Annotated in this window: 63 protein-coding genes, 1 pseudogene and 1 riboswitch (2 of these 65 cut by a window edge); of the genes and pseudogenes, 41 read left to right on the forward strand and 23 right to left on the reverse strand. The window is 70.2% G+C overall.

The window, feature by feature from the left end; genetic code table 11:
• Window positions 1–675, reverse strand: partial view of an acyl-CoA dehydrogenase family protein gene (locus JAO81_RS04840; protein WP_199546491.1) — the 5' portion only. The gene continues 504 nt to the left of window position 1, outside the view; the window shows 675 of its 1,179 coding nt (coding positions 1–675); its start codon is at window positions 673–675; its stop codon lies off the left edge, out of view.
• Window positions 676–878: 203 nt separating this feature from the next.
• Here JAO81_RS04840 and JAO81_RS04845 point away from each other — a divergent pair, with 203 nt between their 5' ends.
• Window positions 879–1,367: a glutathione peroxidase gene (locus tag JAO81_RS04845; RefSeq protein WP_199546492.1), complete on the forward strand. Its 489-nt coding sequence runs from the start codon at window positions 879–881 to the stop codon at window positions 1,365–1,367.
• Window positions 1,368–1,424: 57 nt separating this feature from the next.
• On the opposite strand, the gene JAO81_RS04850 is transcribed toward JAO81_RS04845, so the two are convergent.
• The gene (locus JAO81_RS04850) at window positions 1,425–1,898 is read right to left on the reverse strand and encodes a cupin domain-containing protein (RefSeq protein ID WP_199546493.1); all 474 of its coding nucleotides are present in this window, start codon (window positions 1,896–1,898) and stop codon (window positions 1,425–1,427) included.
• 172 nt (window positions 1,899–2,070) lie between these two features.
• On the opposite strand from JAO81_RS04850, the gene JAO81_RS04855 reads away from it, so the two are divergent.
• The 3 genes from JAO81_RS04855 (at window position 2,071) to JAO81_RS04865 (ending at window position 4,563) form a co-directional block, all read left to right on the forward strand.
• Window positions 2,071–2,784 (forward strand): cytidylate kinase family protein, encoded by a 714-nt coding sequence (locus tag JAO81_RS04855; RefSeq protein WP_199546494.1) that lies wholly within the window; start codon window positions 2,071–2,073, stop codon window positions 2,782–2,784.
• Window positions 2,785–2,817: 33 nt separating this feature from the next.
• A complete protein-coding gene (locus JAO81_RS04860; protein ID WP_199546495.1) occupies window positions 2,818–3,417 on the forward strand; it encodes a DinB family protein in 600 nt (199 codons plus the stop codon).
• Between the two features lie 471 nt (window positions 3,418–3,888).
• A complete protein-coding gene (locus JAO81_RS04865; RefSeq protein ID WP_199546496.1) occupies window positions 3,889–4,563 on the forward strand; it encodes an HAD family phosphatase in 675 nt (224 codons plus the stop codon).
• On the opposite strand, the gene JAO81_RS04870 is transcribed toward JAO81_RS04865, so the two are convergent.
• Window positions 4,544–4,735, reverse strand: coding sequence for a DUF4177 domain-containing protein (locus tag JAO81_RS04870; RefSeq protein WP_199546497.1), 192 nt, complete (start codon window positions 4,733–4,735; stop codon window positions 4,544–4,546). The two genes, JAO81_RS04865 and JAO81_RS04870, sit on opposite strands and share 20 nt — an antisense overlap.
• Window positions 4,736–4,929: 194 nt before the next feature.
• Here JAO81_RS04870 and JAO81_RS42205 point away from each other — a divergent pair, with 194 nt between their 5' ends.
• Window positions 4,930–5,469, forward strand: a complete 540-nt coding sequence (locus tag JAO81_RS42205; RefSeq protein ID WP_233414929.1) for a hypothetical protein — start codon at window positions 4,930–4,932, stop codon at window positions 5,467–5,469.
• Window positions 5,470–5,526: 57 nt separating this feature from the next.
• On the opposite strand, the gene JAO81_RS04880 is transcribed toward JAO81_RS42205, so the two are convergent.
• Complete coding sequence (locus JAO81_RS04880; RefSeq protein WP_199546498.1) at window positions 5,527–6,189, reverse strand: class I SAM-dependent methyltransferase; 663 nt, start codon at window positions 6,187–6,189, stop codon at window positions 5,527–5,529.
• Between the two features lie 195 nt (window positions 6,190–6,384).
• Between JAO81_RS04880 and JAO81_RS04885 the strand changes: the two genes are divergently transcribed.
• Window positions 6,385–6,843: an excalibur calcium-binding domain-containing protein gene (locus JAO81_RS04885; protein WP_199546499.1), complete on the forward strand. Its 459-nt coding sequence runs from the start codon at window positions 6,385–6,387 to the stop codon at window positions 6,841–6,843.
• A gap of 115 nt (window positions 6,844–6,958) precedes the next feature.
• On the opposite strand, the gene JAO81_RS04890 is transcribed toward JAO81_RS04885, so the two are convergent.
• Window positions 6,959–8,185 carry an acyl-CoA dehydrogenase family protein gene (locus JAO81_RS04890; RefSeq protein ID WP_199546500.1) on the reverse strand — a complete coding sequence of 409 codons (1,227 nt, stop codon included), beginning with the start codon at window positions 8,183–8,185 and terminating at the stop codon, window positions 6,959–6,961.
• A gap of 178 nt (window positions 8,186–8,363) precedes the next feature.
• Between JAO81_RS04890 and JAO81_RS04895 the strand changes: the two genes are divergently transcribed.
• The gene (locus JAO81_RS04895; protein ID WP_199546501.1) at window positions 8,364–9,008 is read left to right on the forward strand and encodes a TetR family transcriptional regulator; all 645 of its coding nucleotides are present in this window, start codon (window positions 8,364–8,366) and stop codon (window positions 9,006–9,008) included.
• A 67-nt stretch (window positions 9,009–9,075) separates the two neighbouring features.
• On the opposite strand, the gene def is transcribed toward JAO81_RS04895, so the two are convergent.
• On the reverse strand, window positions 9,076–9,633 hold the full coding sequence (def, locus tag JAO81_RS04900) for a peptide deformylase (protein WP_199546502.1): 558 nt from the start codon (window positions 9,631–9,633) through the stop codon (window positions 9,076–9,078).
• A 147-nt stretch (window positions 9,634–9,780) separates the two neighbouring features.
• On the opposite strand from def, the gene JAO81_RS04905 reads away from it, so the two are divergent.
• The 7 genes from JAO81_RS04905 (at window position 9,781) to JAO81_RS04935 (ending at window position 17,497) form a co-directional block, all read left to right on the forward strand.
• A complete protein-coding gene (locus JAO81_RS04905; RefSeq protein ID WP_199546503.1) occupies window positions 9,781–11,028 on the forward strand; it encodes a MurT ligase domain-containing protein in 1,248 nt (415 codons plus the stop codon).
• A 21-nt stretch (window positions 11,029–11,049) separates the two neighbouring features.
• Entirely contained in the window at window positions 11,050–11,778 is a 729-nt protein-coding gene (locus JAO81_RS04910; RefSeq protein WP_165334184.1) for a type 1 glutamine amidotransferase, read from the forward strand.
• A gap of 168 nt (window positions 11,779–11,946) precedes the next feature.
• Window positions 11,947–12,972: a 6-phosphofructokinase gene (locus tag JAO81_RS04915; RefSeq protein ID WP_199546504.1), complete on the forward strand. Its 1,026-nt coding sequence runs from the start codon at window positions 11,947–11,949 to the stop codon at window positions 12,970–12,972.
• A 191-nt stretch (window positions 12,973–13,163) separates the two neighbouring features.
• The gene (locus JAO81_RS04920; RefSeq protein WP_199546505.1) at window positions 13,164–14,123 is read left to right on the forward strand and encodes a cytochrome c oxidase assembly protein; all 960 of its coding nucleotides are present in this window, start codon (window positions 13,164–13,166) and stop codon (window positions 14,121–14,123) included.
• A gap of 246 nt (window positions 14,124–14,369) precedes the next feature.
• Complete coding sequence (locus JAO81_RS04925; protein WP_165334181.1) at window positions 14,370–14,528, forward strand: hypothetical protein; 159 nt, start codon at window positions 14,370–14,372, stop codon at window positions 14,526–14,528.
• Between the two features lie 133 nt (window positions 14,529–14,661).
• Entirely contained in the window at window positions 14,662–15,015 is a 354-nt protein-coding gene (locus JAO81_RS04930; protein ID WP_199546506.1) for a VOC family protein, read from the forward strand.
• A gap of 94 nt (window positions 15,016–15,109) precedes the next feature.
• Window positions 15,110–17,497, forward strand: a complete 2,388-nt coding sequence (locus JAO81_RS04935) for an excinuclease ABC subunit UvrA (RefSeq protein ID WP_199546507.1) — start codon at window positions 15,110–15,112, stop codon at window positions 17,495–17,497.
• Between the two features lie 72 nt (window positions 17,498–17,569).
• Here the strand turns inward: JAO81_RS04935 and JAO81_RS04940 are convergent, their stop codons facing one another.
• Window positions 17,570–17,977, reverse strand: a complete 408-nt coding sequence (locus tag JAO81_RS04940; RefSeq protein ID WP_199546508.1) for an SSI family serine proteinase inhibitor — start codon at window positions 17,975–17,977, stop codon at window positions 17,570–17,572.
• Window positions 17,978–18,129: 152 nt separating this feature from the next.
• Between JAO81_RS04940 and JAO81_RS04945 the strand changes: the two genes are divergently transcribed.
• Window positions 18,130–18,684 (forward strand): cytochrome b, encoded by a 555-nt coding sequence (locus JAO81_RS04945; protein WP_199546509.1) that lies wholly within the window; start codon window positions 18,130–18,132, stop codon window positions 18,682–18,684.
• Window positions 18,685–18,761: 77 nt separating this feature from the next.
• Here JAO81_RS04945 and JAO81_RS04950 read toward each other — a convergent pair whose 3' ends face one another.
• The gene (locus tag JAO81_RS04950) at window positions 18,762–19,088 is read right to left on the reverse strand and encodes a plasmid stabilization protein (RefSeq protein WP_199546510.1); all 327 of its coding nucleotides are present in this window, start codon (window positions 19,086–19,088) and stop codon (window positions 18,762–18,764) included.
• 165 nt (window positions 19,089–19,253) lie between these two features.
• On the opposite strand from JAO81_RS04950, the gene JAO81_RS04955 reads away from it, so the two are divergent.
• Both JAO81_RS04955 and JAO81_RS04960 read left to right on the forward strand, forming a co-directional pair.
• Window positions 19,254–20,003 (forward strand): 1-acyl-sn-glycerol-3-phosphate acyltransferase, encoded by a 750-nt coding sequence (locus JAO81_RS04955; RefSeq protein ID WP_199546511.1) that lies wholly within the window; start codon window positions 19,254–19,256, stop codon window positions 20,001–20,003.
• Between the two features lie 45 nt (window positions 20,004–20,048).
• Window positions 20,049–20,534, forward strand: coding sequence for a YbaK/EbsC family protein (locus JAO81_RS04960; RefSeq protein WP_199546512.1), 486 nt, complete (start codon window positions 20,049–20,051; stop codon window positions 20,532–20,534).
• Between the two features lie 125 nt (window positions 20,535–20,659).
• On the opposite strand, the gene JAO81_RS04965 is transcribed toward JAO81_RS04960, so the two are convergent.
• From JAO81_RS04965 to JAO81_RS04995, 7 genes are all read right to left on the reverse strand, one after another.
• Window positions 20,660–21,538 (reverse strand): urease accessory protein UreD, encoded by an 879-nt coding sequence (locus JAO81_RS04965; protein ID WP_199546513.1) that lies wholly within the window; start codon window positions 21,536–21,538, stop codon window positions 20,660–20,662.
• Complete coding sequence (ureG, locus tag JAO81_RS04970) at window positions 21,535–22,221, reverse strand: urease accessory protein UreG (RefSeq protein WP_199546514.1); 687 nt, start codon at window positions 22,219–22,221, stop codon at window positions 21,535–21,537. The genes JAO81_RS04965 and ureG overlap by 4 nt, the downstream gene beginning before the upstream one ends.
• A 194-nt stretch (window positions 22,222–22,415) precedes the next feature.
• Entirely contained in the window at window positions 22,416–23,090 is a 675-nt protein-coding gene (locus JAO81_RS04975; RefSeq protein WP_199546515.1) for an urease accessory protein UreF, read from the reverse strand.
• A 105-nt stretch (window positions 23,091–23,195) separates the two neighbouring features.
• A complete protein-coding gene (locus tag JAO81_RS04980) occupies window positions 23,196–24,917 on the reverse strand; it encodes an urease subunit alpha (protein ID WP_199546516.1) in 1,722 nt (573 codons plus the stop codon).
• Window positions 24,910–25,221, reverse strand: a complete 312-nt coding sequence (locus JAO81_RS04985) for an urease subunit beta (RefSeq protein WP_199546517.1) — start codon at window positions 25,219–25,221, stop codon at window positions 24,910–24,912. Before JAO81_RS04985 ends, JAO81_RS04980 begins: the two co-directional genes overlap by 8 nt.
• 15 nt (window positions 25,222–25,236) lie before the next feature.
• Window positions 25,237–25,539, reverse strand: a complete 303-nt coding sequence (locus tag JAO81_RS04990; protein ID WP_199546518.1) for an urease subunit gamma — start codon at window positions 25,537–25,539, stop codon at window positions 25,237–25,239.
• Window positions 25,540–25,670: 131 nt separating this feature from the next.
• On the reverse strand, window positions 25,671–26,288 hold the full coding sequence (locus tag JAO81_RS04995; protein ID WP_199546519.1) for a TetR/AcrR family transcriptional regulator: 618 nt from the start codon (window positions 26,286–26,288) through the stop codon (window positions 25,671–25,673).
• A gap of 136 nt (window positions 26,289–26,424) precedes the next feature.
• On the opposite strand from JAO81_RS04995, the gene JAO81_RS05000 reads away from it, so the two are divergent.
• The 3 genes from JAO81_RS05000 (at window position 26,425) to JAO81_RS42215 (ending at window position 29,081) form a co-directional block, all read left to right on the forward strand.
• Window positions 26,425–27,471, forward strand: coding sequence for an ABC transporter permease (locus JAO81_RS05000; RefSeq protein ID WP_199546520.1), 1,047 nt, complete (start codon window positions 26,425–26,427; stop codon window positions 27,469–27,471).
• 310 nt (window positions 27,472–27,781) lie between these two features.
• On the forward strand, window positions 27,782–28,270 hold the full coding sequence (locus JAO81_RS42210) for a hypothetical protein (protein ID WP_233414931.1): 489 nt from the start codon (window positions 27,782–27,784) through the stop codon (window positions 28,268–28,270).
• A 4-nt stretch (window positions 28,271–28,274) separates the two neighbouring features.
• Complete coding sequence (locus tag JAO81_RS42215; protein ID WP_233414932.1) at window positions 28,275–29,081, forward strand: hypothetical protein; 807 nt, start codon at window positions 28,275–28,277, stop codon at window positions 29,079–29,081.
• Here JAO81_RS42215 and JAO81_RS05010 read toward each other — a convergent pair.
• Window positions 28,992–29,273: a type II toxin-antitoxin system Phd/YefM family antitoxin gene (locus JAO81_RS05010; protein ID WP_199546521.1), complete on the reverse strand. Its 282-nt coding sequence runs from the start codon at window positions 29,271–29,273 to the stop codon at window positions 28,992–28,994. The two genes, JAO81_RS42215 and JAO81_RS05010, sit on opposite strands and share 90 nt — an antisense overlap.
• A 94-nt stretch (window positions 29,274–29,367) precedes the next feature.
• On the opposite strand from JAO81_RS05010, the gene JAO81_RS05015 reads away from it, so the two are divergent.
• From JAO81_RS05015 to JAO81_RS05025, 3 genes are all read left to right on the forward strand, one after another.
• Window positions 29,368–30,003 carry an ATP-dependent Clp protease proteolytic subunit gene (locus JAO81_RS05015; protein WP_199546522.1) on the forward strand — a complete coding sequence of 212 codons (636 nt, stop codon included), beginning with the start codon at window positions 29,368–29,370 and terminating at the stop codon, window positions 30,001–30,003.
• A 7-nt stretch (window positions 30,004–30,010) separates the two neighbouring features.
• Complete coding sequence (locus JAO81_RS05020; protein ID WP_199546523.1) at window positions 30,011–30,319, forward strand: hypothetical protein; 309 nt, start codon at window positions 30,011–30,013, stop codon at window positions 30,317–30,319.
• Between the two features lie 385 nt (window positions 30,320–30,704).
• Window positions 30,705–30,905, forward strand: a riboswitch (cyclic di-AMP (ydaO/yuaA leader).
• A 3-nt stretch (window positions 30,906–30,908) separates the two neighbouring features.
• On the forward strand, window positions 30,909–31,382 hold the full coding sequence (locus JAO81_RS05025; protein ID WP_199546524.1) for a C40 family peptidase: 474 nt from the start codon (window positions 30,909–30,911) through the stop codon (window positions 31,380–31,382).
• Between the two features lie 65 nt (window positions 31,383–31,447).
• Here the strand turns inward: JAO81_RS05025 and JAO81_RS05030 are convergent, their stop codons facing one another.
• Window positions 31,448–32,080 carry a LysE family translocator gene (locus JAO81_RS05030; protein ID WP_199546525.1) on the reverse strand — a complete coding sequence of 211 codons (633 nt, stop codon included), beginning with the start codon at window positions 32,078–32,080 and terminating at the stop codon, window positions 31,448–31,450.
• Window positions 32,081–32,164: 84 nt separating this feature from the next.
• On the opposite strand from JAO81_RS05030, the gene JAO81_RS05035 reads away from it, so the two are divergent.
• Window positions 32,165–33,079, forward strand: a complete 915-nt coding sequence (locus tag JAO81_RS05035; protein ID WP_199546526.1) for a LysR family transcriptional regulator — start codon at window positions 32,165–32,167, stop codon at window positions 33,077–33,079.
• Between the two features lie 387 nt (window positions 33,080–33,466).
• The gene (locus tag JAO81_RS05040; protein ID WP_199546527.1) at window positions 33,467–34,141 is read left to right on the forward strand and encodes a GAP family protein; all 675 of its coding nucleotides are present in this window, start codon (window positions 33,467–33,469) and stop codon (window positions 34,139–34,141) included.
• Between the two features lie 175 nt (window positions 34,142–34,316).
• On the opposite strand, the gene JAO81_RS05045 is transcribed toward JAO81_RS05040, so the two are convergent.
• A complete protein-coding gene (locus JAO81_RS05045) occupies window positions 34,317–34,679 on the reverse strand; it encodes a DUF6223 family protein (RefSeq protein ID WP_199546528.1) in 363 nt (120 codons plus the stop codon).
• A gap of 226 nt (window positions 34,680–34,905) precedes the next feature.
• On the opposite strand from JAO81_RS05045, the gene JAO81_RS05050 reads away from it, so the two are divergent.
• Both JAO81_RS05050 and JAO81_RS05055 read left to right on the forward strand, forming a co-directional pair.
• Entirely contained in the window at window positions 34,906–36,030 is a 1,125-nt protein-coding gene (locus JAO81_RS05050) for a sensor histidine kinase (RefSeq protein ID WP_199546529.1), read from the forward strand.
• A complete protein-coding gene (locus JAO81_RS05055; protein WP_199546530.1) occupies window positions 36,030–36,698 on the forward strand; it encodes a response regulator transcription factor in 669 nt (222 codons plus the stop codon). The genes JAO81_RS05050 and JAO81_RS05055 overlap by 1 nt, the downstream gene beginning before the upstream one ends.
• Before the next feature lie 13 nt (window positions 36,699–36,711).
• On the opposite strand, the gene JAO81_RS05060 is transcribed toward JAO81_RS05055, so the two are convergent.
• Window positions 36,712–37,143, reverse strand: coding sequence for an ATP-binding protein (locus JAO81_RS05060; protein WP_165334030.1), 432 nt, complete (start codon window positions 37,141–37,143; stop codon window positions 36,712–36,714).
• Between the two features lie 284 nt (window positions 37,144–37,427).
• Between JAO81_RS05060 and JAO81_RS05065 the strand changes: the two genes are divergently transcribed.
• Window positions 37,428–38,291: a helix-turn-helix transcriptional regulator gene (locus tag JAO81_RS05065; RefSeq protein WP_199546531.1), complete on the forward strand. Its 864-nt coding sequence runs from the start codon at window positions 37,428–37,430 to the stop codon at window positions 38,289–38,291.
• Window positions 38,292–38,300: 9 nt separating this feature from the next.
• On the forward strand, window positions 38,301–38,549 hold the full coding sequence (locus JAO81_RS05070; protein WP_165334028.1) for a DUF397 domain-containing protein: 249 nt from the start codon (window positions 38,301–38,303) through the stop codon (window positions 38,547–38,549).
• A gap of 22 nt (window positions 38,550–38,571) precedes the next feature.
• Here the strand turns inward: JAO81_RS05070 and JAO81_RS05075 are convergent, their stop codons facing one another.
• Entirely contained in the window at window positions 38,572–39,726 is a 1,155-nt protein-coding gene (locus tag JAO81_RS05075; RefSeq protein WP_199546532.1) for an 8-amino-7-oxononanoate synthase, read from the reverse strand.
• Window positions 39,727–39,942: 216 nt separating this feature from the next.
• Between JAO81_RS05075 and bioB the strand changes: the two genes are divergently transcribed.
• The 5 genes from bioB (at window position 39,943) to JAO81_RS05100 (ending at window position 44,330) form a co-directional block, all read left to right on the forward strand.
• Window positions 39,943–41,181: a biotin synthase BioB gene (bioB, locus tag JAO81_RS05080; RefSeq protein WP_199546533.1), complete on the forward strand. Its 1,239-nt coding sequence runs from the start codon at window positions 39,943–39,945 to the stop codon at window positions 41,179–41,181.
• Window positions 41,174–42,460 (forward strand): adenosylmethionine--8-amino-7-oxononanoate transaminase, encoded by a 1,287-nt coding sequence (locus tag JAO81_RS05085; RefSeq protein ID WP_199546534.1) that lies wholly within the window; start codon window positions 41,174–41,176, stop codon window positions 42,458–42,460. Before bioB ends, JAO81_RS05085 begins: the two co-directional genes overlap by 8 nt.
• Window position 42,461: 1 nt before the next feature.
• On the forward strand, window positions 42,462–43,151 hold the full coding sequence (gene bioD / locus JAO81_RS05090; protein WP_199546535.1) for a dethiobiotin synthase: 690 nt from the start codon (window positions 42,462–42,464) through the stop codon (window positions 43,149–43,151).
• 18 nt (window positions 43,152–43,169) lie between these two features.
• Complete coding sequence (locus JAO81_RS05095) at window positions 43,170–43,514, forward strand: VOC family protein (protein ID WP_199546536.1); 345 nt, start codon at window positions 43,170–43,172, stop codon at window positions 43,512–43,514.
• Window positions 43,515–43,664: 150 nt separating this feature from the next.
• The gene (locus tag JAO81_RS05100; RefSeq protein WP_199546537.1) at window positions 43,665–44,330 is read left to right on the forward strand and encodes a class I SAM-dependent methyltransferase; all 666 of its coding nucleotides are present in this window, start codon (window positions 43,665–43,667) and stop codon (window positions 44,328–44,330) included.
• A 23-nt stretch (window positions 44,331–44,353) separates the two neighbouring features.
• Here JAO81_RS05100 and JAO81_RS05105 read toward each other — a convergent pair whose 3' ends face one another.
• Window positions 44,354–44,929 (reverse strand): TIGR03086 family metal-binding protein, encoded by a 576-nt coding sequence (locus tag JAO81_RS05105; protein WP_199546538.1) that lies wholly within the window; start codon window positions 44,927–44,929, stop codon window positions 44,354–44,356.
• Window positions 44,930–45,001: 72 nt separating this feature from the next.
• Here JAO81_RS05105 and JAO81_RS05110 point away from each other — a divergent pair, with 72 nt between their 5' ends.
• Window positions 45,002–45,817: a helix-turn-helix domain-containing protein gene (locus JAO81_RS05110; RefSeq protein WP_199546539.1), complete on the forward strand. Its 816-nt coding sequence runs from the start codon at window positions 45,002–45,004 to the stop codon at window positions 45,815–45,817.
• A 114-nt stretch (window positions 45,818–45,931) separates the two neighbouring features.
• Window positions 45,932–46,276, forward strand: a pseudogene (locus JAO81_RS43915) (DUF1761 domain-containing protein); the annotation flags it as partial.
• A 72-nt stretch (window positions 46,277–46,348) separates the two neighbouring features.
• Here JAO81_RS43915 and JAO81_RS05120 read toward each other — a convergent pair.
• Both JAO81_RS05120 and JAO81_RS05125 read right to left on the reverse strand, forming a co-directional pair.
• The gene (locus tag JAO81_RS05120; RefSeq protein WP_199546540.1) at window positions 46,349–46,720 is read right to left on the reverse strand and encodes a fic family toxin-antitoxin system, toxin component; all 372 of its coding nucleotides are present in this window, start codon (window positions 46,718–46,720) and stop codon (window positions 46,349–46,351) included.
• The gene (locus tag JAO81_RS05125; RefSeq protein WP_199546541.1) at window positions 46,717–46,941 is read right to left on the reverse strand and encodes a toxin-antitoxin system HicB family antitoxin; all 225 of its coding nucleotides are present in this window, start codon (window positions 46,939–46,941) and stop codon (window positions 46,717–46,719) included. Before JAO81_RS05125 ends, JAO81_RS05120 begins: the two co-directional genes overlap by 4 nt.
• A 199-nt stretch (window positions 46,942–47,140) precedes the next feature.
• Here JAO81_RS05125 and JAO81_RS05130 point away from each other — a divergent pair, with 199 nt between their 5' ends.
• The 5 genes from JAO81_RS05130 to JAO81_RS05150 form a co-directional block, all read left to right on the forward strand.
• Window positions 47,141–48,022, forward strand: coding sequence for an ABC transporter ATP-binding protein (locus tag JAO81_RS05130; protein WP_233414933.1), 882 nt, complete (start codon window positions 47,141–47,143; stop codon window positions 48,020–48,022).
• Window positions 48,023–48,029: 7 nt separating this feature from the next.
• Entirely contained in the window at window positions 48,030–50,594 is a 2,565-nt protein-coding gene (locus JAO81_RS05135) for an ABC transporter permease (RefSeq protein WP_199546542.1), read from the forward strand.
• 53 nt (window positions 50,595–50,647) lie between these two features.
• Window positions 50,648–51,538 carry a TIGR03621 family F420-dependent LLM class oxidoreductase gene (locus JAO81_RS05140; protein ID WP_199546543.1) on the forward strand — a complete coding sequence of 297 codons (891 nt, stop codon included), beginning with the start codon at window positions 50,648–50,650 and terminating at the stop codon, window positions 51,536–51,538.
• Window positions 51,539–51,616: 78 nt separating this feature from the next.
• The gene (locus JAO81_RS05145) at window positions 51,617–52,051 is read left to right on the forward strand and encodes a GNAT family N-acetyltransferase (protein ID WP_199546544.1); all 435 of its coding nucleotides are present in this window, start codon (window positions 51,617–51,619) and stop codon (window positions 52,049–52,051) included.
• A 237-nt stretch (window positions 52,052–52,288) separates the two neighbouring features.
• Window positions 52,289–53,069, forward strand: partial view of a hemolysin family protein gene (locus JAO81_RS05150; protein ID WP_199546545.1) — the 5' portion only. Its footprint extends 551 nt past the window's final position; 781 of the gene's 1,332 nt are visible here — the first part of the coding sequence; it begins with the start codon at window positions 52,289–52,291; its stop codon lies beyond the right edge, outside the window.

A 53,069-nucleotide genomic window follows, 5' to 3' on the forward strand; every position in this document is an offset into this window, starting at 1 on the left:
GCCGACCCGCCGGCTGAGCGGTACCCGGATGTTCTCGTAGTAGCTGGCCGTGGTGTCGTGCGAGGCGAGCGTGTTGATGATGGTGCACGAGTAGCCGGGGTCACTGGTCGGCACGAGCAGCATGGTGATGCCCTTGTGCGGCGGCGCGTCCGGATCGGTGCGCACGGCCAGCCACACCCAGTCCGCCGTGTCGCCGTTCGTCGTCCAGATCTTCTGCCCGTTCACGACGTACTCGTCGCCTTCGCGCACCGCCCGCGTCTTCAACGCGGCGAGGTCGGTCCCCGCGTCGGGCTCGCTGTACCCGATCGCGAAGTCGATCTCACCGGCCAGGATCTTCGGCAGGAAGTACGACTTCTGCTCCTCGGTGCCGAACTGCATGATCGTCGGGCCGACGGTGTTCAGACCCATGATCGGCAACGGCACATTGGCCTGCGCGGCCTCGTCGAAGAAGATGAACTGCTCCATCGGCGACAGCCCGCGGCCGCCGTACTCCTTCGGCCAGCTGACACCCAGCCAGCCGTCGCGCCCGAGCCGCCGGATCGTCTCGCGGTAGTACCGCTTCTGCTCGGCCGGGTCCTCGTACCGCGAGTAGGCGTTGTCCGGCACCAGCTCGGCAAAGTACGCACGCAGCTCGGCGCGCAACTGCTGCTGCTCAGGCGTGTATTCGAGGTGCACGGCCCCTCCTGGATCTGGCTGTCCTTGGCGGCGCACACAGTAGAACTTGTTTCAGTAATGGGGAAGAGACAGCGACACACGGGCTGCCGCTTTCCCCTTCTTTCCGCTGCGTAGGATGCGAAGAGCGCCTGCCGAGCGCTGGCAGAACCCATGAATCGCCCCTCACATACTTGCCTCACACACGCCCCTCACGAGGAGTCCCGATGAGCCTGTACGACATCCCGCTGCGCACCCTCACCGGCGCGGACACCACCCTGGCCGACCACAAGGGCAAGACGATCCTGCTCGTCAACGTGGCCTCCCGCTGCGGCCTCACCCCCCAGTACGAGGGCCTGGAACGCCTCCAGAAGCGCTACGCGGACCGCGGCTTCACGGTCATCGGCGCTCCGTGCAACCAGTTCGGCGCCCAGGAGCCGGGCACGGCCGAGGAGATCGAGACCTTCTGCTCGACGACGTACGGCGTGACGTTCCCGCTCCTGGAGAAGCTGGACGTCAACGGCGCCTCCCGCCACCCTCTGTACACGGAGCTGACGCGGACGGCGGATGCGGAGGGCGCGGCGGGCGATGTCCAGTGGAACTTCGAGAAGTTCCTGATCAGTCAGTCCGGTGAGATCCTGGGCCGATTCCGCCCGCGTACGGAGCCGGAGGCGGAGGAGCTGGTGACGGCGATCGAGGCGGCGCTGCCCGCCTGACCGACCCACCACCGAAGGCGCCGCACTCACCGAGTCGGCGCCTTCCCCCTGCACCCGCTACGTGCGCAGGAACGGCTTCAACGCCTCGGCGAGATGAGGGAGTTCGGCGAGCACGGCTGGTGTGGCGTACTCATGATCGGCGTAGTCGAATCCCGGGGTGACGACCTCCGCGACCAGCGCATGGCGCGCGCCGTCGAGCAGTCTGCTGGCCTTCCACCATCCTCCCGGCACGGCAAGGAACAGGGCTGCGTCCCCGAGCCGGGACCGGCTGAGCCCGCCGTCCGGGTCCACCGTCACGTATTCGACGGGCCCGCCGTCCAGCAGGAAGTGCAGGATGTCGCTGCGGTTGCGATGCAGCAGTCCGGCCGGCTGGGACGCGTCGAGCAGGTAGTAGATCGAGCTGGCAAGCGGACGCTCGCCCCGTGGCGCGGGAATCGTGTGGGAGCTGGTGTGGATGCGCCGGAAGTAGCCGCCTTCGCCATGGGGCTCCAGCTCGAGCTCACTGCGCCAGTCGTGCGTGCTGTCTCGCATGGGCTTGGTCTCCTCCGCGTCACGTCAAGGACAGTCGTGTCATGGTCGGTCCGGCACCTCGATGATGAGTCCCTGCGTGACCCAGGAGCCCCGCCGTCACGTATCGGCGTCTGCTCAGGTGCCGGCGCGCGCAGCCTGCCGTGCTGACAGAGACGCCGTGAGAGGAACACCCATGGAACAAGGCACCCGTGGCGAACTCGTCAACCGGCTGGCCGAGGCGATCGATTCCGTCGGGACCGCGCACCCGCTGCGGGTCGCGATCGACGGGCCGCCCGCAGCCGGCAAGACCACGCTGGCCGACGAGCTCGCCGCCGTCCTGCGCGCACAGGACCGCGAGGTCATCCGCGCGACCGTGGACGATTTCCTCTTCCCCCGCGCACAGCGCTACCGACGCGGCCGGTACTCCGCCGAAGGCTGCTACTTCGACGCCCACGACCACGTTGCGCTGCGCCGGGTCCTGCTCGATCCGCTGGGACCGCGAGGAGACCGAAAGTTTCAACACGCGGCGTACGACAGAGACACCGACACCGCATCGTCACCACCGACCGCGACCGCCCCCTCGGACGCCGTACTGCTCTTCGACGGCGTCTTTCTCCTGCGCCCAGAACTCATCGACCGATGGGACCTACGCATCTTCGTGTCCGTCCCCTTCGAGCGGACGGTAGATCGCGCCCGCGCCCGAGGCACGGCGCTGGGCCGATCCGCAGCCGACACCGCCGAAATCGAACGCTCCTGGCACCACCGCTATATCCCGGCCCAGCAGCTCTACTTCGCCACGGCCCGCCCGACCGACCACGCCGACATCATCGTGCACAACGAACAGCTCCATCGGCCGGCCTGGGAACAGAACTCTGTCCGTCGTCGCGGGCCACGTTCGGGATCTTGAGACCTCGAGCGGCCCGTGGCAGGCTCATGCCGCATGATCGATGAGTTCGCGAAGAACAACCTGCACAGCAGACTGCGACGGGACCGCGAGGCGCTGCTCTGGAAACTCGACGGCTTGTCCGAATACGACGCCCGCCGGCCTCTGACAGCGACCGGAACCAACCTCCTCGGCCTGGTCAAACACGTGGCCACCGTCGAGGCCCGGTACTTCGGCGAGGTCTTCGACCGCCCTTCCCCGGGACCCCTGCCCCGGTGGCAGGACTCCGACGGCAGCGATCAGTGGGCGGCCGAGGGCGAGACCCGGGATCAGATCATCGAGTTCTACCGGCGCACGTGGGACCACTCGGACGCGACGATCGACGAGCTCCCTCTCGACGCCCCCGGCCATGTGCCGTGGTGGTCGGAGCCGTATCCCAACACGAACCTGTTCGCCGTCATGCTCCACGTGCTCAGTGAATCCGTCCGGCATGCCGGGCACGCCGACATCCTGCGCGAGGGCCTGGACGGCAGGACCGGGTTGCGCGCCGAATACGAGCAGCGGATCGACGAGGAAGCCCGCGCGGCCCACTACGCGAAGCTCGAGCGGGCGGCCAGGTCGGTCGCACCGGTCAAGGGCCAGAGGTTGTCTCCGTGACTTGATGTTCTCGCGGCGGGAAACCGGCCGTTGGCAGCTCCCTCCCGGAAACAGAAGCGTCGTGAGCAACCGGCGCATGGTCATCGACGTCTTCTTGCACGGCGAAGGCGGCTCGCGCCCAGAGTTCGAGGAGGACCTGGACGCGCACGCGCGCGTTCCCGCCGCACGGAGACGTCGGGCAACAGGTGCCCGCGCGGTCCGCCGGCAAGGTCCGGGAGTCCATCGACGACACGGAGCGAGCACAGGCGAGCAAGAGGGGGAAGGGATGACCACGCCCACGCCGACCAATTGCCCCATCTGCAATGGGCCGATGCCCTGCCTGAAGCATTTCCGCGCGTACGCCGATGCACGGTCCCAGCACGTCGGCTCCTCGCCCGAGCGGCCCGGAACAGGCACGGAGGGCCCCCGCTTCGTGTTGATCCGCTCGCACACGCTGAACCGCTCGATGCATGCGCCTGGCATGATCCTTACGTGAACGGTGAACAGGAGCAGGGCCGCTTCAAGTACGTACTCTTCGACGTGGACGGCACACTCATCGACGCGGTGAGCAACCAGCGTCGGGTGTGGGCGAGTTGGGCCGAGCGGTACGGGCTGGACGCGGACGAGGTCTATCGGGTGGCGCTGCGGACGCGGCCGATGGAGACGTTCGCCGAGGTTGCTCCGGGGCACGATGCGCGCGAGTGCCTGGCCGTCCTGCATGCGTTGGAGGACGAGGATGTCCGTACGGGGGTGTACGGGGCGTTCGACGGCGCCGCCGACCTGCTGCATGCCCTGTACGCGGGGACCTGGGCCCTCGTGACCTCGAACTACGAGCATCGGGTGCGCGGCCGCTTCCAGCGGACGGGGCTGCCCCTGCCGGAGGTCATCGTGGACGCGGCGGCGGTCGAGGAGGGCAAGCCCTCCCCCGTTCCCTATCTCCGGGCCGCCGGGCTGCTCGGCGCCGTGCCGGAGGAATGCCTGGTCATCGAGGACGCCCCGTCAGGGGTGCGGTCCGGGCTCGCGGCCGGGATGACGGTATGGGGCGTGAACACCGCGAGCGCGGTCGACGGCGTCCATCGCCACTTCACCGGGCTGCGCGAAGCCGTCCCGCACATCCTGGCCGCGCTGCCCGGCCCACAGCGCGCCCTCAGGCCGCAGGCCTCTTGACGAAGACAGTGATCTCGATGGCCTGCCCGGCACCCCAGCTAGGCGCCATGGTGCTGACCGCCTCCCAGCCGTCGCGGCCCAGCTCGTTGAGGTCACGCTCGATCTGCTCGTAATCGAAGCCCTTCATGCCGAGCTTGTACTTCAGCACCTTGTGCTCCCACTGCGTGGTCATGCGCGAGGTTCCTTTCCCTGGCCGGCACGGGACCGACGACCATCGCGACCCGACGGCAGCGACGGTCATCGCGGCCTGAAGCCGAACGCGACCCGGCGCCGAACTCGGCACCGAGCCCGCACGCTACCCACCGCACCGCGCGACCCCCGGCTTGTCGTTCCGGGCGTGTCACCGCCCCGTGCCAGACTTCCCGCATGACCACTGTCGCCCAGCTCCGCAAGGCCGCTCTCGGGCTTCCCGAGGTGGAGGAGGGCAGGCATGCCGGGATGGTGTCCTTCGCCGTACGAGGGAAAGGGTTCGCCTCCGTCACCAAGGACGGGCAGGTCCAGCTGCAGCTCCCGGACACCGCCGCCGAGGAGGCCGTCGCCGCGCACCCGAGTGGTGAGCGTCTGGAGCGGACAGGCAAGCCGGTCGGGTTCCGCGTGCCGCTCGAGGACATCAACGGCAAGGACCTCAACGCGCTCGTCCACACCTCCTGGGCGCACCGGGCCCCCAAGCGCCTCGCCTCCACGCTCACCGACGCGCGGACCGCCGCGGAGGGACCGGTCGCCGGCTTGCCGGCCGGAATCGGCAGACCGGCGACGCGGGCGCTGCTCGTTGCGGGGATCACGAACCTCGAGGAGGTGGCGGGGCGTTCGGCCGCCGAACTGCTCGCTCTGCACGGCGTCGGGCCGAAGGCCGTCAGGATTCTCGGCGGGGAACTGCAGGAGCGCGGGCTCGACTTCCGCCAGTGACGCCCCGCCTTCCAGCGGTGACCGCCGGTCGCCCGGTGCGCGGCTATTGGTCCGCGGCTACTGGTCCGCGAGGGCCTTACGGAAGATCAGGAACCCCTGAGGCGTCTTCTCCGGGAACGGCCCCTCCTCCTCCCGCTGCTTGACCACCCGCATCCGCTCCTCGAACCCCGCACCCCGCAGCAGCTCGGCCACCACCTCGGGCGTGCGGCGGTGGAACGTCAGGTCGAAGGTGTGCCCGAGCGCCTCGGTGAGCCGCATGGGCTCCTCGCCGATCTGAAAGCCGAGCAGGAAGTGACCGCCCGGCTTGAGCACCCGGTGGAACTCCGCGAACGCGTGCGGCAGTTGGGTGTCAGGGACGTGAATGACCGAGTACCAGGCGAGGGCTGAGCCGAGGGCCTCGTCCGGAAGGTCGAGTGCGGTCATCGAGCCCTCGACGAAGCGGAGTTCGGGGTGACGCTTGCGTGCGGCGGCCAGCATGCCCGGCGACAGATCGATCCCGAACACATCGGCACCGAGTCCGGCGAGGTGGGCGGTGACCCGCCCGGTCCCGCAGCCGACATCGGCCATCGGGCCCTGCCCCGCGGCCAGTTCGGCGAAGCAGGCCAGGACGGACCGCTCCACGGGCTTGACGGCGAGCTCATCGGCGGCCCACTCCGCGTAGGCGTCCGAGATGGTGTCGTACGAGTCTCTGGTCGTGGTCAGGAAGCCCGGTTCAGTCATGAACCGGGACCCTATCGCCGCCCCCCGACCCCGCCCCGAGGCAGGGTCCGCGTCAACGTTTCACGTGCAACATCCATCCATACGGGAAGATTGTCCGACTGGACGTCACGGATTGGCCACTGCGTCTTCATAAGTCCTTCACGAACACTCAGTTCGCAATAGCCTCACTCCCCCGTGAACACCCCAGGGGGAACCATGAGCCACCCGTACCCGCCCGCGCCGCCGGGAGCCGGCCATCGGCCCACACCGAAGTGGGCGCGCAAGCGCCTGATCCTGCCTGCCCTCGGCATCGCCTTCCTCTTCGGTGGCGTCATCGCCAGCGCCGGCGACACCACGACCACGAACGATGCCAAGCCTGCGGCAGCTACCCCCGGCCCGACTGTCACCGTCACAGCGACCGCGGAACCCAGCGCCGAGCCTGCGCCGACCGTCACCGAAACCGTGAAGGCGACAGCCACTGTGCGGGCCACCGTCACCGTGACAGCCCAAAGCGGAGGCTCCGCGGACGACAACTCCGACAGCGGAGGCGGGGGCGTGTACTACGCCAACTGCAGCGAGGCCCGCGCCGCCGGAGCCGCACCTGTACACCGCGGCGATCCCGGATACGCCAGCCACCTGGACCGCGACGGCGACGGTATCGGCTGCGACAGCTGAGCCGCATTGCCGGTGCTGTCCGCGACGCTGTGCAGGCACCGGAAGGCGCCCTCTCGATGCACGAGGGGGCGCTTCCTGAGCCACCGCATCTATGCGCGCCCCAAGGGGAACTCCACTACCGAATCGGCATTCCCGACAACGTCCGCGCGATCACGAGCCGCTGGATCTCGCTCGTGCCCTCAAAAATGGTATAAATCGCGGCGTCCCGGTGCATCCGCTCGACCGGGTACTCCCGGGTGAAGCCGTTGCCGCCGAGGATCTGGATCGCCTGGCCCGTGACCTTCTTGGCGGTCTCGCTCGCGTAGAGCTTCGACATCGAACCCTCGGCGTTCTCGAACTTCTTGCCCGTGGTCGCCATCCACGACGCGCGCCATACGAGCAGACGGGCCGCGTCGATCTGGGTACGCATGTCCGCCAGTTGGAAGGCGATGCCCTGGTTGTCGATGATCGGGCGGCCGAACTGCGAGCGGGTCTTGGCGTATTCGAGGGCTTCCTCGTACGCGGCGCGGGCCGTGCCGACCGCCATGGCGCCGACGGCGGGGCGCGAGGCCTCGAAGGTGGCCATGGCCGCGTTCTTCACGCGTTCCCCGCCGCTCCTGGCGCGCTCACGGGCGCGGGCGAGGCGCTCGTCGAGCTTCTCCTTGCCGCCGAGCAGGCAGTGGCCCGGGACGCGGACGTTCTCCAGGACGACCTCGGCCGTGTGCGAGGCGCGGATGCCGTGCTTCTTGAACTTCTGGCCCTGCGCGAGGCCCGGGGTGTTCGGCGGCACGATGAACGAGGCGTGGCCCTTCGAGCCGAGCTCGGGGTCGACCACCGCGACGACCACGTGGACGCTCGCGATACCGCCGTTGGTCGCCCAGGTCTTGGTGCCGTTGAGGACCCACTCGTCCTTGGCCTCGTCGTAGACCGCGCGCGTACGCATCGCGGCCACGTCGGAGCCCGCGTCCGGCTCCGATGAGCAGAAGGCCGCGACCTTCACGTCGTTGGCGTCGCCGTACATCTGCGGAACCCAGGTACCGACCTGCTCCTCGGTGCCGTTGGCGAGAACGCCGACCGCCGCGAGGCCCGTACCGACGATCGAGAGTGCGATGCCCGCGTCGCCCCAGAAGAGCTCCTCCATCGTCATCGGGATGCCGAGGCCCGTCGGGTCGAAGAACTGCTGGGCGTAGAAGTCGAGCGAGTAGATGCCGAGCTTCGCCGCCTCCTGGATCACCGGCCAGGGCGTTTCCTCACGCTCGTCCCACTCGGCGGCCGCGGGGCGGATCACATCGGCGGCGAATCCGTGGAGCCAGTCCCTGACCTCCTTCTGCTCGTCGTTCAGCTCCATGGTGAACTCGGCCATGACCCCTCCAGCGCTGCACGCCCAGGCTGCACTGCCCAGAACTTTGTTACTTGCGGTAACGAGAGTCTGTTACTCGCGAGTAAGGGCTGTCAACTCCCGGCAGCCAGTTCGATGCCGGGGTACCCCGGGGTGTTACGTTGCGCGTGCGTCACCGAATCTGCACGGGCGGGGAGTAACTATGGAGACCACTGGGCGGACCGATCAAGAGCGGTCGGCCGACCGACGCCGCCGGGAGCTGCTCGAAGCAGCCGACCGGGTCGTGCTGCGGGACGGCCCCGGTGCCTCCATGAACGCCATCGCCGCCGAGGCGGGGATCACCAAGCCCATTCTCTACCGTCACTTCGGGGACAAGGGCGGTCTGTACAAGGCCCTCGCCGTACGGCACACCGACGCCCTGCTCGACGCCCTGCGTGCCGCGCTCGACGCGCCCTCGGCACGGCGGGAGCGGGTGGAGGCGACGCTCGACACCTATCTCGCCGCGATCGAGGCGAATCCACAGGTCTACCGTTTTCTGATGCACCCCGCCGAGGGGACCTCGCAGGGCGAGGGCGCCTTCGATGTGGGGCTCCACTCCGCTCCCCTCCTGCGGCGCCTGGGCGAGGAACTCGCCAAGGTGATCGAGGAGCGGGTGGACCTCGGGCCGGAGAGCGCGCTGCTCTCGCGGGTCTGGGGGCATGGGATCGTCGGGATGATGCACGCGGCCGGCGACTGGTGGCTGGGCGAACGGCCCTGCTCCCGGGCCCAGTTGGTGCAGAGCCTGGCGGATCTGCTGTGGGGGCGGCTGGCCGCTGCGGGCGACCGCGTGGGCGGGCCCGGGTTCTGAGGCGCAGAGAGCGCCTGGCGCCCGTCAACCCCTGACAGAGCCTCTGACGCCCGTCAACACCTGAGGGTCAGAGCGCCTCTGACGCCTGCCGGCCCCACTCCGCACGCCGCGCCTGACGCAGCACCCGCCCCCGCCTGAAGCGGTCCAGGCGCTGCGGGTAGACCATCCCCTCCAGGTGGTCGCACTCGTGCTGCAGACAGCGGGCGAAGAAGCCCGTGCCCTGGATGCGGACCGCCTCGCCGTGGCGGTCGACGCCCTCGACCACCGCGTAGTCGAAGCGTGGCGTGCCCGCCTCGAGGCCGGGCAGCGACAGACACCCCTCCGTCCCGCGCACCGTGACGCCGCCCGTCTCGACGAGGCGCGGGTTGATCACATGGCCGAGATGGCGGTTGTCCTCGTCGTCCGGGCAGTCGAAGACGAACACCCGCAGACCGACACCGACCTGGTTGGCCGCGAGACCCACGCCGGGCGCCGCGTACATCGTCGCGAACATGTCCTCGATCAGCCGGTCGAGTCCGGGCCCGAACTCGGTGACCTCTGTGCAGGGTGTGTGCAGAACCGGATCGCCGAGCAGAGTCATCGGCCGTACGCGTCCCGAGCTGCCCGGGATGGAACCATGTCGCATCCCGTAAGCGTACGTTTCGGGGAAGACCGGCACCCGCGCACGATGGCGGTGGTGGCGCCGTGCAGGGCCGCGGGGGGATCTCGGTAGGCTGACCTGGACCAGTGCCGAGGGCAGGCGCGGCGCCGGATGCGTAGGAGGAGCAGGACGATGGCAGGACACCCAGGCAGCGCGGAGCCGCTGTCGCCCCGGTCGAAGCTCGCCGTGACGGCAGGCAAGGCGGCCGCGGCGGTCTCGCGGGCGGCGGGCCGCGGCAGCGGATCGGTGATCGGCGGCCGGGTGGCTCTCAAGCTCGACCCCGACCTCCTGAGCCGGCTCGCCACCCACCTCGATGTGGTGCTCGTCTCGGCGACCAACGGCAAGACCACGACCACCCGGCTGATCGCCGAGGCGCTGGGCGCCGCCGGCCCCGTGGTCTCCAACGCGCTGGGCGCGAACATGCCGGCGGGCATCACTTCCGCCCTCGCCGGCGGTTCGGACGCCAAGTTCGGTGTGATCGAGGTCGACGAGAAGTACCTGGCGGGTGTCGCCCGTGATGTGACGCCGAAGGCCATCGCGCTGCTCAACCTGTCGCGTGACCAGCTCGACCGCGCCGCCGAAACCCGGATGCTCGCCGAGAAGTGGCGCGAGGGCCTGTCCGGCTCGAAGGCCGTGGTGATCGCCAACGCCGACGACCCGCTGGTCGTCTGGGCCGCGTCCTCCTCGCCGAACGTGGTGTGGGTCGCCGCCGGCCAGGAGTGGAAGGACGACGCCTGGTCGTGCCCCTCCTGCGGTGGTGTGATGCAGCGCCCGGGCGACGACTGGTTCTGCGGCGAGTGCGGCTTCCGCCGGCCCCAGCCGAGCTGGGCGCTCTCCGGCGACTACGTCCTCGACCCGCACGGCTCCGCCTGGCCGATCCATCTGCAGCTGCCGGGCCGCGCCAACAAGGCCAACGCGGCCAGCTCGGCCGCCGTCGCCGCCGTGTTCGGCGTGCCGCCGCAGGTCGCCCTGGAGCGGATGTACCAGGTCCAGGCGGTCGCCGGACGCTACGACGTGGTGAACTTCCTCGGCCGCGACGTACGGCTGCTGCTCGCGAAGAACCCGGCCGGCTGGCTCGAGACCTTCTCGCTGATCGACCCGCCGCCGACGCCCGTGATCCTCTCGGTGAACGCGCGCGGCGCCGACGGCACCGACACCTCCTGGCTCTGGGACGTCGACTACACGCGCCTGGCCGGGCACCCGATCTTCGTGATCGGTGACCGCCGGCTCGACCTCGCGGTCCGCCTCGAGGTCGCGGGTCTCGACTTCCGCGTCTGCGACACCGTCGACGAGGCCGTGCAGATGGCGCCGCCCGGACGGATCGAACTGATCGCCAACTACACCGCCTTCCAGGACGTACGCCGCCGCGTCGGCAACTGACCCGCTTAAGGACTGACCAACATGAGCGACAACAGCCTGCGTCTGGTGTGGGTCTACCCCGACCTGCTGTCCACGTACGGCGACCAGGGCAACGCCCTCGTCGTCGAGCGCCGCGCCCGTCAGCGCGGTCTCAATGTCGAGCGCTACGACGTGCGCAGCGACCAGCCGGTGCCCACCTCCGGCGACATCTATCTGATCGGCGGCGGCGAGGACCGCCCGCAGCGGCTCGCGGCCGAACGGCTGCGCCGCGACGGCAATCTGCAGCGGGCCGCCTCCAACGGCGCGATCATCTTCTCGGTCTGCGCCGGCTACCAGATCCTCGGCCACGAGTTCATCAACGACCTCGGCCAGCGCGAGCCCGGCCTCGGTCTGCTCGATGTCATCTCCACACGCGGCGAGGGCGAGCGCTGTGTCGGTGACGTGCTCGCCGACATCGACGCACCGCTCGGGCTCCCGCAGCTGACCGGGTTCGAGAACCACCAGGGCATCACCCACCTCGGCCCGTCCGCGAAGCCCTTCGCGCACGTGCGGCTCGGCAAGGGCAACGGCACCGGTGACGGCACCGAAGGCGCGTACAACGACACCGTTTTCGGGACGTACATGCACGGACCCGTGCTCGCCCGTAACCCGCAGATCGCCGATCTGCTGCTCAAGCTGGCGCTCGACGTGAACGCGCTGCCGCCCACGGACGACCGCTGGTACGAGGCGCTCCGCAACGAGCGGATCGCCTCGGCGACGCAGCCCGCCTGACAGCGTGCGAACCCGCCCGTCCGACAGCGGGTGAATTCGTAGGGAACTCCAACGTCCGCCTTACGGACTCGATTCGGCCCCGTCACATCCCACTAGTAGGGTGACGGGGTCTTGTCGTCCGGACAGCGTGGTCCGGTCATCCGTCCACGTTGCAAAGGTTCTTGGGCCATGCGTATTGGTGTCCTCACCTCCGGCGGCGACTGCCCCGGACTGAACGCGGTGATCCGCTCGGTCGTGCACCGCGCCGTCGTCGACCATGGCGATGAGGTCATCGGCTTCCACGATGGCTGGAAGGGCCTCCTCGAGTGCGATTACCGCAAGCTCGATCTGGACGCGGTCAGCGGCATCCTCGCCCGCGGCGGCACCATCCTCGGCTCCTCCCGCGTCCGTCCCGAGCATCTGCGGGACGGCGTCGAGCGGGCCAAGGGGCATCTGGCCGAGCTCGGCCTCGACGCCATCATCCCGATCGGCGGAGAGGGCACGCTCAAGGCGGCCCGGCTGCTCTCCGACAACGGACTGCCCATCGTGGGCGTGCCGAAGACCATCGACAACGACATCGCTGTCACCGATGTCACCTTCGGATTCGATACGGCGGTGGGCGTCGCGACCGAGGCGCTCGACCGTCTGAAGACCACCGCGGAATCGCATCAGCGCGTCCTGATCGTCGAGGTCATGGGCCGGCACACCGGCTGGATCGCGCTCAACTCCGGCATGGCGGCCGGCGCCCACGCGATCGTGGTGCCCGAGCGGCCCTTCGACATCGAGGAGTTGGCGACGCGCGTCGGTGCGCGTTTCGAGGCGGGCAAGAAGTTCGCGATCGTGGTCGCCGCCGAGGGCGCCAAGCCCCGCGAAGGGTCGATGGAGTACGACGAGGGCGGCAAGGACATCTACGGCCATGAGCGCTTCGCCGGCATCGCGCGCCAGCTCTCCATCGAGCTGGAGGAGCGCCTCGGCAAGGAAGCGCGTCCGGTGATCCTCGGCCATGTGCAGCGCGGCGGCACCCCCACCGCGTACGACCGTGTCCTCGCCACCCGCTTCGGATGGCACGCCGTGGAGGCCGTGCACCGCGGTGAGTTCGGGATGATGACCGCACTGCAGGGCACCGACATCGTGATGGCGCCGCTCGCGAAGGCCGTCGAGACGCTGAAGACGGTGCCGGACGCGCGGTACGCCGAGGCGGAGTGCGTGCTCTGACCTCACCCCGACTCGCCCTGTGACCTCTGCTCGTTCGCAGGAGTGACCGCCCCCCGGCCCCGGCACCCCCCGGGGGGGGGCCACCCTCGGGCCGGTCACCGGCCCGCGGGGGTCCCCCCCCCCGCCCGCAGCCGCGGCGGGGGGCGGTTCTACTCTGGTGCGGACAACGGGCACGAATCAGGAGCGAGCGGATGGATCACAGCGGACACGGCACGATGACGGACCTGCCGCCGTTCACGCTGGGACGAGGTCTTCAGCCGTCGTTCGACGCGTTCTTCGCCATCGGCTGTCTGCTCGCGCTGCTCCTGTACGGGTACGGCGTGCTGCGTCTCGTACGGCGCGGCGACCGGTGGCCGATCGGCCGCACGGTCTCCTTCGTGATCGGCGTCCTGTCGATCGCGCTGGTGATGTGCACCCAGCTGAACGACTACGGCATGGTCATGTTCAGCGTGCACATGGTGCAGCACATGGTGATCAGCATGCTGTCGCCGATCCTGCTGCTGCTCGGCGCCCCGATCACGCTGGCGCTGCGTGCGATGCCGGTCGCGAGCCGGCGCGGGCGCAAGGGTCCGCGCGAACTGCTCCTGATGCTGCTGCACAGCCGCTACATGAAGGTGGTCACGCACCCCGCCTTCACCATCCCGATGTTCATCGCGAGCCTCTACGGGCTGTACTTCACGCCCCTGTTCGACTTCCTGATGGAGTCCAAGCCGGGCCATATCGCGATGATGGTGCACTTCCTCGCCGTGGGTCTGGTGTTCTTCTGGCCGATCATGGGCGTCGACCCGGGACCGCACCGCCCCGGCTATGTGATGCGGATGCTGGAGCTGTTCGCGGGCATGCCGTTCCACGCGTTCTTCGGGATCGCGCTGATGATGGCGACGGAGCCGATGGTCGGCACGTATATGCACCCGCCCGCCTCGCTCGGCATCGACGCGCTCGCCGACCAGGAGGCCGGCGGCGGTATCGCCTGGGCGTTCAGCGAGATCCCCTCGGTCGTCGTCCTGGTGGCGCTGCTCTTCCAGTGGCGCAAGTCCGAGGAGCGCGAGGCCAAGCGCAAGGACCGCGCCGCCGACCGTGACGGGGACAAGGAGCTGGAGGCGTACAACGCGTATCTGGCCTCGCTCAACGCCCGCAGCCAGCAGTCCTAGCGGCGCGCCCCGGCCGTCCGGGAAATGACCCGGCGACCGGGAACTCCTCCCCCATGTCGCCCGTTGAACTCCATGAAGCCCCGCAGCGTCCCCCGTCTGCGGGGCTTCACCAGTTGCCGTCGACCTTGTCGTGTGGCGGTGCCCGATCTTCGCCGAATGCTGGCGGAAACCGCCCCCCACGAGGGACGATGGCCTCAGCGATGGAGCCCGGGCATGGGTCCGGCCTGGCGTGAGGAGGGTGTCGCGATGCCCGGAACCACGAAGGCGATGGGAGTGCTCACCGTCGGTGCGTTGGTCACGGTGACCGCGTACACGGTGGCGCTCGGCAGCAACGGCTGGCTGTGGTTCGGCTGGGTCGTCCTGGGACTGCTCACCCTGGCGATGGTGGTGTCGCGCAACTCCTGAGATCACTTGCGGGGACTGCTCTGATCATGGCTCTGACCAGGCGTGATGCCAGGTGGTCAGGATTCGAGAAGCCTTCCGGGGTGGGTCGCGGCTAGCTTGGCGGTCAGGAGATCCCACCACCTCAGGAGACATCGTGAGCAGCTCTGAAACCCAAGGCATCAAGACCGTGCTGCACCCCGTCGCCGACCTGGCGAAGGCCAAGGACGTGTACACCGCGCTCCTCGGCGTGGCGCCGACGGTCGACGAGCCGTACTACGTCGGGTACGAGACGGGCGGCCAGCACATCGGGCTGGTCCCGGGCGGCGGCCCGCAGGGCATGACCTCGCCGGTCGCGTACTGGCAGGTAGCCGATCTCGGCGCGAAGCTCGCCGAGCTCACGGCCGCGGGAGCCACCATTACGGAAGAGCCGCACGAGGTGGGCGGCGGACGTATCGTTGCCGCGGTGACCGACGTCGACGGAAACGTGCTGGGCCTGCTGCAGGACTGAGCCGGACCGCCTGCCGTCCGCGGCGATCGACGCACACCAGGCGACCACGACGGGCCGTATGCGGGCCCGCCCGGAAGATGGAGAACCAGCAGACATGGCCACGCGGAAGAAGGCGCAGTCGCCCGCGGTGCACGCCGCCGACACCCACGACATGATCCGGGTACACGGTGCGCGTGAGAACAACCTCAAGGACGTCAGCATCGAGATTCCGAAGCGGCGCCTCACGGTGTTCACCGGTGTCTCCGGTTCCGGAAAGTCGTCCCTGGTCTTCGACACGATCGCCGCGGAGTCGCAGCGGCTGATCAACGAGACGTACAGCGCGTTCGTGCAGGGCTTCATGCCCACGATGGCCCGCCCCGAGGTCGATGTGCTCGACGGTCTGACCACCGTCATCAGCGTCGACCAGCAGCGGATGGGCTCCGACCCGCGCTCCACGGTGGGCACGGCGACGGACGCCAGCGCGATGCTGCGGATCCTGTTCAGCCGGCTCGGCAAGCCGTACTTCGGTCCGCCCGGGGCGTTCTCCTTCAATGTCGCCTCGGTCTCCGCGAGCGGCGGCTTCACGGTCGAACGCGGCGCGGAGAAGACCAAGACGGAGAAGGTGAGCTTCAACCGCACCGGCGGGATGTGCGTCAACTGCGAGGGCCGCGGCAATGTCTCGGACATCGATCTGGCCCAGCTCTTCGACGACAGCAAGTCGCTGAACGAGGACCCGTTCACCATCCCCACGTACACCGGGGACGGCTGGGTCGTACGGATCATCCGCGACTCCGGGTTCTTCGACCCGGACAAGCCGATCCGCCGCTACACCAAGAAGGAGCGGCACGACTTCCTGTACCACGAGCCGACCAAGGTGAAGATCAACGGCGTCAATCTGACGTACGAGGGTCTGATCCCGAAGATCCAGAAGTCCTTCCTCAGCAAGGACCGCGAGTCCATGCAGCCGCACATCCGGGCCTTCGTGGACCGTGCGGTCACCTTCCAGGTCTGCCCGGAGTGCGACGGCACCCGGCTCACCGAAGGGGCGCGCTCGTCGAAGATCAAGGGCATCTCCATCGCTGACGCCTGCGACATGGAGATCCGCGATCTGGCGGAGTGGGTACGGGGGCTCAAGGCGCCGGCGATCGCTCCGCTGCTCGCCGCGCTGCAGCAGGCGCTGGACTCGTTCGTGGAGATCGGCCTCGGCTATCTCTCGCTGAACCGTCCCGCGGGCACGCTGTCCGGTGGTGAGGCGCAGCGCGTGAAGATGATCCGTCACCTCGGCTCCTCGCTCACCGATGTCACGTACGTCTTCGACGAGCCGACCATCGGTCTGCACCCGCATGACATCGAGCGGATGAACAACCTGCTCCTGCGGCTGCGCGACAAGGGCAACACGGTGCTCGTCGTGGAGCACAAGCCGGAGGCGATCGCGATCGCCGACCATGTCGTGGACCTCGGTCCCGGCGCCGGTACGGGCGGTGGCACGGTCTGCTTCGAGGGCGATATCGAAGGCCTGCGCGCGAGCGACACCGTCACAGGGCGCCACCTCGACGACCGGGCCGCGGTGAAGGACACGGTGCGCAAGCCGACCGGCAAGCTGTCGATCCGGGGCGCCGGGGCGAACAATCTGCAGAACGTCGATGTCGACATTCCGCTGGGTGTGCTCACCGTGGTCACGGGTGTCGCCGGTTCCGGCAAGAGCTCGCTGATCCACAGTTCGATCCCCACCGACGAGGGTGTCGTCTCGGTCGACCAGAGCGCGATCCGCGGGTCGCGGCGCAGCAACCCGGCCACGTACACCAGTCTCCTCGAGCCGGTCCGCAAGGCCTTCGCCAAGGCCAACGGGGTCAAGCCCGCACTGTTCAGCGCCAACTCCGAAGGCGCGTGCCCGACCTGCAACGGCGCGGGTGTGATCTACACGGACCTCGCGATGATGGCGGGCGTCTCGACCACCTGTGAGGACTGCGAGGGCAAGCGGTTCCAGGCCTCGGTCCTGGAGTACAAACTCGAAGGCAAGGACATCAGCGAGGTCCTCGCGATGCCGGTCACCGAGGCGGAGAAGTACTTCTCCACGGGCGAGGCGAAGATCCCGGCCGCACTGAGGATCGTGCAGCGGCTCCAGGACGTCGGTCTCGGCTACATCACCCTCGGCCAGCCGCTGACCACGCTCTCCGGCGGTGAGCGCCAGCGTCTGAAGCTCGCCACGCACATGGGCGACAAGGGCGGGGTCTACGTCCTCGACGAGCCGACCACGGGTCTGCATCTCGCGGATGTGGAGCAGCTGCTCGGTCTGCTCGACCGCCTCGTGGAGTCCGGCAAGTCGGTGATCGTGATCGAGCACCACCAAGCCGTCATGGCACACGCCGACTGGATCATCGATCTGGGTCCCGGCGCCGGCCACGACGGCGGAAAGATCGTCTTCGAGGGCACGCCCGCGGAGCTGGTCAAGAAGAAGTCGACGCTGACGGGCCAGCACCTCGCGGAGTACGTGGGCGTCTGACCTCGATCGACGGGTACGGGGAGGGGCCGGGGAGGGGCCGGCGGCTCCTCCCCGTACGCATATCCGTGGACGTCAGAAGTCGAAGACCGGATCCGTCATGGCATGCCGCAGGCAGTCGTTCGCATACGTCCGGTGCCAGGCGATGTCCTGGCCGCGGTGGGTGCCCGCGGCCGTCACCGTCACCGGGTCGTACTCCTTGGTGCACAGCGGATCCCTGCCCGGCAGCTCGTCGAGGTCCCCGTCCACCGCGTCGATCGCCGCACAGGCCTCGGCGGCGTGCGGATGGTGGCCGGACGGCTCGGGGGCGCACATCAGCTTGAGGCCGCGGATCCAGGTGTTGTCCGAGCCCGAGACGGTGAGGAAGACACCTGGGCGCGGCGCCGGCTCGGGGTCGTCGGTGGATGCGGGGACCGCGTGTGCGGGGACGGTGGTGGCCAGTGCTGCGGCCAGCGTGACGAGCGCGGCGACGTGGTGACGCATCGAACCTCCGGGGCGGGGAAGGCTTGGGGGATCTTCATGACTCCCCGTCAGCGCACCCGACCCGCGCGGCCGGGCCAAGCGACCGCGCCGTGACGTCCTCCGGATGAGTTGACGGCTGCCACCGGCTGTGACGCTCGATGGGAGGGGTACGGGTGCTCCGCAACGGTCCGCAGGGATACGGCACGGTCACCAAACTCCTGCACTGGCTGGTGTTCACCGCCCTGGCCGTGCAGTTCGCGATCGGCTACGTGATGGATCCCGACGACTCGGGCCACGGACGCGGCCGGGGGCGGGGCCGCGGTGAGGGATCCGGTCATGGCCGCGGACGAGGACGCGGCGGCGAGGACGGTTATGAAGTCTTCGGTGACGAGGGCCTGTTGACCCTGCATGTGGTCCTTGGCGTGACCATCCTCGTCCTCGCCGCGCTCCGGCTGCTGTGGCGGGTCACCACCCCGCTTCCGCCCTGGGCGCCGTCGCTGCGTCCGTACGAACGCGTCCTGGCCACCTGGACGGAGCGCGCGCTGCATCTGCTGACCTTCGCCATCCCCGCGACAGGCCTGTGGCTGGTCGCAGCCGGGGACGAGGGGGCCGTCGGGCCCCATGTCGCCACGCATATCGCGTTCGTGGTGGCGCTGACGCTCCATGTCGGACTGGTCCTGAAACATCAACTCCTGGACCGCGACCGGCTGCTGAGCCGGATGCTTTGAGTCCCGGCCGACCCGGATGCTGTCAGTCCCGGCTGACCCGGATGCTGTGCGTGCCGAACGCTGCGAGCCGGCCGGTCCTACTTGCCGACGGCCTTGCGCAGCTGTTCCTTGGTCATGGTCGAACGGCCCTCGATGTTCTTCTTCTTCGCCTCGTCGTAGAGCTGGTCCTTCGTGGGTCCCTGCGCTCCCTTGTGCGAGCGCTCGCCGCCGCGCTGCGAGGCGGACTTGGGGTCCTTCGTCGACACCCGGCTTGAGGTCTTCGCCTCTCCCGAACGGGCACGTTCCTTGTTCACCGTACGAGCGGCGATCTCCTTGGCGCGGGACTTGGACGCGCCGCGTTCCTCGGCGCTGTCCTTGATGTGCTCGTACTGCCGCTCACGCTTCTTGCTCGATCCGGCGGGCATCATCGGCTCCTTTCCTCACGGTCCTCGGGTGTCCCCGGGGACTGATCCCGCGTACCCCCGCCGAGGACGGTTACGCACCGCTGCGGCGGGACCTACACTGTGTCGGCTCGGGCCACCGCACCAGCAGGTTCAGCGCCGCGACAACCGATACGGGGAGCAGCCGCCATGTTCTATTACGTCCTGAAGTACGTGCTCCTGGGACCGCTACTCCGGCTGATGTTCCGGCCCCGGATCGAGGGCCTCGAGCATGTGCCGGCCACGGGCGCGGCCATCGTCGCGGGCAATCACCTCTCATTCTCCGACCATTTCCTGATGCCCGCGATCCTGAAGCGCCGGATCACCTTTCTCGCGAAGGCCGAGTACTTCACGGGCCCCGGTCTGAAGGGGCGCCTGACGGCTTTCTTCTTCCGCAGCGCGGGCCAGATCCCCGTCGACCGGTCGGGCAAGGAGGCCGGGCAGAACGCGATCCGCGAAGGGCTCGGCGTCCTGAACAAGGGCGAGCTGCTCGGCATCTATCCCGAGGGCACGCGCTCGCACGACGGGCGGCTGTACAAAGGCAAGGTCGGGGTCGCGGCCATGGCCCTCAAGGCGGGTGTGCCGGTGGTTCCGTGCGCGATGATCGGCACGTTCGAGGCGCAGCCGCCGGGCCAGAAGATCCCCAGCCTGCGTCCCATCACCATCCGTTTCGGCGAGGCCCTGGACTTCTCCCGCTATGCCGGGATGGACAACGAGAAGGCCGCACTGCGCGCGGTGACCGATGAAATCATGTACTCCATCCTCGAATTGTCCGGTCAGGAGTACGTGGACCGCTATGCGGCGGCCGTGAAGGCCGAGGAGCAGGAGGCGGCCAAGGCCGAGAAGAGGGAGAAGGCGGACAAGGCGGGACGCAAGTTCCCGCGGGCGCCGCTGAGTTAGGGTGAATCTCCTCGGTGAACGGACAGATCAGGGGCGGGCGGGCACGTGGCGGAGCATGAGCAGTACACCAAGCTGATCGGACTTCTCGACGAGCGCGGTGCGCGGTACCGCGTGATCGAGCATGAGCCCGAGGGCGCCACGGAGGCGGTGAGCGCGCTGCGGGGCAACACGCTCGCGCAGGCCGCCAAGTGCATCGTCGTGATGGTCAAGCTGACGAAGAAGACCAAGTCGTATGTGCTCGCCGTGGTGCCCGGTGACCGGCGCGTGGACCTGGGCGGTGTGAAGGCGCTGCTCGGCGGGGTCTACGCGGGCTTCGCCACCGCCGACGTGGCCGAGCGGCTCGCGGGGAGCGTCAGCGGGACCATTCTGCCATTCTCGTTCGATCCGGAGCTGCAGCTCGTCGTCGATCCGGCGCTGTTGGAGCAGGAGGAGCTGTTCTTCAACGCCGCACGGCTCGACCGCTCCCTGGCGCTGCGGACCGCGGACTATGTCGCGATCGCGGAGCCGCGGACGGCGCCGATCGCCGAGTGATGGCGCACGCAGGGGCATAGGCGGAGTGACGGCGTATGCACGGGGCATGGTGGAGGGCCGGCGTACGGACGGGCATGGCGGAGTGACGGCCTACGCACAGACATAGGCGGTACGGACCGGCCACCTCACCGCATCAGGGACTCAAGGGCCGTGTCCAGCACCCGACGCACCACGAGACCGTCCCGCGCCACCGCCGTGACCAGAGCGGCCGGACCGGCCAATGGGGTGAGCGTCGCATGCTCGCCCAGCATGCACGGCTGGACCGGCGCATCGGTGAACTCCGGTCGCACGACGAGGAGCTGACCGAGCGCCCGCAGGCCCCCGAGGACGGCGGGGCCGTCCCAGCCGGCCTGCGCGCCAGGCCCGCAGGACAGTTCCTGGTCGAGCAGGGGGCGACCCGCGCGGCGTACCGTCATGCGGCTGGTGAGCCGGCCCGGTGTTTCGCCGCTGCGCCCGAGCACCTGCTCCTCACGCAGGACGAGCACTCCGTCCTCGGCCACCTCGGCCCGGGTCGTGATGTGCAGATCGCTGCCCTGGGCGCTGATGAGCTGCTCCGGCAACCAGTGCAGAGCGGCCCCTTGACCGACGGTCAACTCCACGTCGTAGTACGCCGGTTCCCCGCGCTGGCCCGGCAGCGCGATCGTCGCGGCGGTGGAGGTGATCCGCAGGCGGGCCTCGGCTTCCGCTGCGGCGCGCACCGCGAGCCGGTCGCCACCGAGCGGTGCGCTCATGGCGCCGACGAGCGCGACGCGCGCCTCGCCGTCCGCGCCGCGGATGCGACGTACCGCCAAAGGACCTTCGCCTTCGAGCACGGGCAGCACCGTGGCGCCGCTGCCATGGCTGCGGGCGGTGATGCGTGCGGTCGCCCGGATACCTGCGGGAACGGGGCCCGCGGGAACGGAGCCGGCGGGAGGGGCACTCGCGGCAGGTGTCGAGGCCGATGCCGGGACGCCGACGGGTGCGGGGGCGCCGTCGGGTGCCACGGCGACAGTTTCTGCCGTCATGCCGCGTTCCAAGCGGCGAGCTTCGCCCGCACCCAGTGCGCCACCTCGCCCACGCCCTGCTCCGAGCGCAACGACTGGAACACCACCGGCAGTTCGTTCCGCTGCTCCTTGGCGTCGCGCGCCATCCGCTGCAGGTCGGAGCCGACGTGCGGGGCCAGGTCCGTCTTGTTGACGACCAGGAGGTCGGCGGTGGTGACGCCGGGGCCGCCCTTGCGCGGGATGTCGTCGCCGCCCGCGACGTCGATCACGAAGATCTGAGCGTCGACGAGGCCCTTGGAGAAGGTCGCGGTGAGATTGTCGCCGCCCGACTCGACGAGGATCAGCTGCAGCGGACCGATCTCGTCCTCCAGGTCCTCCACGGCTTCGAGGTTGGCGGAGATGTCGTCGCGGATCGCGGTGTGCGGGCAGGCGCCGGTCTCGACGGCGGTGATCCGCTCGGGCGGCAGGACGGCCTCGCGGAGCAGGAAGTCGGCGTCCTCGCGGGTGTAGATGTCATTGGTCACGACGGCCAGCGAGACGGAGTCGCGCAGCGCACGGCACAAGGCCGCGACCGTGGCGGTCTTGCCGGAGCCCACGGGCCCGCCGAGTCCGATCCTGAGCGCACGGCGGGTGCCGTCGGCGCGCAGGGGTTCGGCGCTGTGGGAGTGGCGTTCGGGGAAGGTGGTCGCGTGGTCAAGGTGCACGGTGGGATTCCTCTGCGGTGATGCTCTGCGACGACTGAGGTGACGGTCGGCGGCGAAGAGGGTCGAAGGGTTGGCCATGCGGGGTCGATGGGCTGGCGATGGGAGTTGAGCGGCTGCGAGGCGAAGGGCTGGCGCTGCGGGGTCGAAGGGCCGGCGAAGGGGAGTTGAGCGGCTGCGAGGCGAAGGCCGAGGGGTTACGAGGCGAAGAGCCGTACCGGCCAGGCGCCATGGGCTTCGGCGCCGATCTCCAGAAGCGGTGCGGAGACGCGGGGCAGGGCGTCGACTCCTTCGGCGAGCGCCCGCCGGGCCGCCGCCACTGCCGCCGCCACGGTCTGATCCATCTCGGGCGCGAGCCGTGCGAGCACCGCCGTCGCCTGGAACGGGTCGAGGCTGAGCAGCCGTACGGTCGCGGTGGCAGGACCGCTGACGCTCTCGTACACCGCGCAGTACGCGGCGTCCTCGGGCCCGAGCCCCGCCGCCCGCGCCGTGAGCCCCAGCACCACCGGCTGGTGGGCGCCGCGCGGGCGCGCGGCGGCGAGCGCCGAGAGTCCGGGTGCGGGCCAAGTGGCGCGGGCGGGCCGCATGAGCTGCCGGCCCAGCTTGCGGCCCGCCGGACGCAGGGCGGCCGAGGGCGTACGGGCGTCGGCCGCATCGTCGAGGTCGAGCGGGTCCATGCCGTGGGCCGCCGCGGCGGCGAGCCCCGCCGCGACCAGGCCCGCGGTGTGCAGCCGGCCGCGGCAGAACGCCTCGAGCGTGACCGCGTCCGTGATCCGCCCGGCCTTGACCGCCTCCTCGGCTCCCCCGGAGTGGGCGTGCCCGCCCGCGGGGAAGCGCCCGTCGGCCAGGACGAGCAATGCGGCTCTGCTCATGCACGTACTCCTCGCGTTCTCATGCACGCACTCCTGGGTGTACTCATGCACGCACTCCTGGGCGTACTCATGGACGTACTCCTCGAAGGCGCGCGGCGACAGCGGTCAGAACAGGAAGTACCGCTGCGCCATGGGCAGTTCGGTGGCCGGATCGGGCTCGACCAGCTCTCCGTCGACGGTGACGGCGAAGCTGTCCGGGTCGACGCGGACATCGGGCCGGGCGTCGTTCTCGCGCATATCGGCCTTGGTGATGCCCCGGGTGGAGCCGATCGCCGTGAACCGCTTGTCCAGACCGAGGCGTTCGGGCAGCCCGTCGTCCAGCGCGGCCTGCGCCACGAAGTTGAACGAGCCCTGGCCCGGCGCCTTGCCGAGCGCCCCGAACATCGGGCGCGGGAGGACCGGCTGCGGAGTGGGAATGGAGGCGTTGGAGTCCCCCATCTGCGCGTACGCGATCTGCCCGCCCTTGATGACCAGTTGCGGCTTCACCCCGAAGAACGCCGGGTCCCACAGCACGAGGTCCGCGAGCTTCCCGCTCTCGACGGAGCCGATCTCGTGGTCGAGTCCCTGTGCCACGGCGGGGTTGATCGTGTATTTGGCGACATAGCGACGGGCCCGTCGATTGTCCGCGCGTACATCACCGGGCAGGAAGCCACGCCGTTTCTTCATCACATGCGCGGTCTGCCAGGTGCGCAGCACCACTTCGCCGATCCGGCCCATCGCCTGCGAGTCGGAGGAGATGATCGAGATCGCGCCCAGGTCGTGCAGGATGTCCTCGGCCGCGATCGTCGAGGGCCTGATCCGTGACTCCGCGAAGGCGAGGTCCTCGGGGACGGACGGGTTGAGGTGGTGGCAGACCATCAGCATGTCGAGGTGTTCCTCGACGGTGTTCACGGTGTGCGGACGGGTCGGATTGGTGGAGCTCGGCAGGACGTTGGGCTCGGAGACCACGGTGATGATGTCGGGTGCGTGCCCGCCGCCCGCGCCTTCCGTGTGGTAGGCGTGGATGGACCGCCCCGCGATCGCGGCGAGCGTATCGGCCACGAAACCGGCCTCGTTCAGCGTGTCCGTGTGGATCGCCAGCTGGGCGCCGGTCTCCTCGCACACGGACAGACAGGCGTCGATGACGGCCGGCGTCGCACCCCAGTCCTCGTGGATCTTGAACCCGAGTGCCCCGCCCCGCAGTTGGGCGTGCATGGCCTCGCGCGACATCGTGTTGCCCTTGCCGAGCAGTCCGATGTTGAGGGGCGTGGAGTCGAGCGCCTGGAACATCCGCTCCAGATGCCAGGAACCCGGTGTGATCGTGGTCGCCTTGGTGCCCTCGGCCGGTCCGGTGCCGCCGCCGACGAGGGTGGTGATGCCGCTGGCGAGCGCGGAGTCGAAGAGGGTCGGCGAGATGAAGTGGACGTGGGCGTCGATGGCGCCCGCGGTGACGATCTTGCCGTTGCCCGCGATGATCTCGGTCTCGGGGCCGATGACCAGGTCCGGGTGCACCCCGTCCATGGTGTCGGGATTGCCCGCCTTGCCGATGCCGGTGATCCGGCCGTCCCGTATACCGATATCGGCCTTGACGATGCCCCAGTGGTCGAGGATCACCGCGCCGGTGATGACGGTGTCCGGCGCGCCCTCGGCCCTCGTCACACGGGACTGGCCCATCGACTCGCGGATGACCTTGCCGCCGCCGAACACCGCCTCGTCACCGGCGCGTCCGGGCCCGCCCGCGCGGTCCTCCTCGATCTCGATCAGCAGATCGGTGTCCGCGAGGCGGATGCGGTCGCCGGTGGTGGGGCCGAAGAGATCGGCGTAGGCGGCACGTGTCAGTTCAGGCATCGAGCGCTCCCGCCGTCTCGCCGCGCAGCCCGGGCACCCGCCGCAGGCCCTTCAGGGGGATGAGTTCCACCTCGGCCGGGATGCCCGGCTCGAAGCGCACGGCGGTACCGGCGGCGATGTTGAGCCGCTTGCCGTGCGCGGCCGAACGATCGAACCGCAGACCGGGGTTGGCCTCGGCGAAGTGGTAATGGGAGCCGACCTGGACCGGACGGTCGGCGGCGTTGAGGACGGTGAGCCGGGTGACGTCGAGGCCCGCGTTCAGGGCCACGAGATCGTCGGCGTACAGGATCTCTCCGGGGATCACGGCAGGACTCCCCCGTCAGACGATCGGCTCGTGCACGGTGACCAGCTTGGTCCCGTCGGGGAAGGTCGCCTCGACCTGTACGTCGTGGAGCATCTCGGGGACGCCTTCCATGACGTCGGCCCGCGTGAGGACCTTGCGCCCCGAGTTCATCAGCTCCGGGACGGTGCGGCCGTCGCGGGCGCCCTCCAGGACATGCGAGGTGATCAGGGCAATGCTCTCCGGGTGGTTGAGCTTCACACCGCGTTCGCGACGCTTGGCCGCCACATCGGCGGCCACATGGATGAGCAGGCGTTCCTGCTCATGCGGGGTCAGTTGCACGCGTGCACCTCACAGTCCTCTTGCCTGAGCCGAGCGCTCCGGACCTTAGCCCCGTTCAACACTTTGTTGACCTGGGCTTTTCCGCTCAGCGGGAAGAGATTGCACGCTAATGCCGAAGTTTTTCCTCCGCGTTAACTGGGGTTGGGAACCTCCATACGCATCACCGCGCGCAGACCCTGTTGCATCTGCTCGACCGCCAGGTCTCCGAACAGTGCCTGCTGCGCGATGAATCCCATGGCGCAGCCCATCAGGGTGCGGGCCGCGTACTCCGGCTCGGCATCGGCAGGCATGATCCCCTGCCGCTGGTACTCCTTGACCACCGCGGTCCACCCCGCGCGCATCACCGAGACGGCCGCGAACACCCTGGCCCCGAGCGCCTCGTTGCGCGCGGTCTCGCCCCAGACCTGCAGCACGAGCTGACCGAACTCCTGCTCCGTCTCGAACCCCGTACCGGCGAAGCACTTGCGCAGGACATGCGCGAGGAGCTCGTCGGGCAGCGGTGGCGGGCTCTGCCGCGCCGCTTCGTCGAACGCGTCACGGAGCACCGCGAAGGCCTCGTCGGCGATCGCCTCGATCAGCGCGTCCTTGCCGCTGAAGTAGCGGTAGACGGCGCCGGCGGACAGCCCGACCTCCTTGAGGACGTCCTGCATGGACGTGGCGTGGAAACCGTTGCGCGCGAAGCAGCGACGCGCGCCGACCATGATCTGACGCCGTCGGGCGTCGAGGTGTTCCTGCGATACACGGGCCATGGACTCAAAGTAAAACGAACATTCCTTCTTGACAAGCGTCGGGGACGGCAGGACAGTGAGGCCAACGTAAAACGAACGATCCTTCTCTTTGAATTCGGCGCCCTCCTGAGGCGCCCCGGCACACGAGGAGCACGCCATGTCATCCGCTACACAGCCGACCGGTACGCCGCCGCCAGTTGCACAGCCGCCGGCCGCAGGCCCCCGCAAGCTCATCGCCGTGATCGTGCTCGTCCCCGTCATCGTGGCGCTCGCCCTGTGGGCGTTCGCCTGGCCGGCCTCCCGGACGGCGCCTCGCGATCTGCCGCTCGGCATCGCGGGCCCCGGCTCCGCGGTGAGCCAGGTCGAACAGCAGCTCACCCAGCGCGACGGTGCCTTCGAGATCCACCGCTACGCCGACGAGGCCGCCGCACGGGACGCGATCGAGGACCGGACCGTATACGGAGCGATCGTCGTCACCGAGCAGGGTCCGAAGCTTCTGACGGCGACCGCGGCGAGCCCGCTCGTGGCCCAGCTGCTCCAGCAGGCGGCTACGGCCGGAGCGCCCGAGGGCACCCAGATCCCGACCGACGACGTGGTCGCGGCTCCCGCCGACGATCCACGCGGCGGTGTGCTCAACGCCAGCGTGCTGCCGCTCGCCATCGCGGGCGTGGCGGCCGGCGCCCTGGTCACGGTGCTGGGCCTGCGAGGAGTACGGGCGGTGGCCGGCCTGGTCGGAGCGGCAGCCCTGGTCGGCATCGTCGCGGCGGCGCTCGCGCACAGCTGGCTCGGCGCGCTGGGCGGCGACTGGTGGACCGAGGTGGCGGTGCTCGCCCTGTCGACGCTCGCGGTGAGCTCGGTGGTGGCCGGGCTCGCGGCCCTGATCGGCCAAGCCGGTATCGGGCTCGGCGCGCTCCTGGTCGTCCTCATCGGCAACCCGTTCTCCGGTGTCGCCTCCGCGCCCGAGCTGCTGCCCCAGCCGGCCGGTGTCATCGGCCAGTTGCTGCCGCCGGGTGCGGGCGGATCACTCCTGCGGTCCGTGTCCTTCTTCGACGGCGCGGGCGCCACGGGGCCGGCGATCACGCTCGGCGTGTGGGTGCTGGTCGGGCTGACCCTTGTGCTGATCGGCGGGGCGCGCAGGCGACCGGCCGCGGTCGGCAGCGACGCTCCGCCGGAGAAGGCACCCCAGCCCGCGCCGGTCGGCTGAACCCCGGTGCCGGTCGGCGCCCCCAGCGCCCCCGAACCCGAAGCTGATCGCCCTCGCCTCCTCCTGACCATCGAGACCGATTACCCCTCAACTCCCCTTAGCCCCGCGGCCGGCTGACTCGCCCGATTCCTCTCTCCCAAGTACGGCCGTGCACCCTCGACGTAGCGGACGAGGGGGCACAGTCCTTTTGCCGGGCGAGGGTGGTTGCCCGGAGACACCGGCGGGAACGCTTGGCCGGGGCGCCTGGACCGGAGGCGCGCGGGGGAAGCCGGGGGGTCTGGCGATGCGTGGACACAGGCCGGGCGAGTGTGTGAAGCGGTTGCCCGTCGCGGCGCTGCCCGAGGGCGGGGCCGGCACCTGGAGCGTGGCCGACACCGAGCGGTGGCGGACGGCCCGGGTGCCCGTCATCTTCACGCCCGTCGCGGGGAGTTGGGGCGCGGCGGTCGCGGTGGTGGTGTCGTACGTACTGACGTCGGCGTTCTCGTCCTCGTCCGTCGCCTGGCACGGTGGCGCGGGCGTCGGAACGGAATGGCTGCGCTATCCCGGAGCCGTACTCCTGGCAGCCCTACCTCTCTGGTACAGGTATCTGCCGGTCCCGGCCGGGGTCGCCGGTGCGGTCGTCGCGGTGGACGCGGGATTCTCGGTCGCCGCGGCGGACAGCGGTACCGAGCGGGCCGGGCATGTGCTCGTACTCACCGTCTGCGCCTGGGCGTTGACCGGCGCCTGTCTGCGGCTGCGGGCCCGCCGCGGGTCTCCTGATCGAAGCACTGGTCGAGGACCTGTCCGGGGACGCCTATGACGCGGTGGGCCAGCAGACCGTCGCCCTGCTGTTCCTTCTCCTCGGCAGCACCCTGTACGGACGGGGCGTGACCACATACCTGGCCGCACGCCGCCTGTACGAGGAGGAAGGGCACCCCGCCCTGCGCGTGGGCATCCGTATCACTCCCGACGGCCGTCACTGGATCCACCACGACCCCCGCACCCCCGCCGGACAACCACTGATCTCGTACGTCCCCGGCGAACGGGACACCTGCCGGGCCGCGCAACTGCTCGGCAGCAGCTCCTCCTACGGTCTCGGCGACGGACACCACAGCATCGACCCGTCCACCGAGCCGTTCGAGGCAGTCCTTTACGGACCTGTGCACGAGGGTGCCGAGATCGTCATCGCGTACGCCACCCTCGCCTACTACGCCCGTCAGGACACGGGCCAGATGAGCTTGAACGTCACCGCAGCCGCCCTGCTCCCGCACCGCCGCCACGGCCTGGGGCCGGGGCAGCCGGGCGACGGCACGGCGCACGAACGCGCGCGACGCGAGAAGGGCCGCGAGGACGCCGCCCGGTCCGACCGCATCCGGGAGGACCTGGCCCGGTCCCGGGCGCAGCGCGCGAGCCGAGCGAAGCAGGCCGGCGCCGGAACGGCCGGCGGGTCCACCGCCGCCGGTGGCGAGGGCTGCGGCAGCGGGGCGGTGACAGCTGCGGCAGCAGCTGTGGTGGCTGCGGTGGATGTGGCGGGTGAACCGCTAAGAAGCCCCATGCCCCCGGTGTTCGGCGGCGATCCCGAACCGCTGCTGCTCCGCCGCGGTCGACGGTGCCGCGGACGCGACGCGTGACACCGAGCTGACCACCGGCTCCTCCTCGGACGCCGACAGCGCCTCCAGCTTCGCCAGATCCTCGGCGGAGACCAGGGCGACGAGCGGCTTGCCGTGCCGGGTGACGACGACGCGCTCGCCCCCGTACACCACACGGTTGATGAGGTCGGCGAGCTCTGCCCGGGCTTGCGTCACCGGAATCTCGTAGGCCATGACCCCATTCTAACGTCACGTACGTCCTGTACATTTTTTACAGAACGGCGTGAGGGTGGCCCTCCCGCGCCGACCTCATGAGCGGAGGCATGCCATGCACCGGAAGAGTCCGACAGCCCGCTACGTACTGCCGGAGTTCACCGAGCGGACCAGTCAGGGGGTGCGCACCCAGGACCCCTACGCGAAGCTGCTCGAGGAGCGGATCGTCTTTCTCGGGACGGCGGTCGACGACACCTCGGCCAACGATGTGATGGCGCAGTTCATGTATCTGGAGCACGCGGCGCCCGACCGGGGCATCTCGCTGTACATCAACTCCCCAGGGGGCTCGTTCAGCGCGATGAGTGCCGTCTACGACACGATCCGCTTCGTCTCCTGTGACGTGGAGACCGTGTGTCTGGGGCAGGCCGTGTCGTCAGCGGCCGTGCTGCTCGCGGCCGGTACGCCGGGCAAACGGGCGGCGCTGCCCGGGGCGCGGGTGCTGTTGCGGCAGCCCCGGTTCACCGAGCCCGTCGAGGGGCAGACCAGTGATCTGGCCATCCAGGCGGATGAACTCCTGCGCACGCGAGCCCTGTTCGAGGAGATGCTCGCGCGGCACACCGGGCGGCCCCGTGAGGAGGTGTCCGCCGACATCGAGCGGGACAAGGTCCTCGACGCGCCCGAGGCGCTCGCCTACGGGCTGGTCGACCGGATCGTGCCGAGCCGTAAGCCCCTTGCCGCCGAAGGCAGGTGAGGCTTCGATGTGGCCGCCCGAGCCGCCGCCACTGCCCGCGTTGACGCGCGCCGAGGGCGAGTTGATCGACCGCTATCTGGAAGTCGTCGATCTGCTCGGCCGGATCAACCCCGCGCGCGGGCGCGACACCTACAGCGGTCTGCGCGCCGCCCAGGCACTGGTCGCGAAGGCGGTGCAGTTGCGCGAGGCGCTGGACGCGATGCATCGCCGGGGTGAGAACGAGGTGCATGCGAAGACCCTCGCGCGGGCGCTGCGCACGCTCGACGGTGAGCGGCGCAGTCAACGGGTCTCGGTGCCGCCCGCCTCCGTGAGCTGAGGAGGCTCCTGCTTCCGTGAGTTGAGGAATGTCTGCTCGCGGGGATTGAGAGGCGTCTGCGGGCGCCATCTGCTAGGCCGATCGCGCTCCCCCTGATGGCGTAATCAGGTCGACGCCACATGTATGAGAAATGTTGCGCCAGACCTGTACGCGCGAGGCGGAATGATTCATTCCGCCGCTGGTACGAGCGTCGTCGGGGCGCCGATCTCTGCGCGTAACCGACCCTTGTCCACCCGAACAGGTCAGCCGTGAGGAGCCTCACAAACGGCCGTTTCTACTCGGAAATCGACCGTGCGGTGCGTGAAGATCCCTTCCGACGACAAGCCCCCGCCGCAGCGGCGGGGCGGTCCGGGTGGACGCTGAGTCCTGCCGCCGCCCGGATGCCAGGTCGACATCGGTGGTTCGGCAGGAGTGGAGGACCCAGGCAGTACGGGGTTTCGGGACCTGTCGCCACGACAGGATCCGGCCCCTTGGGGTGAAGTCGCCCGACCGGCGCGGCAGTCGAGCCGTGACGGAAAGGCGGCCGGGCATCTTCGTTGGCCCGAATCCGACAGGTCATCCTTCACAGGCGGCTGACGAAGGGTTGCGCATGACTGCGCGTCATCGTGTTCCGTCTCTGATCACGCGGGCCGGGAGCGCTTCGGCGCTCACGCTCGCGGTTGTCGGCGGCACCGTTCTCGTACCAGGAGCAGCAAGCGAGTCCGAGGCCGCGACAGTGGCCACCAAGGCCGTACAGATCGCCGCGTCGAAGAAGGGGTCGCCGTACAAGTACGGAGCCACAGGACCGCGCCGCTTCGACTGCTCCGGGCTGACGCTCTACTCCTACAAGCGCGCGGGCAAGAAGCTGCCGCGTACGGCAGCGGCCCAGTACAACAAGACCCGGCACATCAGGGCGAGCCAGCGCTCCTACGGCGATCTGGTCTTCTTCCACTCGGGCCGGAATGTGTACCACGTCGGCATATACGCCGGAAAGGGCCGCATCTGGCACTCCCCGAAGCCCGGTTCGAAGGTGCGCCTGGAGAAGATCTGGACCAGGAGCGTGTGGTACGGGCGAGTGCGCTGAACAGCCGCCCCGCCTGGCCGCGTTGATGAAGCGAGGTCTGCCTCCCGTCTCGGGGAGGCAGACCGTCAGGCGGCCAACGGCGCGATGAGCAGCCCGAGTCCGAGTGCCGTCAGGGCGATCCCGGTGGCGGCCTCGACGGCGCGCGCGGCCCGTGGCCGGCGCAGGAGCCGGCCGAGACGGTCGACGAGCAGCGCGACCAGCGGGAACCAGAGCAGCGCCAGGGCCACCACGATCGTCGCGAGCAGCAGGGTGCGCGGCAGCGCGGAGCCCTGGTCGGGGACGAACTGCGGCAGGATGCTCAGGAAGGTGATCGACGCCTTCGGGTTGAGGGCGTTGGTGAGGAACCCCTGACGCAGGGCCGCCGCGGCGGTGAGCCCGGGAGACGTGACCGTCTCGCCCGGGGAGTCGGTACGGGGGCGGCGCAGCGAGTTCAGCGCCTGGATGCCCAGGTAGAGCACATAGGCGGCGCCGACCAGCTGCAGGGCGCGGAAGAGCGTCGGCAGGGTCGCGAGGACCGCCGCGACACCCGCCACCGCGAGCACCGTGTGCAGCAGCAGCCCTGCGGCGATTCCGAAGGCGCAGGCGAGCCCGGCTCTGCGGGAGGCGAGAGCGCCGCGTACGACCACGGCGAAGTCCGCTCCGGGCAGGGCGACCAGGCCCGCGGCGAGCAGCGTGAAGGCGAGCAGCGTGGCATCCATGACGTTCAGCCTGCCGCTGTTCAGCCTTCAGCAGGTACTTGCAATCTTGAAGGTCTGCCTTAAGCACTGCTTTAGGCTGGCCTCATGTACGACCCCACCCGCCTGGCCGCCCTCGTCGCCGTATCGGAGGCAGGGTCCATCACCCGGGCCGCTCAGCGCCTGGGCTACACCGCGCCCGCGCTCTCCCAGCAGCTCGCCAAACTGGAACGGGAGGCGGGCGCCACACTGCTCGTACGGCATCACCGCGGAGCACGTCTGACGGCCGCCGGTGAGCTCCTGGTCGCGCGGGCGCGACGGGTCCTGGACGAACTGGACCGGGCGCGGCTCGAACTGGCGCAGCTGTCCGGCCTGTCCGGCGGACGACTGCGGATCGGGACCTTTCCCACGGCGGGGATCCATCTGCTGCCGCCTGCGCTCAGTGCGTTCCGGCGGGCGCATCCCGATGTGGAGCTGGCCGTCGCGCAGTACGAACCCCCTGCCGGGGTGGCGGCGGTGGCGGACGGCGAGGTGGACCTGGCTCTGACCCACACCTATGAGCCGGCCGATGCGGAGCCGCTGCCGCGTTCCGTACGGGCGGAGGTGCTGCTCGTCGAGGAGCTGGTCCTCGTCACCGCGCCGGGGCATGTGCTCGCGGCCGGCGCGGACCGGCTGCCGCTCGCCGAGCTCACCGGGCAGCCGCTGATCTCCATGGCGCCGGACCACCCCAGGCGGCGTGGCGTGGAGGCGGCGCTCGCGGCGGCCGGGGCGGTGCCCTCAGTGGTGATGGAGACTCCGGAGTACGCCGTCGTCTGTGCCCTGGCCAGTGCGGGGCTCGGGGTGGCGGTCGTGCCGGAGATGGTGGCGCGGATGGCATCGACTCCCGTGGGTGTACGGCGACTTGAACCCTCGACGCTCAGGCGGACCATCTCGGTGGTGTACCGCGCGGAGGAGACGGACGCGGCCGCGGGCACGCTTCGGGCGCTGCTGCGCGGGGCGTTCGGGCGGACCGGGGCGGGGTGAGTCGAGGGCAGGGCGGGTTCGCCGGACATCCTCGGTGAACGTCGAGAGTGATCCTGACGTCGAGGGCGGGGGTGGGGCCGGGGTGGGGTCGGGGCCGGGACCGGGGTGGGGTCGGGGCCGGGACCGGGGTGGGGTCGGGGCCGGGACCGGGGTGGGGTCGGGGCCGGGGTGGGGCAGGAACACTCGCGCGCGTCGTCGCGCGCGGCGGACGGCTCGCTCGCGCGGTCCCGCCGAGTCGCCCCATCACCCGCACTGGTCGATGCTCGACATGCCTGTCACCGGCGAGGCCGTGGAGAAGAGCCGCAGCGCACGCGACGGTGAGCCCGGGCAGCACCGCCTCCGTTGCGGAGCGCTAGCGCTGGTCGTGCGAGGAAAGAGGAGCGCGTGTTGACCGAGACGATGGGGGCCGTCCTGCCGGCCGCGTTGGCGGTCGCGCTCAGTCCGTTCCCGTTGATCGGCATCGTCCTGATCCTGTCCGGCACGCAGGGCCGCCGCAACGGGCTGCTGTTCGCGGTGGGATGGGTGAGCGGCCTGGCCGTCGTGTCGACGCTCGTCACGGTGCTCTTCGGCGGAGCCGACGACCCCGACAGCACCTCGTCGGCGATCGCGGACTGGGGACGGGTCCTGGCCGGCGCGACCCTCGTCGTCCTGGGGGCACGCAAGTGGTGGAGGCGCCCACGTGCCGCAGACGAAGCCGAGCCGCCGCGCTGGATGGCCTCACTCGGCGAGGCCACGGCCGCGCGGGCGTTGGTGCTGGGCGCGTTGCTGTCAGGCGCCAACCCCAAGAACCTTGTCCTTGCGGCGTCCGCCGCCGCAGCGATCGCCGAAGCCCGCGTTCATGACGCCGGCCTGGCCGCGGCCATCGGCGTGTTCGTGCTCACCCCTTCCTGCACCGTGCTCGGCGCGGTCGTCATCGATCTCGTCGGCGGACAGCGCGCCGCTTCGTTCCTGGACGGCCTCAGACAGTTCATGGTCACCAACAGCATCGTGATCACGGTGATCGTGATGCTCCTCTTGGGCGCGAGCGTCCTGGGCGACGGACTGTCCGCCCTGGCCCGCTGAATCCCCCTCTGCTTGCTGACCGGTCTGCTCCGGCCTCTGCTTGCTGACCGATCCACTCCGGCCTCTGCATGCTGACCGATCCGCTCCGGGTCGGTCAGCGGGAAGCAACAGCTCGCATCAGGCGAACGCTCCGCCCGTCGGGGCGGAGCGCGGCTTCGCTCGCGTGGCTTCGGCGTCACCGACGGGCCTGGGCACCACCGCTGGCGCGGGTCAGGACCCGTGCGCCGAAGGCCATGGCGACGAGACCCAGCGGGACGGCCAGGACCGCGCCGACCTGCCCGTTGCCCGTACCGGGGCCGCCGTCGGAGGTGGCCAGGTGCAGCACGGCGAGGAACGTTCCGGCCAGCCCCACGGCGATCGCGGAGACGGCAGCGGTCCGTACGGTGCCGAAGCGGATGCGGCCGCCGAAGCGGGACAGGGCCAGCCAGCCGAGTACCACGCCCAACAGGCCCACTCCGAGGGCCAGGTTGGCGCCGGTGCGGCCGTCACCGATGACTCCGCCGTCGGCCGCCGCGATCAGGGTCTGCGTTGCGTTCATGACTCCTCCTTCGTCTCCGGCTCGACCGCCGGGGTGGTGTGATTCGAGAGTCCCGCCAGGACCGCTCCCGGTCGTCCCGCAGACGCGGACACTTCGCGCTGCTGCCTGCGGTGCATCCGGCTACCGCGCATGTGGCAGATCCGCCGGGGATACCGCGTCCGTGGTAGCCGTCCGCTCCTTCACGGGCACGACTCGGCAGCGGGGCGCGCCGGGCTAGGGTGCGCGCATGGACACTGGACGTCTGCGTGTCCCGCCGGGTGCCAGGGACTGGCTGGTCGCCGTCGCCGTGGCGGCCCTCCTGGTGGGGACGGCCCTGGCAGGCCCCGCCCCCGAGGCAGGCGCGGGGCTCCTCGGCTACGCGCTGCTCGCGGCCGGCGGCCTCGCACTGGTCGCGCGTCGGCGGGCGCCGCTCGTGACGCTGGCCGTCACCGGGCTGTGCGCGGTCGGCTATCAGGCCGCCGGGTTCGACGTCCTGTCCGTCGCCTATCTCGTCGCCGTGTACTGCGCGGTGCGGGCCGGCCACCACCTCGTCACGGTCATCGGGTCGGTCTCACTGATCCTCGTCCTTCATCTGTCGGCTCTCGCCTTCCACGACGGACCCGCGCGTGAGGCGCTCGCCCGGGCCCGCGGCACGCTCGAGGCGGCCTGGCTGATCGCCGCGTTCGCCGCGGGTGAGGCGCTGCGGCAGGCGGAGCGGCGTGCCGAGGAGGCGGAGCGCGGCCGTGAGGAGGCCGCGCAGCGGCGTGCGGACGAGGAACGGCTGCATATCGCGCGGGAGTTGCACGACTCGCTCACCCATCAGATCTCGATCATCAAGATCCAGTCCGAGGTCGCCGTGCATGTGGCGCGCCGTCGCGGCGAGGACGTCTCCGAGGCGCTCCTCGCGATCCAGGAGGCGGGCCGCGAGGCGACCCGGGAGCTGCGCGCCACCTTGGAGGCGCTGCGCGACGACGACACCGCTCCGCCCCGGGGCATCGACCACATCGAGGAGTTGGTGGAACGGACCTGCCGCGGCGGTCTCGAGGTGACGCTGACGGTCGAGGGACAGCGCGGCGACCTGCCCGCCGCGGTCGGCCGGACCGCCTATCGGATCGTGCAGGAGGCGCTGACCAACGTCGTCCGGCACGCCTCCGCCTCCACCGCCACCGTCCGTATCGACCACCGTCCCGGCACCCTGCTCGTCCAGGTCGACGACGACGGCAAGGCGAACCCCGACACACCCCCCGAGCCCGGCCTCGGACTTCTCGGAATGCGCGAACGCATCACCGCGCTCGGCGGCCGGCTGCGGGCCGAGCCGCGCGAGGGGCGCGGTTTCACCGTCCAGGCCGAACTCCCCGTGGAGCGTGCGTGATGAGCTCGATCCGAGTGCTGCTCGTCGACGACCAGCCGCTGATCCGCAGCGGTTTCCGCGCGCTGCTCGCGCTCGAGGACGATATCGAGGTGGTGGCCGAGGCCTCCGACGGCCAGGAAGGCCTGGAGCTCGTACGGCGGCATCTGCCCGATGTCGTGCTGATCGACATCCAGATGCCGGTGGTCGACGGGATCGAGGCCACCCGGCGGATCGCCGCGGATCCGGCGCTCGCCGCGGTGCACGTGGTGATCCTGACCAACTACGGCATGGACGAGTACGTGCTCGACGGACTGCGTGCGGGTGCCGCGGGGTTCCTGGTCAAGGACATCCTGCCGGAGGACCTGCTGCATTCGGTACGGGTGGCGGCCCGCGGTGACGCGCTGCTCGCGCCCACCATCACCCGCAAGCTGATCCAACGCTTCGTCACCCAGCCGCTGCCCGCGGCGGCCGGTGGCGGCCTCGATGAGCTGACCGGCCGTGAACGGGAGGCGGTCGCGCTGGCCGCGCAGGGGCTTTCCAACGACGAGATCGCCGACCACATGGTGATCAGCCCGCTGACCGCGAAGACGCATATCAACCGGGCCATGACCAAGCTCCATGCCCGGGACCGCGCCCAACTCGTGGTCCTCGCCTACGAGTCCGGCCTGGTCACTCCCCGTACGCCCTGACGGGGAGAGCCGTTCAGCTCTGCACCGGGACGGTCCACGGCAGCTCGATCCACACCGTCTTGCCGCCCTCCGCCGTCGCGTTGACCGACAGGCGTCCGCCGCACTCGGCCGTGAGCCAGCGGATGATGACCATGCCCCGCCCGTTGTCCTGCTGGACCGCGGCGGGCAGCCGCTTGGGGAAGCGGGGGTGGCTGTCGGTCACCCCGATGCGCAGCTGCTCGTCGCGTTCCAGCTCCACGTCCACCGTGAAGGTGGGCGACTGGCCGAAGGTGTGCTGGACGGCGTTGGTGGCCAGTTCGGAGACGATCAGGCGGACTGTGTCGGCCACTTCGGCGTCACCCGGCAGCCCCCACTCCGAGAGCACATGGAGCACATAGTTCCGCGCCGCGGACACCGAGGCGGGGTCGCTCGGCAGCGTGACGGATGCTTCCTGGTGATCTGCCATGGCGACGTTGTCCCTTTCCCACCGGGGCCGAACTCCCGGCGCAAGACTGGCCGGAATGAACGAATCACCTGAATCACGGAGAGCCCCGGACTGATGCTTCGCGCCAGACTGCCACTACCAAAGCGCCAACGCGTGCCGATCCCCCAAGATATGCATATATCTGTCGCTCGAAGCGGTGAACTCTGCTACGGAAGAACGTATTTGGGAGCGAGACTGACCCATCGACCTCAGGGCTCCGTCGTACGCGACGGTGCACCCTCGTCGCCGACCGGAAGGAGCCGGGGATGAAGTACGGGCCGGCAGTGCGGCGCCGCAAACTAGGTGCCGAGTTACGTGCGCTGCGCGACCGTGCGGGACTCACCAGCGGTGAGGTGGCGCAGCTCGTCGGCTGGCATCAGTCCAAGGTGAGCCGGATAGAGACCGGCGCCAGCAATGCCAAGCCGGCGGACGTGGGTGTGCTGCTCGACACCTATGACGTACGGGATCCCCAACTGCGGGCGCTGTTCGAGGCGTTGGCGGGTGCGGACGGCGAGGGAGCCGCGCGCCACCAGTGGTGGCATGCGTACAAGGGCCTGCTGCCGCCCGAGTACCGCGATTTCATCTCGCTCGAGTCGCAGGCCTGCCGGGTGCGCACGTTGGAGACCGCCGTCGTGCCCGGGCTCCTCCAGACGCCCGAGTACGCCCGCGCGGTGACCCGGGCCGCGCTCGACGGGCTGCCGGAGGGGCAGGTCGACGAGCTGGTGCAGGTGCGCCTCGCGCGCCAGGACGTACTGCGCGGCGAGCCGCCGCTGGAGCTGAGCGCCGTGATCGACGAGGCCGTGCTGCGCAGGCCGGTGGGCGGATATGGCGTCATGGGGCGCCAGTTGCGGCGGCTGGCGGAAGTGGCACAGCTGCCCCATGTGTCACTCCAGGTGCTCCCCTTCGCCGCGGGTGGCCACGTCGGCCTCACCGGACCCTTTCTGATTTTTTCCTTCCCGAACATTGCTGATCTGGATGTGGTTGTTCTCGACCATTTGACGAGTAGCCTCTATCTGGAGCGGAAAGAAGACCTGAAGGCCTACACCGAAGCCTTCAACTCCCTTCAGGAACAGGCCCTTTCGACCGAGGACAGCCTGGAATACCTCACCGGGATCGGTGAGGGCACGTAAGGAGGCACGATGACTGCACTGCCTCGGAACGTTCTCTCCAGTACCGCCCTGAACAGAGTCGAGCACCAAGTCCGGTGGCGGCGCAGCAGCCGCAGCACCGGGATGAACAACTGCGTGGAGACAGCGCCGCTCCGTACGGGCTCGCTGTCGGGTCTGCTGGCCGTCCGTGATTCCAAGGACACGGCAGGACCCGCGTTGCTCTTCGCACCCGCCGCCTGGAACGCCTTCCTCGACGCCGTCCGAGGCGAGGAGTTCTAAGGCAGGGGACAACTGAACAGCATCACGGCGCGGTACGGACGATCGTCCGTACCGCGTCTGTGATCCGGGCGTCGGTGAGGTCGGCGCGGGCGGTGAGCCGGAGCCGCGAGATCCCGTCAGGGACCGACGGCGGCCGGAAGCAGCCGACGACGAGACCCTCGGCCCGGCAGTCGGCCGCCCAGGCGACGGCCTCGTCCGGCGAAGGGGCACGTACGGAGACCACCGCCGCGTCGGGACGTACGGCCTCGAGGCCCGCCCGCGTGAGTCCCGCGTGCAGCGCGGTGGCGACCACGCGGGCGCGCGCCGCCCGTGCGGGCTCTCGACGCAGCAGCCGCAGCGCCGCGAGAGCGCCGCCGGCGGCGGCCGGCGCGGGGGCCGTGGCGGAGATGAAGGGGCGGGGGGGGGTCCACCGGGGCCCGCTGGCCCTGGCCGGTCCGAGTACGGCGCCGCCCTGGCTGCCCAGCGACTTCGACAGGGTCACCGTGGCCACCACATCCGGCGCGCCCGCGAGCCCCGCCGCGTACGCGGCTCCTTGGCCTCCGTCACCCAGCACCCCGAGCCCGTGCGCGTCGTCGAGGAGCAGTCCGGCGCCCGACCCCCGGCATACGGCTGCCAGTTCGGCCAGCGGGGCCCGGTCGCCGTCGACCGAGAAGACCGAGTCGGTGACCGCCAGGGCAGGTCCGTGATGGGTGCCCAGTGCCTTGCGTACCGCTTCGGGGTCGTTGTGCGCGGCGACGGCGGTGGTGCCGCGGGCGAGCCGGCAGCCGTCGATCAGGGAGGCGTGGTTGCCGGCGTCCGAGACGATCAACGTGCCGTGCGGGGCGAGCGCGGTGACGGCGGCGAGGTTGGCCGCGTACCCGGAGGACAGCACGAGAGCTGCCTCGAAGCCGCAGAACTCGGCGAGTTCGCGCTCCAGTTCCGCGTGCAGTTCGGTCGAGCCCGTCACGAGCCGGGAACCCGTGGCGCCCGCTCCCCAGGTACGGGCGGCGGCCGCCGCGCCCTCGACGATCTCGGGGTGGCGGGTCAGACCCAGGTAGTCGTTGCTCGCGAGGTCGAGCAGCGGGGAGTCGGCGGGGCGCGGGCGCAGAGTACGGACGAGTCCGGCGGCCCGGCGCACCTCGGCCTGCTCGTCGAGCCGGGCGAAGGGGTCACCGTGCGGGTGCGCTGGCGTGTCCATCCGGCCGTCCTCGGGTGCTCGGGAGCGTGCTTGCCGGGTGCTCGGCGCGGTGCGCCGCGGGTGCCCGGCGAAGTGCCGCTCGTCTTTGTCGGCAGTCCACAGACACTAGCCGCACTCCCCCGAGGTCAGCGTGTGGCAATACCCACACCTGGGAGGGCCACTGTTGTGCGGTTCCTACTTGGCCGGGGGCGGGCGCGTAAGCGAGGATCTGCACTCATGGACCTGCTGAACACGCTCGTGGACAAGGGGCTTCGGCGCGAGCTGCCGACCCGCGAAGAGGCACTCGCCGTGCTCGCCACCTCCGATGACGACCTGCTCGATGTGGTCGCCGCCGCGGGCAAGGTGCGCCGTCAGTGGTTCGGGCGCCGGGTGAAGCTCAACTACCTCGTCAATCTGAAGTCCGGTCTGTGCCCCGAGGACTGCTCGTACTGTTCGCAGCGGCTCGGCTCCAAGGCCGAGATCCTCAAGTACACCTGGCTGAAGCCGGAGGACGCCTCCAAGGCCGCCGCGGCCGGGGTCGCGGGCGGCGCCAAGCGGGTCTGTCTGGTGGCGAGCGGGCGCGGTCCCACGGACCGCGACGTGGACCGGGTGTCCAAGACCATCGAGGCCATCAAGGAGCAGAACGAGGGCGTCGAGGTCTGCGCCTGTCTCGGCCTGCTCTCCGCAGGTCAGGCCGACCGGCTGCGCGACGCCGGCGCGGACGCGTACAACCACAACCTCAACACGTCCGAGGGCACGTACGGCGAGATCACCACGACCCACACGTACGCGGACCGGGTGGACACCGTGCAGCAGGCGCAGGCCGCGGGCCTGTCGGCCTGCTCGGGTCTGATCGCGGGCATGGGCGAGAGCGACGAGGACCTGGTCGACGTGGTCTTCGCGCTGCGCGAGCTCGACCCCGACTCGGTGCCGGTGAACTTCCTGATCCCCTTCGAGGGCACCCCGCTCGCCAAGGAGTGGAACCTCACGCCGCAGCGCGCGCTGCGGATCCTCGCGATGGTGCGGTTCGTCTGCCCGGACGTCGAGGTGCGGCTCGCGGGCGGCCGCGAGGTCCATCTGCGCACCATGCAGCCGCTGGCCCTGCACCTGGTCAACTCCATCTTCCTGGGCGACTACTTGACCAGCGAGGGCCAGGCCGGGCAGGCCGACCTGGACATGATCGCGGACGCCGGCTTCGAGGTGGAGGGCGCGGGGACGACGACGCTGCCCGAGCACCGGGCCGATGTGGTGGCAGGGTGCGGGTCGCATGACTCGTCGGGGTGCGGGTCGCATGACTCGTCGGGCCCCGGGTCCCACGAGTCCGCCGGCTGCGGTTCTCACGGTGGCGGCTGCGGCCCCTGCGGATCCTCCGCACCCGAATCCGAGCCCGAGACCCCCGCCGTCCCCGAAGCGCGTACGGACCTGGTGTCGGTGCGCCGCCGCGGCGCCGGAACGGATCTTGCGCCCAATGCCTGACCTGTCCGGATTGTCACAGGCGGAGCTCCTCGACCTCGACCGCCGGCACGTCTGGCACCCCTACGGTCCGATGCCCGGCCGCCAGGAACCCCTGGTCGTCGAGTCCGCGAACGGGGTGCGCCTGAAGCTCGCGGGCGGCGAGGAACTGGTCGACGGGATGTCGTCCTGGTGGTCGGCCATCCACGGCTACAACCACCCGGTGCTCAACGAGGCCGCGCGCGGCCAGCTCGACCGCATGAGCCATGTGATGTTCGGCGGTCTCACCCACGAGCCCGCCGTACGCCTGAGCAAGCTGCTCGTCGACATCACGCCCGAGGGGCTCGAGCATGTCTTCCTCGCCGACTCGGGTTCGGTGTCGGTCGAGGTCGCGCAGAAGATGTGTCTGCAGTACTGGCGCTCGCTCGGCCGGCCCGAGAAGCAGCGCCTGATCACCTGGCGCGGCGGCTATCACGGGGACACCTGGCATCCGATGTCGGTGTGCGACCCCGACGGCGGGATGCACGAGCTGTGGTCGGGCGCGCTGCCCCGTCAGGTGTTCGCGCCCGCTCCCCCGGCCGAGTTCGACGAGGCGTACGCCCAGGTGCTGCGCGACACGGTCGCCGAGCACGCGAGCGAGACGGCTGCGGTGATCGTGGAGCCGGTGGTGCAGGGCGCGGGCGGGATGCGCTTCCACTCCCCCACGTATCTGCGGGTGCTGCGCGAGGCCTGCGACGCGCACGACGTGCTGCTCGTGTTCGACGAGATCGCCACCGGCTTCGGGCGTACGGGCGAGCTGTTCGCGGCCTCTCACGCGGGTGTCACACCGGATGTGCTGTGTGTGGGCAAGGCACTGACCGGCGGGTATCTCACAATGGCCGCGACGCTCTGCACGGCGCGCGTCGCCGAGGGCATCTCGCGCGGCGAGGTGCCGGTCCTTGCGCACGGCCCGACCTTCATGGGCAATCCGCTGGCCGCGTCGGTGGCCTGCGCCTCGATCGAGCTGCTGCTCGGCCAGGACTGGCGGGCCGAGATCAAGCGGATCGAGTACGGGCTGCGCGAGGGCCTCGCTCCGGCGGCCGGGCTGCCCGGTGTGGTGGACGTGCGGGTGCTCGGCGCGATCGGTGTCGTACAGCTGGATCATGACGTGGACATGGGAGCGGCGACACGGGCGGCGGTCCGTGCAGGGGTGTGGCTGCGGCCGTTCCGCGACCTGATCTACACGATGCCGCCGTACGTCACCGGCGATACGGACATCGCCAGGATCTGCCGCGCGGTGGTCGCGGCGGCGCGGGAGGGCTGAGATGCCGGTTCTGATCGTCACGGGCACCGGAACGGAGATCGGCAAGACCGTCACCACGGCGGCGCTCGCCGCGGTGGCCCTCGCCGCCGGACGTTCCGTGGCTGTGCTCAAGCCCGCGCAGACCGGGGTCACGCCCGGCGAGGCGGGCGATGTCGCCGAGGTGGCGCGGCTGGCCGGTCCGGTCACCGGCCTCGAACTCGCCCGTTACCCCGAGCCGTTGGCGCCCGCGACCGCGGCCCGACGCGCGGGCATGGCTCCGGTGACGCCCGGCGAGGTGGCCGAGGCCGCGGCGAAACTGGCCGCCGCACACGACCTCGTCCTGGTCGAGGGCGCCGGCGGTCTGCTCGTCCGCTTCGACGACGCGGGCAGCACCCTCGCCGACGCGGCCCGGCTCCTCGACGCCCCCGTCCTGGTGGTCGCCCCTGCCGGGCTCGGCACCCTCAACTCGACGGCCCTGACCGGCGAGGCGCTGCGGGCACGCGGTCTGACCCAGGAGGGCGTGGTGGTCGGCAGCATGCCGGACGCGCCCGGACTCGCGGAGCGCTGCAATCTGACCGATCTGCCGGTGGTCGCCGAGGCGCCGCTGCTCGGCGCGGTGCCGGAGGGCGCGGGTGCGCTCGCACCGTCCGTGTTCCGTGCGCGCGCGGCGTCCTGGCTCGCGCCGCGTCTGGGCGGGGTGCGCGAGGGCTGAACCTCTAGTCTTGCGTCCATGCGCGCACGTATCGAGGAAATCGTCTTCGACTGCAACAACCCCGCCCAACTGGTCCGCTTCTGGGCCGCGTTGCTCGACGCGGAGCCCGTGGACCGCTCACCGGACTGGTCGTACATCGATGTGCCCGGGTTCATCCGGATCGCCTTCCAGGGCGTGCCCGAGAAGAAGACGGTGAAGAACCGCCTGCACCTCGATGCCAACGCGGGCGACCTCACCACCGCGACCGCCGAGGCGGAAGCCCTCGGAGCGCGCCGCGTCGGCGACGTGGTGACGGACGAGTACGGGGCCTTCCAGGTGCTCGAGGATCCGGAGGGCAACGAGTTCTGCTTCGTGAGCGGCTAGCGGCTAGCGGCTAGCCGCTGGCGGGCTGTCTCCTCGTACGGGCGGAATCTCGTACGGACGGAAACTCGCAGGGCCGGAACCCCGTAGGGGCGGAATCCGCGTTCGCGGGGGGAGAATCGTTCCAACGCACCAGTCTGCCGAGGAGACAAGATGCCGTCACGCTCCGGACAAGTGCCCAAGGACGCGGTCCACCACCCGATCTTCGCCCGCTTCTACGAGAAGCAGAGCGTCGCAGCCGAGAAACTCATCGCGGCCCACCGCAAGGAACTCCTGGCCGGCCTCTCCGGCCGGGTCATCGAGATCGGTGCGGGCAACGGGCTGAACTTCGCCCACTACCCCTCGGCCGTGTCCGAGGTCGTGGCGATCGAACCGGAGCGCCATCTGCGGCAGTTGGCGGCCACGGCGGCGCTGCGGGCCGAGGTGCCGGTGGATGTGGTGCCGGGGGCCGCGGAGGCGCTGCCGGTCAAGAGCGAGGCGTTCGACGCGGCGGTCTTCTCGCTCGTCCTGTGCAGCGTGCGGGATGTGCCGCGCGCCCTCGCGGAAGCGCGCCGAGTGCTGCGTCCTGGCGGTGAGCTGCGCTTCTTCGAGCACGGGCGGGCGCCCAAGAGCCGGGCGATGGTCGGGTTCCAGCGGGGCCTCGACGCGACGCTGTGGCCGCGCCTGTTCGGCGGGTGCCATGTGGCGCGCGAGCCGGTCGCGTCGGTCCGGGACGCGGGGTTCGAGATCGCCGCGTCCCGTGACTTCCTGATTCCGCCCTCCAGGCTGCGGCTGCCGACCTCGTACTGCGTGATCGGCACCGCGCGCAGGAGCGACTGAGACGGCTCGCGGGAGACGACCGCCTACCGCGGCGCCCAGTGCGGGTCACGCCCGGTGAGGGCGAGCAGGGCGTCGAGCGGGGAGACGTGCTCCGCCACGTCGACAGGCGCGCCGAAGACGCCCATCTGCCGTCCGCCGGGGGCCAGTTCGGCGAAGGCGGGCGCGACGTCGGCCACCGTGTCGGGGTCGGGCACGTATGTCTGGCCGGTGGCCTGCGCCAAGTCCCAGGCGTGCACCACGAGGTCGCCGAGCGCCATCCGGGCGACCGTGGGCGCGGGCATCCCCATCATGCCGGTGGGCCCCTCCAGCGCTCCGGGTTCGGCCCAGGCCTGTGCGAGCCGGCGCACCTCCACGGCGAAACGCTTGCGCCACTCCGGGTCCTCGGCCACATGGTCGGGCGTCGCGGAGAAGTCCGCGGGCTGCTTGGCGGCGAGGGCCTGGAACTGGACGACCACCTGCAGGAGATGGTTCACGAGGGCGCGTACGTCGTACTCGGCGCAGGGTGTGGGTGCGCCGAGCTGTGCGTCCTCGATTCCGTCCAGTACGGCCGTCGCCCGGTCACCGGCCGTCGCCATCAGTTCGCTGATCTGCTGCGTCATGGGACGAACGTAGGCCTCTGCCCTGGTCCGTTTCTTGTAGAAAGGCGTCAAGCGCGACCTAGACTTCCGGCCATGGCACGACCGCGCAGGGACACCCGAGGCATCCTCGACCCGGCCGAACTGCTGTCCCGGGTACGTTTCCGCCGCCATGAGCCGGCCGCGCCCGAGCTGCGTCCGTATCTGGAGCATTACTGGCTCATCGACTGGGATCTGCCGGAGCCGTTCGCCTCCCATGTCGTCCCGCACCCCTCGGTGAATGTCGTCTTCCAGCGCTTCGACGACCGCGGCTTCGGGGAGGTGGCGGGCATCGGGCTCGATCTGTTCACACAGAAACTGGAAGGCACGGGGCGGGTGTGCGGGGTGCAGTTCCGGCCGGGCGGCTTCGGGCCTTTCGCTCCGGACGCACCCGTAGCGCAGTGGACGGGGCGCCGCCTGCCGCTCGCGGACGTCTTCGGTGATCTTCCCGGGGACGTGGTCGACTCGGTGCTTTCACCCGCCGAGGATGCCGGGCGGGTCGCGGCCCTCGACGCGTTCCTGCTCGCGTGCGGTCCGCACCCCGATCCGGCGGCCGATCACGCGATGGCGCTGGTGGACCGGATCCGCGCCGACCGCACGATCCTGCGCGCCGGCGCCCTGGCCCGCTCCGAGGCCATGTCACTGCGGACGCTGCAGAGGCTCTTCGCGCAGTACGTGGGGGTCGGCCCCAAGTGGGTCATCCTCCGTTACCGCATCCACGAGGCCCTGGAACGCGCCTCGTCGGAGTCGGCCGTGGACTGGGCCGCGCTCGCCGCCGAGCTCGGCTACACCGACCAGGCCCATCTCGTACGGGACTTCACGGCGACGGTGGGGGTGCCGCCCACCGCGTATGCGCCTGCTCGCCGCACCTAGGCGGTTTCGTTCGGATCGGCCGCCTGTCGGTCCGGCTGTGCCGTTGGCCGACGCCCCCGTGGGCGAGGATCGAGCCAACTGCCTGCCCGCTGACACCCTGGCTGTCACTCTCCCGTGGCCGGAGGGCGCCCCGTCTGGTACAGCGACTGGGGGCTCTTCGGTGCCGTCTGGCGAAAGCTGACCGGCGTGACCAAGGAAGATTCCGTGAGAGCCGGCAAGCGGCCGTTCGCGGTCCTGGTGGCATCGATCGTCGTCACCGCGCTGGCGCTTGCCCTCGCGTGCTCCATCGCGTCGGCCTTCTTCGAAAGCGATTCGCTCTGGCTGGATCTGGCCGCTGGACTCGTCACATGGCTCGGCTTCTCGCTGACCACTCTCGCGCAGCACAACGGTTTCGAACAGAAGCCGGCTCTGCTCACCGTGATCAACAGCGCATATCAGCTGGTGCTGTTCGAGGGAATGACCCTCGCCATCGGGCTGCTGCACCAGGGCGGGCCACGCCCACGACCCGCCCCGCCCCGCCCCGCCCCGCACCTAGCCGCTCCACCCCCGCAGTTCATCCGCGATCCGCACAATCCCCGCCTCACCGGACTTCACCAGCCGGGCCAGATCGCGGACCTGTTCGGCGGAGATGACGACCTTCAGGCCGCTTGCGACGAGGTAGCCGTATGCGACGGCGCAGGCGAACATCGCGTTCGAGCGCTCCAGGGCCGGGATGTGCAGGAGCTGCTGCAGGAGGGCGGCGGCCCGCTGGAAGGGGTCGTCGTAGACCGGGACGCCGAATATCTCCGCCTCATGGCGGCAGACCGCGGCCACGAGGGAGCCCCAGTCGGTGACTTGGGGGTCGCCCGGGGTCTTCTGCTCGGCGATCATCAGCAGCCAGGCGAGATCTATCTTCAGCGTCAAGGCCGGGTGCGCTCCGGACCGAACTCCTCGGCGAACACGGATTCGTAACTCTTCATGAAGTCGGCGGCCGAGTCCACGAAGGTGCGTCCCGCCTCGCCGGCGTCCTGGCGCACGAGTTCCTCGATGTAGCGGTTGACGCTCATCCCCCGGGCCAGGGCACGCTCACGGGCGGCCTTCGCGGTCTCCTCGTCCACGCGGACGTTGAGCTGAGTCTTCGGCATACTTTCAAGCTAGCGCTGAAGCGCTAGCAGCGGCAAGAGGGATCCGGGGCGGAATCCCGCCCTCCTGCGCGGGGGTTTCCCGTGCCCCTTACATGCGTCACCGACGCCCGACTTCGGAGGGATACCGCGCATCCGTCGAACACGGCTACTCTCGGCGTTCGTACGCGAGTTGGGACGGACTGGAGCCCGGGAGGCGGCCTTGTCCACACCGTCAGCAGCACATCTCACCGACCTCGCGGAACCGGCCCGCATCGCGGCCCGGGCCCGTGGGCTGACCAAGGCGTACGGCTCGGGCGAGACGACCGTGCTCGCGCTCGACGCGGTCGACGTCGATATCGCGCGCGGCCGGTTCACGGCCGTGATGGGGCCTTCGGGCTCGGGCAAGTCGACCCTGATGCACTGTCTGGCCGGTCTCGACTCCGTGTCCGCGGGGCAGGTATGGCTCGGCGACACCGAGATCACCGGGCTGCGGGAGCGGGAGCTGACACGGCTGCGCCGGGACCGGATCGGTTTCATGTTCCAGGCGTTCAATCTGCTGCCGACGCTCAACGCCCGCGAGAACATCACGCTGCCGATGGACATCGCCGGGCGCAAACCCGATGCCGAGTGGCTGGAGCGTGTGATCGACACCCTTGGCCTGCGGGACCGGCTCAAACACCGGCCGGCGCAGTTGTCCGGCGGTCAGCAGCAGCGGGTGGCCTGTGCGCGGGCGCTTGCCTCACGGCCCGAGCTGATCTTCGCGGACGAGCCGACGGGGAACCTGGACTCGCGTGCCGGGCTCGAAGTGCTCGGATTCCTGCGCGAGGCCGTCGACGAGCTCGACCAGACCGTCGTCATGGTCACGCACGACCCGGGCGCCGCGGCGCACTCGGATCTCGTGCTCTTCCTCGGCGACGGACGGATCGTCGACCGGATGGAGGAGCCGACGGCGGAGGCGGTCCTTGAGCGGATGAAGCGCTTCGACTCACTCGGAGCGGTGCCTTCCGCACGCTCCGAAGAGCCCGGCAAACAGTCGGCAGAACCCGGCACACAGGTGGCAGAACCCGACGCACCGTCGGCCGACCCGCTGCGCAAGGACTGAGGCACCCGTGCTCAAGGCCACGCTGCGCAGTTTCTTCGCCCACAAGGGCCGTCTGTTCCTCTCGGCGCTCGCCGTGATCCTGTCGGTGGCGTTCGTCGCGGGCAGCCTGATCTTCTCCGACACGGTGACCCGTACCTTCGACCGGCTCTTCGCGTCGACCTCAGCTGATGTCACCATCACGGCCAAGGAGGACATCGACGAGGGCATCCCCTCCGGTCTGGTGCCCACCGTGCCCGCCGAACTCGCCGAGCGGATCCGCTCGGTGGAAGGGGTCGAGGGGACGCACCTCGATGTGGGCGTCGAGAACATCACGGTCGTCGACGCGGAGAACGGGCCGGTCGGACCGACCACCGGCGCGCCCACGATCGCCACCAACTGGTATGTCACCGACCGCAGTCCGGTCGAACTCACCGACGGCCGTGAGCCCGCGGGTCCGGGCGAGGCGCTGCTCGACGCGGACACCGCCGACAGCAAGAACCTCGAGATCGGCGACACCCTGACGGTGCTCGCGCGGCCCGGGTCGTTCAAGGTGGAGATCGTCGGCATCGCCACGTTCACCACGACCAACCCCGGTGCCGCGCTGGTGTTCCTGGACACCGCCACCGCACAGCAGGAACTGCTCGGCGACCCCGAGAAGGCCACCGGCATCGCCGTCGACGCTGCCTCCGGAGTCACCGACGAGCAGCTCAAGAAGAACCTCGCGGCCGCGCTCGGTACCACGTACGAACTGCAGACCGCGGACGAGCAGGCCGAGTCCGCCGCGTCCGAACTCGGCGGATTCCTCGACGTCATCAAGTACGTGATGCTCGGCTTCGCGGGGATCGCGGTGCTTGTCGGCATCTTCCTGATCGTCAACACCTTCTCGATGCTGATCGCCCAGCGCACCCGTGAACTCGGCCTGATGCGGGCGCTGGGCGCGGACCGCCGTCAGGTGCGCCGCTCGGTGATGACCGAGGCGCTGCTGCTCGGCCTGGTCGGCTCGACGCTCGGTCTGGCCACGGGCATCGGCCTGGCCGCGGGCCTCATCGAGCTGATGGGCCTGCTCGGGATGAACCTCAAGACCACCGAGATGGTCATCGGCTGGGGAACACCCGTCATTTCGTACGCGGTGGGGGTCGGCGTCACCTTCCTCGCCGCGTATCTGCCGGCCAGGCGGGCGGCCCGGGTCTCCCCCATGGCGGCGCTCGCGGACATCGAAGTCATGGGCCTGGGACGCCCGTTGACGGTGCGCGCGATCGTCGGTTCCGTGGTGGGCGCGGCCGGTGCGGCCGCCCTGATCGGGTGTGCGCTGGCCAAGGACAGCGCGGGTGCGGGCTCGCTGCTCGGGCTCGGTGTGGTCCTGACGCTGATCGCGACGGTGATCGCCGGTCCACTGCTCGTACGGCCTGTGATCCGCGTTCTGGGCGGGGCGTTCCCCGCGATGTTCGGCTCGGTGGGGCGGATGAGCCAGCGCAACGCGCTGCGCAATCCGCGCCGTACCGGTGCCACCGCCGCGGCACTGATGGTCGGGCTCGCGCTCGTGGGCGGACTCTCCGTGGCCAGTGCTTCGATGACCAAGTCCTTCGACGACCAGATCGACCGCTCGCTCGGCGCCGACTTCGTCGTGCAGAACAGCAACTTCATGCCGTTCCCCACCGAGGTCACCGAGGCCGCGAAGAGCGCGGACGGCGCGGCGCTCGTCGTACGGCAGCGGTTCGTCCCGATCGCGCTCACGCTGCCGGACGGCGAGCGGGTGGAGTCCACGGCGTCCGCGTACGAGTCACGCCTCGACGAGGTGGCGAAGGTCGAGTACACGGCCGGCGACACACAGGCCGCACTCGCCGCCGACAGCCTGGGCATGGACCAGGCGTTCGCGGCGGAGCACGGCGTGAAGGCCGGCGACCGGCTGTCCGTGGAGTTCCCCGGCAAGAAGAAGGCGACCCTGACCGTGGGGGCCCTGACCGATCTGCCGGGCAGTGGCACCTTCGGCCCGCAGGGAGGGGTCTTCCTCGGGTTCGGGACCGCCGACAAGTACGTGCCGGACGGCCAGGACTCGGCGGTGTACATCAACGCGGGCTCCGGTGTGGACGCCGATGAGCTCCGCAAGGGCCTTGAGACGGCGCTCGACCCGTATCCGCAGGTCCAGGTCCGTGACCAGGCCGACTACAAGGAGCTGATCCGGGGCCAGATCGCGGTCATGCTCTACCTCGTCTACGCCCTGCTCGGCCTCGCGATCATCATCGCGGTGCTCGGCGTCATCAACACCCTTGCCCTGTCGGTCGTCGAGCGGACCCGTGAGATCGGTCTGCTGCGGGCGATCGGCCTGGCACGGCGCCAGTTGAGCTGGATGATCCGCCTCGAGTCGGTGGTGATCTCGGTGTTCGGGGCGCTGCTCGGGATCGCGCTCGGCCTGGTGTGGGGCGTGGCGGTGCAGCAGGTGCTCGCCCTGGAGGGGATGACAGCCTTCGCGATCCCCTGGGGAACCATGATCGCGGTGGTGCTCGGTTCGATCGTGGTGGGCCTCGCGGCGGCGCTGCTGCCCGCGCTGCGCGCGGCCCGGATGAATGTGCTGGCGGCGATCGCGCACGAATAGGGCGGGTGGCGGGGTAGGACCGGCTCGACATCGCACGGTGAGGGAAAGAGACGATGAGCCGCCCGTTCCGCTTCGGCGTGAACTTCCTGACGCCCGCACCCGCCGACGAGTGGCGGGCGAAGTGCCGCCGTGCCGAGGAGCTCGGTTACGACGTCCTTCTCGTCGCCGACCACCTCGGCATGCCGGCGCCGTTCCCGGCGCTCGTGGCCGCGGCGGAGGCGACCGAACGGCCGCGCCTGGGCACCTTCGTGCTCAACGCCGGCTTCTGGAACCCCGCCCTGTTGGCCCGTGAGATCGCCACCACGGACGGTCTCACCGGCGGCCGCCTGGAGGTGGGGCTCGGCGCGGGGGACGTCCGGGCCGGGCACGGGGCGGGCGGGCGGGCCTGGGGGTCACCCGGCGCGCGGGTGGATCATCTCGCCCATACCGTACGGGAGTTGAGACGCCTGTACGCCGACGAGGCCCTGCAAGGGCAGCTGGCGCAGAAGGACGGGCCTCCGCTGCTGATCGGCGGCAACGGTGAGCGGGTCCTGCGGCTCGCCGCCGAGGAAGCCGCGACCGTGGCCTTCACCGGGGCGCGCTCGGCACCCGGGGCGCCGGGCACGCTGCTCGCCCTGAGCGCCGAGGAGTTCGGGTCCCGCATCGCGCGCTACGAGGAGTTCGAGCGGGCCGCGGGCGGGCCGCCCGCGGAGCGGAACCTGCTGCTGCAGCTGGTCCGGCTCACCGAGGACCGGGCCGAAGCGGTGGCGGCCCTGACGGAGCGCAGCTCCCATCTGACACCGGCGCAGGTGCTCGCGCTGCCGATCCTGGCCGTGGGCACCCTGGACGAGGTGACCCGTCAACTCCTGGAGCAGCGGGAGCAGTTCGGCTGCTCGTATCTGACCGTGCTCGAACCGTACATGGAGGCCTTCGCTCCGGTGATCCGGGCGCTGCGCGGGCGGTGACCGCGCAGGGGCCTCGCGGTCTGTCCGTATCGCGGAATTGCCTGGCCCGGGCAGGACGGCCGGTGATGGGATGTCCGCATGACCGATCTGCGCATCCGGGCCGCCGGACCCGAGGACCTCGACGCCGTACTCGCCTTCTGGAAGACCGCCGCCGAGGGCACGAGCATCAGCGACGACCGGGCGGGGGTCGAGCGGCTCGTCGAGCGGGATCCGCGGGCGCTGATCCTCGCGGAGCTGGACGGGGACCTCGTGGGCACGGTGATCGCCGGGTTCGACGGCTGGCGGTGCCATCTGTACCGGCTCGCCGTCCATCCGGACCGCCGGCGGCGCGGTATCGGTGCGGCGCTGCTCACCGCCGCCGAGGAGCGGTTCGCGGCGCTCGGCGGCCGGCGGGCCGACGCGATGGTCCTGGTGCGGAACGAGACCGGGCAGCGCGCCTGGGAGGCCGGTGGCTACCACCCGGAGGAGCAGTGGCGGCGGTGGGTGAAGCCGCTCGCCGAGCCGGCCTCGTAGCGCGCCTTGCCGGGGTGAGCCCGTCGGGGTTCACCTCTCCGGGGCGGGGTACCACGGGGTTTCCGGACTTCTGTTCGTTGCCCCCAGCACCTACCTTTGCGATCCCTTTAATATGGAGCGTCACCGCTGTACCCCTCCACACGAAAGGTGTGAGCGTCCGCCCATGGGCGAGCCTCCCAGTACCCGACATCGCGCACTCTCCGTATCCCTGGCCGATCATGGGACGGAGGTGACCCGATGACCGAAGCGCTCCTGCTCCTCGTGGCGCTGCTGCTCACGCTGGCCTGTGGTGTCTTCGTCGCCGCCGAGTTCTCGCTGACCACGGTCGAGCGCTCCTCCCTGGAACGTGCCGCCGCCGAGGGCGAGCGCGGTGCGGACAGCGCCCTCAAGGCCGTGCGCACCCTCACCTTCCAGCTCTCCGGCGCCCAGCTCGGCATCACCGTCACCGGCCTGGTCATCGGCATGCTCTCCAAGCCGTCGCTCGGCAAGCTGCTCGCCGGCCCCCTCGACGACCTGGGGCTCTCGCACTCGGCCGCCGACAGTGTGGCCCTGGTGCTCGCCACCGCGTTCTCCACCGTGATCCTGATGGTGATCGGCGAGCTGGTGCCCAAGAACTGGGCCATCTCCTCACCCCTCGCGGTGGCCAAGCGGGTGGCGACGGCCCAGCGCTGGTTCAGCCTGGCGTTCAAGCCCCTGATCAACCACCTCAACAACACCGCGAACCGTTCCGTACGCCGCTTCGGCATGGAACCCGCCGAGGAGCTGGCCTCCGCGCGCGGGCCGCAGGAGCTGGCCGCGCTGGCCCGGCACTCCGCGAAGGAGGGCGCCCTCGAGGCGGACACCGCGGAGCTGTTCGTCCGCACCCTGAACCTCGCCGACCTGACGGCCGAGAACGTGATGACCCCGCGCGTCCAGGTCATGGCCCTGGACATGAAGGCCACGGCGGAGGATGTCGCCACGGCGACCAGGGCGACGGGCCTGTCCCGCTTCCCGGTCTACCGCGAGTCGCTCGACCAGG

Origin of the sequence: Streptomyces sp. N35 (assembly GCF_016464295.1) — a bacterium.
Lineage (GTDB): Bacteria > Actinomycetota > Actinomycetes > Streptomycetales > Streptomycetaceae > Streptomyces.

Coding starts and splice junctions, on each gene's coding strand:
- bioB (WP_199546533.1), top strand. CDS start 39,943: ATGGACCTGCTGAACACGCTCGTGGACAAGGGGCTTCGGCGCGAGCTG.
- JAO81_RS04965 (WP_199546513.1), bottom strand. CDS start 21,538: ATGACGGCAGAAACTGTCGCCGTGGCACCCGACGGCGCCCCCGCACCC.
- JAO81_RS04890 (WP_199546500.1), bottom strand. CDS start 8,185: ATGGCCGAGTTCACCATGGAGCTGAACGACGAGCAGAAGGAGGTCAGG.
- JAO81_RS04855 (WP_199546494.1), top strand. CDS start 2,071: ATGGAACAAGGCACCCGTGGCGAACTCGTCAACCGGCTGGCCGAGGCG.
- JAO81_RS04845 (WP_199546492.1), top strand. CDS start 879: ATGAGCCTGTACGACATCCCGCTGCGCACCCTCACCGGCGCGGACACC.
- JAO81_RS05035 (WP_199546526.1), top strand. CDS start 32,165: ATGTACGACCCCACCCGCCTGGCCGCCCTCGTCGCCGTATCGGAGGCA.
- JAO81_RS05105 (WP_199546538.1), bottom strand. CDS start 44,929: ATGACGCAGCAGATCAGCGAACTGATGGCGACGGCCGGTGACCGGGCG.
- JAO81_RS05085 (WP_199546534.1), top strand. CDS start 41,174: ATGCCTGACCTGTCCGGATTGTCACAGGCGGAGCTCCTCGACCTCGAC.
- JAO81_RS04935 (WP_199546507.1), top strand. CDS start 15,110: ATGGCCACGCGGAAGAAGGCGCAGTCGCCCGCGGTGCACGCCGCCGAC.
- JAO81_RS04885 (WP_199546499.1), top strand. CDS start 6,385: ATGAGCCACCCGTACCCGCCCGCGCCGCCGGGAGCCGGCCATCGGCCC.
- JAO81_RS05010 (WP_199546521.1), bottom strand. CDS start 29,273: ATGGCCTACGAGATTCCGGTGACGCAAGCCCGGGCAGAGCTCGCCGAC.
- JAO81_RS05020 (WP_199546523.1), top strand. CDS start 30,011: ATGTGGCCGCCCGAGCCGCCGCCACTGCCCGCGTTGACGCGCGCCGAG.
- JAO81_RS04870 (WP_199546497.1), bottom strand. CDS start 4,735: ATGACCACGCAGTGGGAGCACAAGGTGCTGAAGTACAAGCTCGGCATG.
- JAO81_RS04975 (WP_199546515.1), bottom strand. CDS start 23,090: ATGAGCAGAGCCGCATTGCTCGTCCTGGCCGACGGGCGCTTCCCCGCG.
- JAO81_RS04940 (WP_199546508.1), bottom strand. CDS start 17,977: ATGCGTCACCACGTCGCCGCGCTCGTCACGCTGGCCGCAGCACTGGCC.
- JAO81_RS04955 (WP_199546511.1), top strand. CDS start 19,254: ATGTTCTATTACGTCCTGAAGTACGTGCTCCTGGGACCGCTACTCCGG.
- JAO81_RS04860 (WP_199546495.1), top strand. CDS start 2,818: ATGATCGATGAGTTCGCGAAGAACAACCTGCACAGCAGACTGCGACGG.
- JAO81_RS05110 (WP_199546539.1), top strand. CDS start 45,002: ATGGCACGACCGCGCAGGGACACCCGAGGCATCCTCGACCCGGCCGAA.
- JAO81_RS04915 (WP_199546504.1), top strand. CDS start 11,947: ATGCGTATTGGTGTCCTCACCTCCGGCGGCGACTGCCCCGGACTGAAC.
- JAO81_RS05000 (WP_199546520.1), top strand. CDS start 26,425: ATGTCATCCGCTACACAGCCGACCGGTACGCCGCCGCCAGTTGCACAG.
- JAO81_RS05050 (WP_199546529.1), top strand. CDS start 34,906: ATGGACACTGGACGTCTGCGTGTCCCGCCGGGTGCCAGGGACTGGCTG.
- JAO81_RS05095 (WP_199546536.1), top strand. CDS start 43,170: ATGCGCGCACGTATCGAGGAAATCGTCTTCGACTGCAACAACCCCGCC.
- JAO81_RS05075 (WP_199546532.1), bottom strand. CDS start 39,726: ATGGACACGCCAGCGCACCCGCACGGTGACCCCTTCGCCCGGCTCGAC.
- JAO81_RS04905 (WP_199546503.1), top strand. CDS start 9,781: ATGGCAGGACACCCAGGCAGCGCGGAGCCGCTGTCGCCCCGGTCGAAG.
- JAO81_RS04980 (WP_199546516.1), bottom strand. CDS start 24,917: ATGCCTGAACTGACACGTGCCGCCTACGCCGATCTCTTCGGCCCCACC.
- JAO81_RS42205 (WP_233414929.1), top strand. CDS start 4,930: ATGACCACTGTCGCCCAGCTCCGCAAGGCCGCTCTCGGGCTTCCCGAG.
- JAO81_RS05070 (WP_165334028.1), top strand. CDS start 38,301: ATGACTGCACTGCCTCGGAACGTTCTCTCCAGTACCGCCCTGAACAGA.
- JAO81_RS05055 (WP_199546530.1), top strand. CDS start 36,030: ATGAGCTCGATCCGAGTGCTGCTCGTCGACGACCAGCCGCTGATCCGC.
- JAO81_RS05100 (WP_199546537.1), top strand. CDS start 43,665: ATGCCGTCACGCTCCGGACAAGTGCCCAAGGACGCGGTCCACCACCCG.
- JAO81_RS04880 (WP_199546498.1), bottom strand. CDS start 6,189: ATGACTGAACCGGGCTTCCTGACCACGACCAGAGACTCGTACGACACC.
- JAO81_RS04895 (WP_199546501.1), top strand. CDS start 8,364: ATGGAGACCACTGGGCGGACCGATCAAGAGCGGTCGGCCGACCGACGC.
- JAO81_RS05015 (WP_199546522.1), top strand. CDS start 29,368: ATGCACCGGAAGAGTCCGACAGCCCGCTACGTACTGCCGGAGTTCACC.
- JAO81_RS04950 (WP_199546510.1), bottom strand. CDS start 19,088: ATGCCCGCCGGATCGAGCAAGAAGCGTGAGCGGCAGTACGAGCACATC.
- JAO81_RS04910 (WP_165334184.1), top strand. CDS start 11,050: ATGAGCGACAACAGCCTGCGTCTGGTGTGGGTCTACCCCGACCTGCTG.
- JAO81_RS05060 (WP_165334030.1), bottom strand. CDS start 37,143: ATGGCAGATCACCAGGAAGCATCCGTCACGCTGCCGAGCGACCCCGCC.
- JAO81_RS05145 (WP_199546544.1), top strand. CDS start 51,617: ATGACCGATCTGCGCATCCGGGCCGCCGGACCCGAGGACCTCGACGCC.
- JAO81_RS05045 (WP_199546528.1), bottom strand. CDS start 34,679: ATGAACGCAACGCAGACCCTGATCGCGGCGGCCGACGGCGGAGTCATC.
- JAO81_RS05140 (WP_199546543.1), top strand. CDS start 50,648: ATGAGCCGCCCGTTCCGCTTCGGCGTGAACTTCCTGACGCCCGCACCC.
- JAO81_RS04850 (WP_199546493.1), bottom strand. CDS start 1,898: ATGCGAGACAGCACGCACGACTGGCGCAGTGAGCTCGAGCTGGAGCCC.
- JAO81_RS05125 (WP_199546541.1), bottom strand. CDS start 46,941: ATGCCGAAGACTCAGCTCAACGTCCGCGTGGACGAGGAGACCGCGAAG.
- JAO81_RS04920 (WP_199546505.1), top strand. CDS start 13,164: ATGGATCACAGCGGACACGGCACGATGACGGACCTGCCGCCGTTCACG.
- JAO81_RS04925 (WP_165334181.1), top strand. CDS start 14,370: ATGCCCGGAACCACGAAGGCGATGGGAGTGCTCACCGTCGGTGCGTTG.
- JAO81_RS05030 (WP_199546525.1), bottom strand. CDS start 32,080: ATGGATGCCACGCTGCTCGCCTTCACGCTGCTCGCCGCGGGCCTGGTC.
- JAO81_RS05065 (WP_199546531.1), top strand. CDS start 37,428: ATGAAGTACGGGCCGGCAGTGCGGCGCCGCAAACTAGGTGCCGAGTTA.
- bioD (WP_199546535.1), top strand. CDS start 42,462: ATGCCGGTTCTGATCGTCACGGGCACCGGAACGGAGATCGGCAAGACC.
- def (WP_199546502.1), bottom strand. CDS start 9,633: ATGCGACATGGTTCCATCCCGGGCAGCTCGGGACGCGTACGGCCGATG.
- JAO81_RS05025 (WP_199546524.1), top strand. CDS start 30,909: ATGACTGCGCGTCATCGTGTTCCGTCTCTGATCACGCGGGCCGGGAGC.
- JAO81_RS04995 (WP_199546519.1), bottom strand. CDS start 26,288: ATGGCCCGTGTATCGCAGGAACACCTCGACGCCCGACGGCGTCAGATC.